Annotated in this window: 57 protein-coding genes, 1 tRNA gene and 1 pseudogene (2 of these 59 only partly in view); 42 read left to right on the top strand and 17 right to left on the bottom strand. The window is 64.5% G+C overall.

The window, feature by feature from the left end; all coding sequences use genetic code 11:
* A protein-coding gene (locus tag E3T31_RS17075) for an alpha-galactosidase (protein ID WP_134470536.1) crosses the window boundary here: on the top strand, positions 1 to 155 show its 3' portion. Its footprint begins 2071 nt before the window's first position; the window shows 155 of its 2226 coding nt (coding positions 2072-2226); the start codon falls outside the window, past its left edge; it ends in the stop codon at positions 153 to 155.
* 22 nt (positions 156 to 177) lie between these two features.
* On the opposite strand, the gene E3T31_RS17070 is transcribed toward E3T31_RS17075, so the two are convergent.
* The 8 genes from E3T31_RS17070 to E3T31_RS17035 form a co-directional block, all read right to left on the bottom strand.
* The gene (locus E3T31_RS17070) at positions 178 to 504 is read right to left on the bottom strand and encodes a DUF1801 domain-containing protein (protein WP_166788548.1); all 327 of its coding nucleotides are present in this window, start codon (positions 502 to 504) and stop codon (positions 178 to 180) included.
* Positions 505 to 806: 302 nt separating this feature from the next.
* Entirely contained in the window at positions 807 to 1799 is a 993-nt protein-coding gene (locus E3T31_RS17065) for an FKBP-type peptidyl-prolyl cis-trans isomerase (RefSeq protein WP_134470532.1), read from the bottom strand.
* 120 nt (positions 1800 to 1919) lie between these two features.
* Positions 1920 to 2513 carry an energy-coupling factor transporter transmembrane protein EcfT gene (locus tag E3T31_RS17060; RefSeq protein WP_134470530.1) on the bottom strand — a complete coding sequence of 198 codons (594 nt, stop codon included), beginning with the start codon at positions 2511 to 2513 and terminating at the stop codon, positions 1920 to 1922.
* Positions 2510 to 3190, bottom strand: coding sequence for an energy-coupling factor ABC transporter ATP-binding protein (locus tag E3T31_RS17055; RefSeq protein WP_134470528.1), 681 nt, complete (start codon positions 3188 to 3190; stop codon positions 2510 to 2512). The genes E3T31_RS17060 and E3T31_RS17055 overlap by 4 nt, the downstream gene beginning before the upstream one ends.
* Positions 3187 to 3795 (bottom strand): biotin transporter BioY, encoded by a 609-nt coding sequence (locus E3T31_RS17050; RefSeq protein ID WP_134470526.1) that lies wholly within the window; start codon positions 3793 to 3795, stop codon positions 3187 to 3189. The genes E3T31_RS17055 and E3T31_RS17050 overlap by 4 nt, the downstream gene beginning before the upstream one ends.
* A gap of 82 nt (positions 3796 to 3877) precedes the next feature.
* Entirely contained in the window at positions 3878 to 5677 is a 1800-nt protein-coding gene (locus tag E3T31_RS17045; RefSeq protein WP_134470524.1) for a glycoside hydrolase family 15 protein, read from the bottom strand.
* Between the two features lie 46 nt (positions 5678 to 5723).
* Complete coding sequence (locus E3T31_RS17040) at positions 5724 to 6212, bottom strand: hypothetical protein (protein ID WP_134470522.1); 489 nt, start codon at positions 6210 to 6212, stop codon at positions 5724 to 5726.
* 99 nt (positions 6213 to 6311) lie between these two features.
* Positions 6312 to 6500, bottom strand: a complete 189-nt coding sequence (locus E3T31_RS17035; protein ID WP_092449289.1) for a hypothetical protein — start codon at positions 6498 to 6500, stop codon at positions 6312 to 6314.
* Between the two features lie 124 nt (positions 6501 to 6624).
* Here E3T31_RS17035 and E3T31_RS17030 point away from each other — a divergent pair, with 124 nt between their 5' ends.
* Genes E3T31_RS17030 through E3T31_RS17020 form a run of 3 tightly spaced genes read left to right on the top strand, consistent with a single transcriptional unit; the run spans position 6625 to position 12108 of the window.
* The gene (locus E3T31_RS17030; RefSeq protein ID WP_241978070.1) at positions 6625 to 7251 is read left to right on the top strand and encodes a TetR/AcrR family transcriptional regulator; all 627 of its coding nucleotides are present in this window, start codon (positions 6625 to 6627) and stop codon (positions 7249 to 7251) included.
* A gap of 28 nt (positions 7252 to 7279) precedes the next feature.
* Entirely contained in the window at positions 7280 to 10192 is a 2913-nt protein-coding gene (locus E3T31_RS17025) for an MMPL family transporter (protein ID WP_134470520.1), read from the top strand.
* Complete coding sequence (locus E3T31_RS17020; RefSeq protein ID WP_134470518.1) at positions 10189 to 12108, top strand: YhgE/Pip family protein; 1920 nt, start codon at positions 10189 to 10191, stop codon at positions 12106 to 12108. Before E3T31_RS17025 ends, E3T31_RS17020 begins: the two co-directional genes overlap by 4 nt.
* Positions 12109 to 12205: 97 nt before the next feature.
* Here E3T31_RS17020 and E3T31_RS18455 read toward each other — a convergent pair whose 3' ends face one another.
* Positions 12206 to 12415 carry a hypothetical protein gene (locus tag E3T31_RS18455; protein WP_241978069.1) on the bottom strand — a complete coding sequence of 70 codons (210 nt, stop codon included), beginning with the start codon at positions 12413 to 12415 and terminating at the stop codon, positions 12206 to 12208.
* Here E3T31_RS18455 and E3T31_RS17015 point away from each other — a divergent pair.
* The 20 genes and pseudogenes from E3T31_RS17015 to E3T31_RS16920 all read left to right on the top strand — a co-directional run bounded on the left by E3T31_RS17015 (position 12327) and on the right by E3T31_RS16920 (position 32503).
* Positions 12327 to 14501 carry a bifunctional alpha,alpha-trehalose-phosphate synthase (UDP-forming)/trehalose-phosphatase gene (locus tag E3T31_RS17015; protein WP_241978077.1) on the top strand — a complete coding sequence of 725 codons (2175 nt, stop codon included), beginning with the start codon at positions 12327 to 12329 and terminating at the stop codon, positions 14499 to 14501. The two genes, E3T31_RS18455 and E3T31_RS17015, sit on opposite strands and share 89 nt — an antisense overlap.
* 46 nt (positions 14502 to 14547) lie before the next feature.
* Positions 14548 to 16242, top strand: coding sequence for a dihydroxy-acid dehydratase (gene ilvD / locus E3T31_RS17010; RefSeq protein ID WP_134470514.1), 1695 nt, complete (start codon positions 14548 to 14550; stop codon positions 16240 to 16242).
* Between the two features lie 67 nt (positions 16243 to 16309).
* Positions 16310 to 18103 (top strand): acetolactate synthase large subunit, encoded by a 1794-nt coding sequence (locus E3T31_RS17005; protein WP_134470512.1) that lies wholly within the window; start codon positions 16310 to 16312, stop codon positions 18101 to 18103.
* Positions 18104 to 18105: 2 nt separating this feature from the next.
* Entirely contained in the window at positions 18106 to 18615 is a 510-nt protein-coding gene (gene ilvN / locus E3T31_RS17000; protein WP_134470510.1) for an acetolactate synthase small subunit, read from the top strand.
* Positions 18616 to 18646: 31 nt separating this feature from the next.
* Positions 18647 to 19675: a ketol-acid reductoisomerase gene (ilvC, locus tag E3T31_RS16995; RefSeq protein WP_134470508.1), complete on the top strand. Its 1029-nt coding sequence runs from the start codon at positions 18647 to 18649 to the stop codon at positions 19673 to 19675.
* Between the two features lie 174 nt (positions 19676 to 19849).
* Positions 19850 to 21082: pseudogene (locus E3T31_RS16990) on the top strand (alkaline phosphatase D family protein).
* On the top strand, positions 21079 to 21765 hold the full coding sequence (locus E3T31_RS16985; protein ID WP_241978068.1) for an alkaline phosphatase family protein: 687 nt from the start codon (positions 21079 to 21081) through the stop codon (positions 21763 to 21765). Before E3T31_RS16990 ends, E3T31_RS16985 begins: the two are co-directional and overlap by 4 nt.
* Before the next feature lie 95 nt (positions 21766 to 21860).
* Complete coding sequence (locus tag E3T31_RS16980; RefSeq protein ID WP_134470507.1) at positions 21861 to 22562, top strand: DUF998 domain-containing protein; 702 nt, start codon at positions 21861 to 21863, stop codon at positions 22560 to 22562.
* 156 nt (positions 22563 to 22718) lie between these two features.
* Positions 22719 to 22982 carry a Flp family type IVb pilin gene (locus E3T31_RS16975; RefSeq protein WP_134470505.1) on the top strand — a complete coding sequence of 88 codons (264 nt, stop codon included), beginning with the start codon at positions 22719 to 22721 and terminating at the stop codon, positions 22980 to 22982.
* Positions 22983 to 23235: 253 nt separating this feature from the next.
* A complete protein-coding gene (locus tag E3T31_RS16970) occupies positions 23236 to 23418 on the top strand; it encodes a Flp family type IVb pilin (RefSeq protein ID WP_134470503.1) in 183 nt (60 codons plus the stop codon).
* A gap of 103 nt (positions 23419 to 23521) precedes the next feature.
* Positions 23522 to 23911: a TadE/TadG family type IV pilus assembly protein gene (locus E3T31_RS16965; RefSeq protein ID WP_134470501.1), complete on the top strand. Its 390-nt coding sequence runs from the start codon at positions 23522 to 23524 to the stop codon at positions 23909 to 23911.
* Positions 23899 to 24897: a pilus assembly protein TadG-related protein gene (locus E3T31_RS16960; protein ID WP_134470499.1), complete on the top strand. Its 999-nt coding sequence runs from the start codon at positions 23899 to 23901 to the stop codon at positions 24895 to 24897. Before E3T31_RS16965 ends, E3T31_RS16960 begins: the two co-directional genes overlap by 13 nt.
* 8 nt (positions 24898 to 24905) lie before the next feature.
* A complete protein-coding gene (locus E3T31_RS16955) occupies positions 24906 to 25640 on the top strand; it encodes a Flp pilus assembly protein CpaB (RefSeq protein WP_134470497.1) in 735 nt (244 codons plus the stop codon).
* A 284-nt stretch (positions 25641 to 25924) separates the two neighbouring features.
* Complete coding sequence (locus E3T31_RS16950; protein ID WP_134470595.1) at positions 25925 to 26887, top strand: AAA family ATPase; 963 nt, start codon at positions 25925 to 25927, stop codon at positions 26885 to 26887.
* On the top strand, positions 26884 to 28350 hold the full coding sequence (locus E3T31_RS16945) for a CpaF family protein (protein ID WP_134470495.1): 1467 nt from the start codon (positions 26884 to 26886) through the stop codon (positions 28348 to 28350). The genes E3T31_RS16950 and E3T31_RS16945 overlap by 4 nt, the downstream gene beginning before the upstream one ends.
* A complete protein-coding gene (locus E3T31_RS16940; RefSeq protein WP_134470493.1) occupies positions 28347 to 29303 on the top strand; it encodes a type II secretion system F family protein in 957 nt (318 codons plus the stop codon). Before E3T31_RS16945 ends, E3T31_RS16940 begins: the two co-directional genes overlap by 4 nt.
* 9 nt (positions 29304 to 29312) lie before the next feature.
* On the top strand, positions 29313 to 30176 hold the full coding sequence (locus tag E3T31_RS16935; RefSeq protein WP_134470491.1) for a type II secretion system F family protein: 864 nt from the start codon (positions 29313 to 29315) through the stop codon (positions 30174 to 30176).
* Positions 30177 to 30312: 136 nt separating this feature from the next.
* Complete coding sequence (locus E3T31_RS16930) at positions 30313 to 31608, top strand: Nramp family divalent metal transporter (protein WP_134470489.1); 1296 nt, start codon at positions 30313 to 30315, stop codon at positions 31606 to 31608.
* Between the two features lie 29 nt (positions 31609 to 31637).
* Positions 31638 to 32132, top strand: a complete 495-nt coding sequence (locus E3T31_RS16925) for a DNA polymerase III subunit gamma/tau (protein WP_134470487.1) — start codon at positions 31638 to 31640, stop codon at positions 32130 to 32132.
* Complete coding sequence (locus tag E3T31_RS16920; RefSeq protein WP_134470485.1) at positions 32129 to 32503, top strand: hypothetical protein; 375 nt, start codon at positions 32129 to 32131, stop codon at positions 32501 to 32503. The genes E3T31_RS16925 and E3T31_RS16920 overlap by 4 nt, the downstream gene beginning before the upstream one ends.
* Here the strand turns inward: E3T31_RS16920 and E3T31_RS16915 are convergent, their stop codons facing one another.
* Entirely contained in the window at positions 32504 to 32899 is a 396-nt protein-coding gene (locus E3T31_RS16915; protein ID WP_134470483.1) for a DoxX family membrane protein, read from the bottom strand.
* Between the two features lie 86 nt (positions 32900 to 32985).
* Between E3T31_RS16915 and serA the strand changes: the two genes are divergently transcribed.
* Positions 32986 to 34578, top strand: coding sequence for a phosphoglycerate dehydrogenase (serA, locus tag E3T31_RS16910; RefSeq protein ID WP_134470481.1), 1593 nt, complete (start codon positions 32986 to 32988; stop codon positions 34576 to 34578).
* 171 nt (positions 34579 to 34749) lie between these two features.
* On the opposite strand, the gene E3T31_RS18580 is transcribed toward serA, so the two are convergent.
* The gene (locus E3T31_RS18580; protein ID WP_134470479.1) at positions 34750 to 35313 is read right to left on the bottom strand and encodes a TetR/AcrR family transcriptional regulator; all 564 of its coding nucleotides are present in this window, start codon (positions 35311 to 35313) and stop codon (positions 34750 to 34752) included.
* A 204-nt stretch (positions 35314 to 35517) separates the two neighbouring features.
* Here E3T31_RS18580 and E3T31_RS16900 point away from each other — a divergent pair, with 204 nt between their 5' ends.
* Entirely contained in the window at positions 35518 to 37020 is a 1503-nt protein-coding gene (locus tag E3T31_RS16900) for an MFS transporter (protein WP_241978076.1), read from the top strand.
* 91 nt (positions 37021 to 37111) lie between these two features.
* Here the strand turns inward: E3T31_RS16900 and E3T31_RS16895 are convergent, their stop codons facing one another.
* On the bottom strand, positions 37112 to 37363 hold the full coding sequence (locus tag E3T31_RS16895; RefSeq protein ID WP_134442607.1) for a DUF6458 family protein: 252 nt from the start codon (positions 37361 to 37363) through the stop codon (positions 37112 to 37114).
* Between the two features lie 111 nt (positions 37364 to 37474).
* On the opposite strand from E3T31_RS16895, the gene E3T31_RS16890 reads away from it, so the two are divergent.
* Genes E3T31_RS16890 through E3T31_RS16880 form a run of 3 tightly spaced genes read left to right on the top strand, consistent with a single transcriptional unit; the run spans position 37475 to position 40398 of the window.
* On the top strand, positions 37475 to 38545 hold the full coding sequence (locus E3T31_RS16890; RefSeq protein ID WP_134470477.1) for a 3-isopropylmalate dehydrogenase: 1071 nt from the start codon (positions 37475 to 37477) through the stop codon (positions 38543 to 38545).
* Positions 38542 to 39645, top strand: coding sequence for a branched-chain amino acid aminotransferase (locus E3T31_RS16885; protein WP_134470475.1), 1104 nt, complete (start codon positions 38542 to 38544; stop codon positions 39643 to 39645). The genes E3T31_RS16890 and E3T31_RS16885 overlap by 4 nt, the downstream gene beginning before the upstream one ends.
* 33 nt (positions 39646 to 39678) lie before the next feature.
* Complete coding sequence (locus tag E3T31_RS16880) at positions 39679 to 40398, top strand: fumarylacetoacetate hydrolase family protein (protein WP_134470473.1); 720 nt, start codon at positions 39679 to 39681, stop codon at positions 40396 to 40398.
* Between the two features lie 58 nt (positions 40399 to 40456).
* Here E3T31_RS16880 and E3T31_RS16875 read toward each other — a convergent pair whose 3' ends face one another.
* Positions 40457 to 41062, bottom strand: a complete 606-nt coding sequence (locus E3T31_RS16875) for a TetR/AcrR family transcriptional regulator (RefSeq protein WP_134470471.1) — start codon at positions 41060 to 41062, stop codon at positions 40457 to 40459.
* 101 nt (positions 41063 to 41163) lie between these two features.
* On the opposite strand from E3T31_RS16875, the gene E3T31_RS16870 reads away from it, so the two are divergent.
* The 9 genes from E3T31_RS16870 to E3T31_RS16830 all read left to right on the top strand — a co-directional run bounded on the left by E3T31_RS16870 (position 41164) and on the right by E3T31_RS16830 (position 48868).
* A complete protein-coding gene (locus E3T31_RS16870) occupies positions 41164 to 42198 on the top strand; it encodes an NADP-dependent oxidoreductase (RefSeq protein WP_134470469.1) in 1035 nt (344 codons plus the stop codon).
* A 53-nt stretch (positions 42199 to 42251) separates the two neighbouring features.
* A complete protein-coding gene (locus E3T31_RS16865) occupies positions 42252 to 42959 on the top strand; it encodes a type 1 glutamine amidotransferase domain-containing protein (protein WP_134470467.1) in 708 nt (235 codons plus the stop codon).
* Between the two features lie 506 nt (positions 42960 to 43465).
* On the top strand, positions 43466 to 43816 hold the full coding sequence (locus E3T31_RS16860; RefSeq protein WP_134470465.1) for a LysR substrate-binding domain-containing protein: 351 nt from the start codon (positions 43466 to 43468) through the stop codon (positions 43814 to 43816).
* A gap of 111 nt (positions 43817 to 43927) precedes the next feature.
* Complete coding sequence (gltX, locus tag E3T31_RS16855; protein WP_134470463.1) at positions 43928 to 45451, top strand: glutamate--tRNA ligase; 1524 nt, start codon at positions 43928 to 43930, stop codon at positions 45449 to 45451.
* Positions 45452 to 45555: 104 nt separating this feature from the next.
* Positions 45556 to 45627, top strand: a tRNA-Gln gene (locus E3T31_RS16850).
* A gap of 163 nt (positions 45628 to 45790) precedes the next feature.
* Positions 45791 to 46018 carry an AlpA family transcriptional regulator gene (locus tag E3T31_RS16845; protein WP_241978067.1) on the top strand — a complete coding sequence of 76 codons (228 nt, stop codon included), beginning with the start codon at positions 45791 to 45793 and terminating at the stop codon, positions 46016 to 46018.
* Positions 46011 to 47216 carry a site-specific integrase gene (locus tag E3T31_RS16840; RefSeq protein WP_134470461.1) on the top strand — a complete coding sequence of 402 codons (1206 nt, stop codon included), beginning with the start codon at positions 46011 to 46013 and terminating at the stop codon, positions 47214 to 47216. Before E3T31_RS16845 ends, E3T31_RS16840 begins: the two co-directional genes overlap by 8 nt.
* Before the next feature lie 159 nt (positions 47217 to 47375).
* Positions 47376 to 48527, top strand: coding sequence for an ATP/GTP-binding protein (locus tag E3T31_RS16835; RefSeq protein ID WP_134470459.1), 1152 nt, complete (start codon positions 47376 to 47378; stop codon positions 48525 to 48527).
* Positions 48524 to 48868 (top strand): hypothetical protein, encoded by a 345-nt coding sequence (locus E3T31_RS16830; RefSeq protein WP_134470457.1) that lies wholly within the window; start codon positions 48524 to 48526, stop codon positions 48866 to 48868. The genes E3T31_RS16835 and E3T31_RS16830 overlap by 4 nt, the downstream gene beginning before the upstream one ends.
* A gap of 838 nt (positions 48869 to 49706) precedes the next feature.
* Here the strand turns inward: E3T31_RS16830 and E3T31_RS16825 are convergent.
* The 4 genes from E3T31_RS16825 to E3T31_RS16810 all read right to left on the bottom strand — a co-directional run bounded on the left by E3T31_RS16825 (position 49707) and on the right by E3T31_RS16810 (position 52510).
* A complete protein-coding gene (locus E3T31_RS16825) occupies positions 49707 to 49892 on the bottom strand; it encodes a hypothetical protein (RefSeq protein WP_134470455.1) in 186 nt (61 codons plus the stop codon).
* 215 nt (positions 49893 to 50107) lie between these two features.
* Entirely contained in the window at positions 50108 to 50665 is a 558-nt protein-coding gene (locus tag E3T31_RS16820) for a DUF4913 domain-containing protein (RefSeq protein ID WP_241978066.1), read from the bottom strand.
* Between the two features lie 7 nt (positions 50666 to 50672).
* Positions 50673 to 51095, bottom strand: coding sequence for a single-stranded DNA-binding protein (locus E3T31_RS16815; RefSeq protein WP_134470453.1), 423 nt, complete (start codon positions 51093 to 51095; stop codon positions 50673 to 50675).
* A 488-nt stretch (positions 51096 to 51583) separates the two neighbouring features.
* A complete protein-coding gene (locus E3T31_RS16810; protein WP_241978065.1) occupies positions 51584 to 52510 on the bottom strand; it encodes a DeoR/GlpR family DNA-binding transcription regulator in 927 nt (308 codons plus the stop codon).
* A 123-nt stretch (positions 52511 to 52633) separates the two neighbouring features.
* On the opposite strand from E3T31_RS16810, the gene E3T31_RS16805 reads away from it, so the two are divergent.
* From E3T31_RS16805 to E3T31_RS16790, 4 genes are all read left to right on the top strand, one after another.
* Positions 52634 to 53671 carry an autoinducer 2 ABC transporter substrate-binding protein gene (locus tag E3T31_RS16805; RefSeq protein WP_134470451.1) on the top strand — a complete coding sequence of 346 codons (1038 nt, stop codon included), beginning with the start codon at positions 52634 to 52636 and terminating at the stop codon, positions 53669 to 53671.
* A 70-nt stretch (positions 53672 to 53741) separates the two neighbouring features.
* Positions 53742 to 55256 (top strand): sugar ABC transporter ATP-binding protein, encoded by a 1515-nt coding sequence (locus E3T31_RS16800; RefSeq protein WP_134470449.1) that lies wholly within the window; start codon positions 53742 to 53744, stop codon positions 55254 to 55256.
* The gene (locus E3T31_RS16795) at positions 55256 to 56299 is read left to right on the top strand and encodes an ABC transporter permease (protein WP_134470447.1); all 1044 of its coding nucleotides are present in this window, start codon (positions 55256 to 55258) and stop codon (positions 56297 to 56299) included. Before E3T31_RS16800 ends, E3T31_RS16795 begins: the two co-directional genes overlap by 1 nt.
* Positions 56299 to 56560, top strand: the beginning of a protein-coding gene (locus E3T31_RS16790; RefSeq protein ID WP_241978064.1) for an ABC transporter permease. The gene runs 875 nt beyond the window's last position; only the first 262 of its 1137 coding nucleotides appear in the window; the start codon lies at positions 56299 to 56301; the stop codon falls past the right edge of the window. Before E3T31_RS16795 ends, E3T31_RS16790 begins: the two co-directional genes overlap by 1 nt.

The following is a 56560-nucleotide window of genomic DNA, read 5'->3' as shown; positions in this document are numbered from 1 at the left end:
CAAGCGACGCTTCACCGACCGTCGACGAAGCTGCCAGTGGCAGTGTCGTAGGTACGGTGACGCTGACCGGAGCGGTGCTCGCCCTCGTCGGGCTGACCGCGCCGCTGCTTGCCCCGGAGCAGGCCGCACTTTTCGCGGTCGACGCGGTCGACTGAGCGATTCTGCCTGTGCCTGGTGCTACGCGGCTTCGAGCTCGCGCACCTGCTGCAGCCAGACGTCGAACAGGTCGCTGTCGAAGTCGTCAACACTCTTCAGCTTGTACTCGCTCATTTCGGCCGACCCGCTCGCATTGAGCTTGCCCGAGTCATCGGTGATGGCCTGTCCGCGCCAGAACAACACGGTGACGAAGGTGGGGTACGCCTTGAATCCGGCGACCGGTAGATCATCGTCGAGCCAGACCGGATGTCCGTGCCACAGTTCCGTCGAGGTCTCCGGCAGGGCCAGGTCGAACTTGTCCCGGAGCAGGCCGACGACGGTCGCGAGCGGCTCGGCCGGCACGGCCACGTACTCGGCGATGGTCGTCGGCTTGGCAGCGGCAGCGGCTGCGACAGTGGCGATAGCCGGGGCATCGACGTGGAATTCGGTGGGGGCGGAAGTGAGCGTGGATGTCAGGTGAATAGCCTCTTTCGATGCTGGAGTTCAGGCCCGGCGAGGTGCCGGACAGGTTCGTTACTGCTTCCACACTCTCACGGAATTCGCGTTCGAGGCTGGGCAGACACTCAGGAACAGCGCTTCCAGGCACAGGAAAAAAGCGCCGCCCGCCGACCGGGTGGTCAACGGGCGGCGCCCGATAAAAACGTGCGGTTTTAGGCCGCCGGACCACCGGCAACGGCGAGGATGTCAATGACGAACACCAGGGTGTCGGTACCGGAGATGCCCTGGGTACCCTCCTCGCCGTAGCCGAATTCCGGCGGAATCACGGCCAGGACCTGGGAACCGACGGTCTGACCGACCAGAGCTTCGGTGAAGCCGGCGATCACGCCGTTGGTCGGGAACAGGCTGTAGTCGGCCCGGCCCCAGGAGGAATCGAAGGTTTCTCCGGTGGCCCAGAGGGCACCGGTGTAGGCGACGGCCACGCTCGCGCCATCGGTCACGACTTCTCCGTCACCGGTCTTCAGGTTCGTGATCTTCAGGTCGGTGGGAGCGTCGGTGGCGGGGATGGTGATGGTCGGTGCGCCGTCATCGGCGAGGGCCACGGTGGGGAAGCCGTCTTCGACGGGCTGGTCCTCGCCGGAGGCCTGGGTCGGGACATCCTCAATCACGCTGATGACGTCCATCACGAAGATGACCGGCTCGCCGGCGGCGACGCCGGTCGTGCCCTGGTCGGCGAAGGCATCCGCTGCCGGGCTCACGGTGACAATGCGTTCACCCTCGACAGCGCAATTGGCCGAACGCACCAGGCCCGGCAGAAAGCTCGTGTCATTGATCGGAATCACGAGGCTGGCACCGTCGGTGTTGTAGGTCGTCGGCTGAATGACCTCTTCGGTCTTGGCGTTGTACAGGGTGATCGCCACCTCGACGATCGAGTCCGTCTTGGCGGTGTCGGTTCCGGTGCCCTTGATGGCGACCGTGCGCTGCGAAGCCGTCGGCTCCAGTGGTGCATCGATCGAGATGTCGAGCGGAGCGCCGAAGTCACCGGTGACCTTCACGCTATCGGAGAGCTTGCCCGACTCGGTGCAGTCAGCCGAGGGGGAGCTAGCGGCAGCGGCATCCGTTGCTTTGGTCGTGTCGCTGCTGCCGCAGGCGGTGAGCGCGAGCGTCAGGCCCACAATGGTGAGCAGGGCGGGGATTTTCGACACGGGGCCTCTTTCGAGAACGTAGCAAGTTGGCAGGCAATTGTTCGGTTGGCGCGAACGGCCAAGTGCCTACTCTGCCACGCCTCGCCTATGAGCGGGCTGAATGGCGCGCGGTGGCGCGATTCAGTCGTCGAGACCGCGAGCGATCAGCGCCTCGCCGAGGGCATCCGCTGCATAAAGTGAGCGCACCACCACCGGCACAGCGATCGACATGAGCGACCACTGCGTACCGCGCGCGGTGCGCGCCTCGAGTACCTCCCGCACGATGTCACTGACCAGCGGAATACAGCGAATGGTGAGGGCCACGAGCAGTCCTACCCTGTCGGGGTCGACGAACCGTCGAAAAGGGCGCAGCAGCGTTTGGAACGCTTCGAGCACCGCCGTGACCGTTGTGGTCATGGTGAACAGGGCGGCGAGGGCGACGGCAACGAGCAACCGGCCAGCCATGAGGGCAGCCACTAGCCAGCCGGAGAGCAAGCCCTGAATGGGCACGGCGATCAGCAGAATAAACAGAATCGGAATGATCTGACCCACGGCGGCTCGCACCGGAACGCGGGCGATGACAAACAGCAGTATGACCCCGGCCGCGGCGCCGCCGACAATGCGGAGGTCGGGCGAGGTTCCGATCACGACGACACAGAGCGAGAGCAGAAATAGCTTGAGCAGCGTCGGCGCGCGGTGAATGAACGAGCTGCCGGGGCTGTACAGCCCGATCATGCGAGCAGGGCGCGATAGGCCGCGAGCGAGCGTTCCGGCGTGCCGTCGGCCACGACTTCGCCCTCCTCGATCACGATGACCCGGTCGAAATCTTCGACCAGGTGCAGGTGATGGGTGACCACGATGACCTGCTGGGCGAGCGTCTGCAACAGTTCGCTGATGCGCCGCACATTGCGGGCGTCGAGCAGAGTGGTCGGTTCATCGGCGACAATCGTCGCCGGCTCGGCGACCAGCACGGCGGCGAGAGCCAGCAGCTGTTTCTGCCCGCCGGACAGGCGATGCGCCGGATGATCGGCGTGCTCGCTCAGCCCGAACTGAGCGAGCGCGGCCGTCGTGCGCTCGTCGATCTGCCCCTTATCGAGGCCGCGGCGCCGCAGCGTGAAGGCGACGTCTTCCCGCACCGTGGGCATCACGATCTGGTTGTCGGGGTTGGTGAAGATGAACCCGATCTTGCGCCGCACGTCGCGGGCGTGCCGGCCCACAGACTGCCCGTCGACTGTCACGGTGCCGCTCTGCGGGGTGACGAGCCCGTTGATCAGGCGCACCAGGGTGGACTTGCCCGAGCCGTTCGCGCCGACGATACCGATGCGCTGCTCGGTCAGGTGCAGGTTCACATCACGCAGCACCGAGCGGGCGCCGAACGCATGCGAAACCTGCTCGAAGCGGATGCTGCTCACGCGCGGCCCTGGCGCCCCTTCGGCAGCGCGATCAGGCCGGGGTAGGCCTTGTGTACCTGGCGGGCGACCAACACGGTCACGATGACCTTGATCAGGTCGCCGGGCAGGAAGGCGACGTTCAGGCCGATCGCAGTCCAGAGCGGCAGCCCGAGATTGATGGCCATGACCGGAATGCCCAGGAGATAGACGGCGACGATGCCGCCAAGAATGGTAGCACCGAGGGCCGGCCAGAACGGGTACTTCGGCAGCAGCCGGGCGGTGAGGTAGCCGGTGACGAAAGCACCGAGCAGCCAGCCGTACAGGTAGCCGGCAGCCGGGCTGACGGTGAAGACGCCGATTCCACCGCGGGCGCCGGCGAGCAGGGGCAGCCCGACCGCGGTCAGCACGAGGAACAACAGCACGGCGAGGGTTCCCTTGCGCGGGCCGAGAATGGCGCCGGCGAGCATCACGCCGAGGGTCTGCATCGTGATCGGCACCGGGCCGATATTGAGCGGTCCTGGCAGGCCGAGCGCGGCGATGAGGGCAGCGAAAATAGCGATCTGGGCAAGATCACGGGCGGGCAGAATGCGGCGAGCCGGAGCGCTCGAGCGGATGGTGTCGGTCATGTTTTCAATTTAGATTTCGGCAGGTACCCGGCGCTGAAAAATACCTACAATAAAAAGCGCCGAACTGTAGAGGTTGTGATTTTTAGCCCGCCAGCACTCGGGTGGGGGAGGCCAGGCCCGCGACGATGGCATCCGCTGCCCGCACCAGCGCCAGGTGGGAGAGCGCCTGCGGGGTGTTGCCGGCCTGGTGCCCGCCCGCAACGTCGTACTCCTCGGAGAGCAGGCCGACATCGTTGACGAAGCCGAGCAGGCGGTTCATCAGTGTGTTGGCGTCCTCGATGCGACCGGAGGTGGCGTACTGCTCGACCAGCCAGAACGAGCAGGCCAGAAACGGATGCTCACCCGGCGGCAATCCGTCCACCCCGGCAGCCGTGCGGTAGCGCAGGAGCAGGCCATCGCGGCAGAGGTCCGCCTCGATCGCGGCCACGGTGCCGAGCATGCGGGGATCGGTCGGTGCGCAGAAGCCGACCTGTGGGAGGACGAGGAGGGAGGCATCCACTTCGGTACTGCCGTAGTACTGCACGTAGCTGCCGAGGTTCTCGTTGAAACCGCGGGTTTCGATGTCGGCGCGTACCTCGTCGCGCAGCGTCTTCCAGCGTTCGAGCGGACCGTCGAGGCCGCACTCCTGGATGCCGCGCACGGCACGATCGAAGGCGGCCCAGACCATGACGCGGGAGTGCGTGAATTCGCGGGCCTGCCCGCGCACCTCCCAGATGCCCTGGTCGGCCCGGCGCCAGTTCTTCTCGAGAAAGCTCATGAGTGCGCGCTGCAGCGGCCAGGAGAACTCGGTTTCGCGCACCCCGGCAGCGCGTGCGGCGTGCAGGGCCACCATGACCTCGCCGATGACGTCGGACTGGAACTGGTTGACCGCGTCGTTGCCAACCCTCACGGGGGAGGAGCCGTTGTAGCCGGGCAGGCTGCCCAGCTCGCGTTCGGGGAGGTAGCGCTCGCCGGAGAGCCCATACATGATCTGCACGTCGCTCGGATCCCCGGCAATGGCGCGCAGCAGCCAGGCCCGCCAGTCGCCGGCTTCCACCTCGTAGCCGTGGCTAAGCAGCACCTCGAGCGTGAGCGAGGCGTCCCGCAGCCAGACGTAGCGGTAATCCCAGTTGCGGGTGCCTCCGGTCTGCTCGGGGAGTGACGTGGTCGCTGCGGCTACGATGCCGCCGGTTCGTTCGTGCGTCAGGGCGCGCAGCACCAGCAGCGAACGCACCACCTGGGCGCGCAGGGGTCCGTCGTGGCTGCAACGGGATGCCCAGCTCTGCCACCAGGCGCGGGTCGAGCGGTAGGCCGCATCGATGTCGATGGCCGGTGGAATCTCCCGGTGCGAGCGATACCAGGTCATTTGGGCATCGACGGTTTCGCCGGCGATGACATCGAAGTGCGATTCGTGCCGGTGGTCTGACGCGCGGAGCGCAGGGCCGCGCACGACGATGGCGTCGGGTCCGGCGATCGCGACCAGGCCGCGCACCGACTCGCCCTTCAGCTGGCGCACCCACGGAATCGTCGTCGCATAGCCAAAGCGGATGCGCAGATCCTGCGTCATCGCCATCGTGCCGGTGATGCCGCGCACCCGGCGCACCAGGTCGGCCCGGCCATCACCGTGCGGCATGAAGTCGAGCACCTCGACCTGCCCGGTGCTGGTGGTCCACAGTGTCGATAGTACGAAGGTGTCGCCGTCGTATCGGCGGGTGGCGATGGCGTTTGGGTCGGCCGGCGCGAGCAGCCAGCGGCCATGGTTTTCATCGCCGAGCAGCGCGCCGAACATTGAGGCGGAGTCGTAGCGGGGCAGACAGAGCCAGTCGATGCTGCCATTGAGGCCGACGAGTGCCGCGGAGTGACAGTCGCTGATCAGTGCGTAGTCCTCGATGGGGAGTGCCATCAGGCCATCCTGTCAGCAGGAGGGTGAGAGTGCGCTGACGATCTGCTTAGGCTACGAGGCGAGCGGAGGCGAGGGTGGCCGATGCCTTGTCGATCCAGGCAGCGGATGCCGCGGCGAGGTCGTCGTCCGCGCTGGCCACGGTTGCAATAGGGGCCGTGTTGATCAGCTGGGTGTGGATCGGGGCGGCATCGATTGGCTGCGCGGTGATCGGGACGGGTTCGTTCCAGGTGACAATCGGGGCCGGGGTCCAGGACAACGCCGTCGGTTCGCCGCTGCTTTCGCCGCGCAGCGTCGCCTGCTCAATGAGGATGGTCTCGGTCAGTTCAACCGCGATCTCCCGGGCCTTGAGCCCGTGAAATATGACGTCGGTATCGCCGGGGGTCCGGGGCGAGAGCGTCCAGTCGCCGTTTTCGCCGATGAGTTCGCCGAGTTTGTCGTGCAGCAGCTCAAAAATCTGTTCGTCGCGCAGGACCGGGGCTGCGGCCACGCTCATCGCCGCGCTCGCGGCCAAACGTCGGCGTCGACGACCAAACATGACGAGCCCCTTTCAGATGCAGCCGACAATCAGCTGCTGCCTCCAGTTTCGGTCACCAAACCGCGACTCGCCGGACGGCGCGCCGACCAGCAGCCGAACTCAGCTGTCGATTTCGCGTTTATTGGCGTCTTCGATGACCGTGCCGATGGCCACAGCGGCGCTCAGCGCCCACCCCAGCCACAACATCACCAGACGCCAGTCGCGCGGTCCGTGCCTGGTGGCCTGCACGGTGTTCCATCCGCCGGCGATGACGCCGATCATGGCACTGCTGAATATGAACTTTCGCATGTGGACCTCCGGCCTAAGGTTACCCGGAGCCTCCCCGGTCGGGGCAAACCCGAAGAGGCTGAGAAAAACCCCTGAACTGACCGATCGGACAGGATCTGACCGATCGGTCAACTAGCCTGTGGTCGTGCCCATTCTTCCTGCGACATCCGCTGCACCGCCGGCCGGCGGCATCCGCTCACAAACCGGTGCCGACCTGCGCCAGGTCGCGCTGACCCAGTTCGCGTCGGTGGGATTCGCGGCAACCTCGCTGCAGAATATTGCCGACATCGCGGGCTTCTCCAAATCCAGCGTGCTCTACCACTTCGCCTCCAAGGAGGTGCTGCTCGAACAGGTGCTCACGCCGGCCATCGACCAGCTCGAGGTCGTTCTCGACCGCTTCGTGACCGCGCCCGAGACCATTGCCACCCGTGAGCGGTTCGTCGACGACTTCATCGACTTTCTGCTCGAGTTTCGGCTGGAACTGCACACCTTCATCAACCAGGCCCAGTCGCTGCGCGGCATCGCCATCATCGACCGGGCCGGACTGCTCATCGTTCGACTCGCCGCGAGTATCTGCCACGACGACGCGAGCAATGAAGACCGCCTGCGGTTCGGCTTCGCCCTCGGCGGTGCCGCCTACTCGCTCGTGGCCGGCATGACCTTTCTGGGCGAGGCCACCCTGCCCGACGACGACCTGCGCCCGGCGCTGCGCACCGTGATGACCGAACTGCTCGCCCCCGTCTCCGTACACCCGCGCCCCGCTCACTCCTGAATTTCTGCGCCGTCCGAAAGTAGTTTTCATGGCAACCGTTCTGTATCGTCTCGGCCACTTCGCCTACCGGCGGGCCTGGCTCGTCATCGGCATCTGGGTGCTGCTGCTCGCCGGCATCTTCGGCGGCGGCGTGGCCCTCAACGGCCAGACGCAGGAGTCCTACGCGATCCCCGGCACCGAGTCGCAGGATGCCATCGACTCGCTCGCCGCGGTGTTCCCTTCGGCGGCCGGCGCGCAGGTGCAGGTCGTCTATCACGTGCCGAGCGGGGCATCCATTGATGATGCGCCGTACCGGGCCGCCATCGAAAGCATGGCCACAGAAATCGGCGCCATCGACGGCGTCGACACCGTGATCACCCCGTTCAGCGACTACGCAGCGGATGCCGTCTCGAGCGACTCCGAGACCGCCTTCAGCCAGGTGGCGCTCACTGGGCAATCCACCGACGTGTCCACGGACACCCTCGACGCCCTCGTGGCCACTCGGTCGATCGGGGAGGACGCCGGCTTGCAGGTCGCGTTCGGCGGCCAGGTCTTTCAGGACAACACCTTCGGTATCACCGTCACCGAGGTGCTCGGCGTGCTCTTCGCCGGCGTCGTGCTGCTCATCACCTTCGGTTCCCTGCTCGCCGCCGGCATGCCGCTGCTCATGGCCATGATCGGCGTCGGCGTCGCGATCGGCGGCATCACCGCGGTGAGCGCCTTCGTCTCGGTCTCGAGCACCGCCCCCATGCTCGCGCTCATGCTCGGGCTCGCGGTCGGCATCGACTACTCGCTGTTCATTTTGTCGCGGCATCGATCGCAGCTGGCTACCGGCATGAAACCGCTTGAATCGGCCGCGACGGCCGTCGCCACCGCCGGTGGCGCCGTGGTCTTTGCCGGCATCACCGTGATTATCGCCCTGCTCGGACTACTCGTGGTCGGCATCCCGTTCTTGAGCGTGATGGGACTCGGCGCTGCATTCGCCGTGCTGGTCTCGATCGGCGTGGCCGTGACCCTGCTGCCCGCCGTGCTCGGCGTGGTCAAGGGCAAACTCATCCCCAAGGTCGGCGGACGGGCCCACCGCCGGGCGACCACCCCCGACGATGGAAGACCGACCCTGGGCCGGCGCTGGGTCGGACTGGTACTCAAAGCCCCGATCGTCGCCGTCATCGTGGTGGTCGGCGTGCTGGGAACCCTCGCCATTCCCGCACTCAGCCTCGACCTCAACCTGCCGGACGGCGGCTCCGAACCGGCCGGCTCCACCCAGCGGGAGGCCTACCAGCTCATCAACGACGGCTTCGGCCCCGGCTACAACGGCCCGCTCATCGTCGTCGTCGACATCACCCAGACCACCGACATCTTCGGCGACCTCGACACCATCGGCGCCCAGATTCGCGACCTGCCGGGCGTCGCCTACGTGGGCACGGGTACCCCAAACCCCACCGTCGACACGGCCATCATTCAGGTGATGCCCGACAGCGCACCGGATGCCGCGGCCACGAAAGACCTCGTGCAAATGATTCGAGACCTCGGCCCGGGCATCACCGCGAGCCTCGGCACCCCGATCGCCGTCACCGGCGCGACCGCCGTCGGCATAGACATCTCCAACCGGCTGACCGACGCGCTCATTCCCTTCGCGCTCATCGTGGTTGGGCTCTCGATCATTCTGCTCATGATGGTGTTTCGCTCCGTCTTCGTGCCGATCAAGGCCGCGCTCGGCTTTTTACTGTCGGTGTTCGCCGCCATCGGCGCCACCGTGGCGATCTTTCAGTGGGGCTGGTTTCCCGACCTGTTCGGCGTAGACAACCCCGGCCCCATCCTCAGCTTTCTGCCAATTCTGCTCATGGCGGTCTTGTTCGGCCTCGCGATGGACTACGAGGTGTTCCTCGTCTCGGGAATGCGCGAGGAATTCGTGCGCACCGGCAACGCCCGGCAATCGATCATCCACGGCTTCGCCCATGCCGGCCGGGTTGTCACCGCCGCGGCCCTGATCATGTTCTTCGTCTTCTTCGCGTTCGTCCCCGACGGCACCGGCGCCATCAAAGGCATCGCCTTCGCCCTGGCTATCGGTGTCCTGCTCGACGCCTTCCTGGTGCGCATGACGCTCGTCCCGGCCGCGATGGCACTCGCCGGAAACGCCGCCTGGTGGCTGCCACGCTGGCTCGGGCGGCTGCTGCCGAACGTCGACATCGAGGGGGAGGGACTGCGCCAGCACCTGCACGACAGCGCGTGGGCGGCGGAGCAGACCGATGCGATCACGGCCGATGAAGTCGTCTTCGGCCTCGAGACCGCGCCGATCGGTCCGCTCAGCCTGAGTATTCCGGCTGGTTCGCTCGTGCGGCTTACCGGCACGGCCGGCCACCGCCGGGTCGTCGCGGCCACCCTCGCCGGACGACTCGATCCGGTCAGCGGACGACTGCAGGTGCTCGGCTACCCGCTGCCATCCGACCGGCAGCAGGCCCTGCGCCGGGTTGCCCTCGCCGATATCGGTGAGCATCGGGACACCGAGATCACCGTCGGAGAACTGCTCGCCGAACGGCTGCGGCTCACCCTGCCCTGGTACCGGACTGCCTCGGTCGCCAGCCGTCGCGCCGACTGGATCAGCAGTATTAACCGGGCCCTGGGTGCCGGTCAGCCGGTGACGGCCGCCACGACGATTTCGGCGCTACCGGCCCACGGTCGGGCGACCGTGCTGGTCGCGGCGGCGCTCACCGAACGCCCCGGTGTGGTCTTCGTCGACCTCGGCGAGGGCCTCCCCGAGCCATTCCTGGGCCGGGACCTGGCGACGGTACTGGCCATGCTGGCACCCCCGACAACCACACTGGTGCTCGGCGCTGCACGCTTCGACATCGATGGCCCGGAATCGGCGCACGATCGACCGTGGCAGCAGATCGATCTCGACGCGCCAGTTGACGACGACCTGATGATGGATTCCCTCGATCGAAAGGCTCTGCAGCGATGAGCACCGCACTCGACAAACTGTTCAGCCGTACCGCGCGGCAGCGGCGGCTGACCGTCGCCGCTCTCGTGGCCGTCGTGGTCGCCGTGCCGCTTGCCGTGGCCGGACTGTTCACGGTGGCTCTCGTCTCGGCCGATGACCGGGTCGACACCATTCCCGCGATCGTCGTGAACAACGACGAATTCGTCACGACCACCCTGCCGGACGGCACCGAACAACAGGCTTTAGCCGGTCGATTGCTCGTGACCGAACTGACCGCGCCCAGCGCCAGCGATGCCAGCACGGCCGGATTCGACTGGACCATCTCCAACACGGCCGACGCGCAAGCGGCGCTCGCCGCCGGAGACGCCTACGCGATTCTGACCATCCCCAGCGATTTCTCCGCCTCGATCACCTCGCTCTCGGGCAGCACCCCGGTGCAGGCCGACCTCGATATTCGCACCGATGACGCCCATTCCTACCTCGCCGGCTCGCTGGCCCAATCGGTCGGCTCCGCCTTGACGGGCGCCTTCGGCCAGGCGATCACCGCGCAGTATCTCGAAGGCCTGTACACGAATCTCGCCCTGCTTGGTTCGTCCCTCACGGATGCCGCCGACGGCGCGGCCGCGCTCTCCACCGGGGTGAGCGGGCTCAAGGCCGGCCTCGATTCCCTTGCGGCCGGCACGGCGACCGCCGTTACCGGGGCGGCATCCGCTGCGAGCGGAGCGACGAGTTATGCCTCCGGCGTGGCCTCCTATACCGACGGCGTCACCGGGCTGAGCGCGGGGCTGACCGAGCTGAAGTCCGGCGCCGGCGCGCTGGCTCCGCTCGAAACCGGGCTCCCGGCCTACGCCTGGGGAGTGCAGGGAACGGCGGCAGCGTTCACCGCCCTCAACGCGCAGATGCAGGCCGACCCGAACGTCGCCGCCTACGCCGGCGCGCTCGCGCAAATTCAGGGCGGCCTCACCGCACTCGGCGCCCAGAGCCCGGGCATCGGGGCAGCCGGCACCGGAATTGGGTCGGTGCTGGACGGCATCTCGTCGAGTGCGAACGGTGCGCGCACGCTCGCGGCCGGCGGCCCAGCCCTGTCGAGCGGCGCAAGCGATCTCGCGACCGGTGTGCAGGGAATTTCCGCCGGGCTCGGTACCCTCGCTTCCGGCACCCAGTCGGCCCAGGCCGGGACGCACGCACTGGAAGCCGGGGCCGCCGAGCTCGCGACCGGGCTGGCGGACGGCGCGGCGGGGGCATCCGTTTTCACCGATACCGATGCCGCGACCACCGCCGCGGTCGTCTCCGAGCCGGTCAGTGTCACGACCGAGCGCGACCACGCGATCGACTCGGCCGGCCCGATCATCGGCATGATTTTCGTGCCGGTCGGCCTGTGGATCGGCGCCCTCGTCGTCTTTCTGCTGTTCAAACCGCTCACAGCAGCCGCCCTGGCTTCGACGACGAGCACCGGCCGGTTGCTGCGTCGCAGCCTCGGCCGGGCCTTCGCCATCGTTGCCGGCCAGGCCGTTCTGGTCACCGTGCTGCTGCATACCGCCCTCGATGTGGCGTGGACGCTGCTGCCGGCCACCCTCGGCTTCGCCGTGCTGTTGGCCTTCGTGTTCGTGGCCGTGCAGCACTGGCTGAGCGTCGCGTTCGGTCGGGTCGGCATCGTCATCTCGCTCGTGCTGCTCGCCCTGCAACTCGCCGCGGCGAGTGGGTTGTACCCGATCGAACTCGTCGCCGCCCCATTCCAGGCGTTGAGCCCCTTTCTGCCGTTGACCTGGGCCGTGAACGGCCTGCAGGCGATTGTCAGTGAAAGCGGGGGAGCGGATGTTGCCGCCGCCGCCGCAATACTGCTCCTGTTCGCGATCGGTAGCGTGCTGCTCTCGTTCTGGAGTGTGGCCCGAGCGCGCGGAGCCCGCTCGTTCGGGCTGGGGCTGGCCAGGGCGTAGGGCGCGGTGCCCCCCATGAGACTGGGGGCGACTGGTATCCTTGGGAGGGCAACACAGGCGTGCACCGCGGGTGTGCCCGGAACGGATGATCCATTACTTATTCAGCCGACTCCACGCGGTTCGACCGCGACCAGACCGCACTCGACGATTCAGGGGCTGACGCTGCGCCCGATGACACCGCAACCGGTGCGTACACGCTCGTCGTCGTCTCCAACCGGCTGCCGGTCGACTTCGAGGAAAGCGACGACGGTGCCGCCACCTGGCGCACTTCACCCGGCGGGCTGGTCACCGCACTCGAACCGCTCATGCGTGCGTCAAACGGCGCCTGGGTCGGCTGGCCCGGCGTCGCTGATCGCTCCTTTGCGCCGTTCGATAATGACGGCATTTCGCTCGTGCCCGTGCGGCTCAACGAAGAAGACATTGAGGACTACTACGAGGGCTTCTCCAACGACACCCTCTGGCCGCTCTACCACGACGTTATTGCGCCGCCGAGCTATCACCGCGAAACCTGGGACGCCTACGTCAGGGTGAACCGTCGATTCGCTGCAGCCGCCGCAGCGGTCGCCGCCCCCGGAGCCACGGTCTGGGTGCACGACTACCAACTGCAGCTCGTTCCGCGCCTGCTGCGGGAGGCCCGCCCCGACCTCGTCATCGGCTTCTTCAATCACATTCCATTTCCGCCATATGGCATTTATGCGCAGCTGCCCTGGCGTAAACAGATTCTGCACGGCCTGCTCGGCGCCGACGTTATCGGCTTTCAACGGGTAGCGGATGCCGGCAATTTCTCCCAAGCGGTGCGTCGCCTCTATGGCTATGCCACCCGCGGCGTCGTTATCGACGTGCCCACCGGTGACAACGGCCAGAGCGGCCAGACCGGGGAGACTCGTCGTGTCATCGCCAAGCACTTTCCCATCTCGATCGACGCGGCCGCCTACGAAGAACTGGCCAGACGCCCCGAGATCCAGGCCCGCGCACGTCAGATTCGGGAGGACCTCGGCAACCCGAAAACGCTCATGCTGGGCGTCGACCGGCTCGACTACACCAAGGGCATCGGCCACCGCATCAAGGCCTTCGGGGAGCTGCTCGCCGACGGACGCCTGAGTGTCGAAGACGTCACCCTGGTGCAGATCGCGAGCCCGTCCCGCGAACGGGTCAGCACCTATATGGCCCTGCGCGACGAGATTGAACTCGCCGTCGGTCGACTCAACGGCGACTTCTCCACGATCAGCCACACCGCCATCAGCTATCACCACCACAGCTACCCGCGTGAAGAAATGGTCGCGATGTATCTCGCCGCTGACGTCATGCTCGTCACCGCGCTGCGTGACGGCATGAACCTCGTCGCCAAGGAATACGTCGCCGTGCGCTTCGATGCCGACGGGGTGCTCGTGCTGAGCGAGTTCGCCGGCGCCGCCGATGAACTCAAACAGGCGATCCTAATCAATCCGCACGACATCGACGGCACCAAGGACGCCATTGTGCGCGCGGTCGAGATGCCCCGGCGGGAACGCGCCAGACGTATGCGTTCGCTGCGCCGCAAGGTCGCGGAGAACGATGTTGCCGCCTGGTCGGCCTCGTTTCTGCGGGCCCTCACCGGCGGCGCTGCCGTGGCGGCCGGAATCCCCGACGATCTCGACCTGGCCTTGCAGAATCTTGCCGGTGCCGAGAACGTGCTCATCGCCCTCGACTTCGACGGAACCCTGGCCCCGCACGTTGACCACCCCGAAGACGCCCGTGCAATCACCGGCACCCGGGAAGCCGTTCAAGCCCTGCTCGACCTGCCCGGGGTGCGCGTAGCCTTGGTCTCTGGGCGCGCCCTGGTAAGTCTGCAGCACGTTGCCCAGCCGCAGAGTTCGGTGTTGCTCACCGGCTCGCACGGCATCGAGGTTCAGCTGGACACCCCCGAGATTGAACTCAACCTGGTCTCCTCTGAGCTCGAACAGCTCGACACCCTTGCCCGGGTGCTCACCAGCATCTCCGGATCGCTTGCCGGGACCACCATCGAGCGCAAGCCCGCCGGTCTGGCCCTGCACACCCGGCTCGCGACCAAGAAAGACGGCCAAACGGCCCAGCGCGAGGCAAGGGAACAGCTCACCGATCAGCTGCCCGGACTTACCGTTCGCGAAGGTAAGAACGTGCTGGAATTCTCGGTACGCTCCAGCACCAAGGGTGATGCCCTCGAGAAGCTGCGCGAGTACACCGGGGCCGACCGGGTGTTCTACGCCGGCGACGATGTGACCGATGAAGACGCCTTCGCGGCATTGCGTGACGACGACCTCGGCCTCAAGATCGGTCAGGGCGCGACCCTTGCCGGCTACCGGGTGCGCAGCCCCAAGGAAGTCACTCAGGTCCTCGTGCGCATCGCCGCACTCCGTGCTGGCCTTGCACTCTGAGGCCCCATTGAAAATAGAGGGCGCCCTGAGGTTCTAGACTCGGGGCATGTCTGAGATCGATGTGAAACCCCGTAGCCGCGCCGTCACCGATGGAATCGAGGCCACCACATCGCGTGGAATGCTTCGCGCCGTCGGCATGGGCGACGCTGACTGGGACAAGCCCCAGATCGGCATTGCGAGTTCGTGGAACGAGATCACGCCGTGCAACCTGTCGCTCGACCGCCTGGCGCAGGCGGCCAAGGAAGGTGTGCACTCCGGTGGCGGCTACCCGCTGCAGTTCGGCACCATCTCGGTCAGCGACGGCATTTCGATGGGCCACGAGGGCATGCATTTCTCCCTCGTTTCGCGTGAGGTCATCGCTGACTCGGTCGAGGTCGTCATGCAGGCCGAACGTCTCGACGGCAGCGTGCTGCTGGCCGGTTGCGACAAATCCCTGCCCGGCATGCTCATGGCCGCCGCCCGCCTCGACCTCGCGAGCGTGTTCCTCTACGCCGGATCGATCGCCCCGGGCTGGGTCAAACTCAGCGACGGCACCGAAAAAGACATCACCATTATCGACGCGTTCGAGGCCGTCGGCGCGGTCAAGGCCGGCCGCATGAGTGAAGCGGATGCGAAGCGCATCGAGTGCGCGTTCGCTCCGGGCGAGGGCGCCTGCGGCGGTATGTACACCGCAAACACCATGGCCAGTGTCGCGGAAGCACTCGGAATGAGTCTGCCCGGCTCGGCGAGCCCGGCATCCGCTGACCGTCGCCGTGACTATTTCGCCCACCGCTCCGGCGAGGCCGTGGTCAACATGCTGCGCCTCGGTATCACCGCCCGCGACATCCTCACCCGCAAGGCATTCGAGAACGCCATCGCCGTGGCCATGGCCTTCGGCGGCTCCACCAACGTCGTGCTGCACCTGCTCGCCATCGCCCGCGAGGCCGAGGTCGAGCTGACCCTCGACGACTTCAACCGTATCGGCGACAAGGTTCCGCACATCGGCGACCTCAAGCCGTTCGGCAAGTACGTCATGAACGACGTGGACCGCCAGGGCGGCGTGCCCGTCGTCATGCGTGCGCTGCTCGAGGCCGGACTCATCCACGGCGACGCGCTCACCGTGACCGGCAAGACGGTGGCCGAGAACCTCGCCGAGATCGACCCGCCCGACCTCGACGGTGAGGTGCTGCGCACCCTCGACAACCCGATCCACAAGAGCGGCGGCATCACCATTCTCAAAGGCAGCTTCGCGCCCGAAGGCGCTGTGGTGAAGACCGCCGGCTTCGACGCCGCCGTCTTCGAAGGCCCGGCCCGGGTGTTCGAGCGGGAACGCGCCGCGATGGACGCCCTGACCGAAGGCAAAATCTACAAGGGTGACGTCGTCATCATCCGCTACGAAGGACCCAAGGGCGGACCGGGCATGCGCGAGATGCTCTCGATCACCGCCGCCATCAAGGGCGCTGGGCTCGGCTCCGATGTACTACTATTAACGGACGGTCGATTCTCAGGCGGCACAACCGGACTGTGCATCGGCCATATAGCACCCGAAGCGGTGGACGCAGGTCCAATCGCCTTCGTGCGCGATGGGGATCCGATACGGGTCGATATCGCAGCTCGCTCGCTTGACCTACTGGTCGCGCCTGCAGAGCTGGCCGCCCGCCGAGATGGCTGGGCGCCCCTTCCCCCTCGCTACACCCGTGGCGTACTCGCGAAGTACTCGAAGCTCGTGCATTCCGCCGCTGAAGGCGCCATCACGGGCTAACCCGTGTGCCCCCGTGGCACGCGAAGATCATCGAAACGACCGATTTCGAAGTAGGGATTCATTGACCATGACCACGGAACCCACTCCCGTGCCCTCGGCTCCCGCCTCGGCGGAGCCGGAGATGCTCACCGGCTCGGGGGCGATCATTCGCACCCTCGAACTGCTCGGCGTCACCGACGTCTTCGGCATCCCGGGCGGCGCCGTCATTCCGCTCTACGACGAGCTCATGACGCAAGACAAGATCCGCCACATCCTGGTGCGCCACGAACAGGGTGCCGGCCACGCGGCGGAGGGCTACGCCTCGGCCACCGGCCGGGTCGGCGTCGCGATCGCCACGAGCGGTCCGGGCGCGACCAACCTCGTCACCGCCATAGCGGATGCCTACATGGACTCGGTTCCGCTGCTCGCGATCACCGGCCAGGTGTTCTCCACCTCGATGGGAACGGACGCCTTCCAGGAGGCCGACATCATCGGCATCACCATGCCGATCACCAAGCATTCCTTTCTCGCTCGCCGCGCCGAAGAGATTCCGGCCGCGATCGCCTCCGCCTATCACATCGCCTCCACCGGCCGCCCCGGACCGGTGCTCGTGGACATCACCAAGGACGCGCAGCAGAACCTCGCGCCGTTCATCTGGCCGCCCAAGCTCGACCTGCCCGGCTACCGACCGATCGTCAAGGCTCACGGCAAGCAGGTGCAGGCCGCAGCCCAGCTGTTGCTGGCCGCGAAGAAGCCCGTGCTCTACGTCGGGGGTGGTGTCATTCGCGCCCACGCTTCGCCCGAACTGCTCGTCCTCGCCGAGGCAACCGGCGCTCCGGTCGTCACGACCCTGATGGCCCGCGGCGCTTTTCCCGACTCGCACCCGCAGCACCTCGGCATGCCCGGCATGCACGGCACCGTTCCGGCCGTGCTCGCGCTGCAGGAGGCAGACCTCATCATTTCGCTCGGAGCCCGCTTCGACGACCGGGTGACCGGAAAGATCAGCGAATTCGCACCCAACGCGAAGATCGTGCACGTCGACGTCGACCCGGCCGAGATCTCCAAGATCCGCCTGGCCGATGTACCCATCGTTGGTGATGCCAAGGACGTCATCGCCGACTTGACCATTGCGTGGACCGAGGTTACCCAGGGCGGCGCACCAGACACCGCCGAATGGTGGACCTACCTGCACGGACTGAAGGCGGAGTTCCCGCTCGGCTTCACCGAGCCGACCGACGGCCTGCTGGCCCCGCAATACGTGATCCAGCGCATCGGCGAGCTCACCGGCCCCGAGGCCGTGTACGCGGCCGGGGTCGGCCAGCATCAGATGTGGGCGGCGCAGTACATCAAGTACGAACGCCCCAACTCCTGGCTCAACTCCGGCGGTGCCGGCACCATGGGCTACTCCGTGCCGGCCGCGATGGGTGCCAAGGTCGCTGAACCCGACCGGGTGGTCTGGTCGATCGACGGTGACGGCTGCTTCCAGATGACTAACCAGGAACTGGCCACCTGCACGATCAACAAGATCCCGATCAAGGTTGCGATCATCAACAACTCCTCGCTCGGCATGGTGCGTCAGTGGCAGTCGCTGTTCTATGACGGACGGCACTCCTTCACCGACCTCAATACCGGTCACGGCACCGCGATGGTGCCCGACTTTGTCAAGATGGCGGATGCCTATGGCGCGCTCGGAATCCGGGTCACCAGCAAGGACCAGGTGGATGACGCCATCAAACTGGCGCTCGCCACCAACGACCGCCCGGTCGTGATCGACTTCATCGTGAGCCCCGGCGCCATGGTCTGGCCGATGGTTCCGCAGGGCGTAAGTAATAGCTTCGTTCAGTACGCCAAAGATCACGCACCGACCTGGGGAGAAGAGTAACCGTGACGAGCCACGTACTGAGTCTGCTCGTCGAGGACAAGCCCGGCCTGCTCACGCGCGTCGCCGGCCTGTTCGCGCGTCGCGGTTTCAACATTGAAAGCCTGGCCGTCGGCCACAGCGAGATCCCTGGTCTGTCCCGCATCACGATTCTGGTCGATGTCGAAGACATACCGCTCGAGCAGGTCACCAAACAGCTGAACAAGCTGATCAACGTCATCAAGATCGTCGAGCTCGACCCGGTCCAGTCCGTGCAGCGCGAACATCTGCTGATCAAGGTCAAGGTCGACAACACGAGCCGGTCGCAGGTGCTCGAGGCGGTCAACCTGTTCCGCGCCCGCGTCGTCGACGTGGCCACGGATGCCGTCGTGATCGAGGTCACCGGCGACAGCGGAAAGACCCAGGCACTTCTGCGGGTACTCGAGCCGTTCGGCATTCGGGAACTCGCCCAGTCCGGCCTGCTCGCCATCGGCCGCGGTTCCAAATCCATCACCGAACGAGTTTTCAAAAACTAACCAGCACGTCATTAATAAGGAGAGAAACACATTGTCTGAGATTTTCTACGACAAAGACGCCGACCTGTCGATCATTCAGGGCAAGAAGGTGGCCGTCATCGGCTACGGCTCGCAGGGTCACGCCCACGCGCAGAACCTGCGCGACTCCGGCGTCGAGGTCAAGATCGGCCTGAAGGACGGCTCCAAGAGCAAGGCCAAGGCCGAAGAAGCCGGCTTCACCGTGCTGTCCACAGCGGATGCCGCGGCCTGGGCCGACGTCATCGTCATCCTCGCGCCCGACCAGGTGCAGCGTCACCTGTACAAGGACGACGTGCTGCCGAACCTGGCTACCGGTAAGGCCCTCGTCTTCGGACACGGATTCAACATCCGCTTCGGGTACATCACTGCGCCCGACGGCGTTGACGTCGTCATGGTCGCCCCGAAGGGTCCGGGCCACACCGTGCGCCGCGAGTTCGAAGCCGGTCGCGGCGTTCCCGTGATCGTCGCCGTCGAGAAGGACGCCTCGGGCCAAGCCTGGCCGCTCACCCTCAGCTACGCCAAGGCGATCGGTGGCCTGCGCGCCGCCGGCATCAAGACCACCTTCACCGAAGAAACCGAAACCGACCTATTCGGCGAGCAGGCAGTGCTCTGCGGCGGCACCTCACAGCTGATCCAGTACGGCTTCGAGGTTCTCACCGAGGCTGGCTACCAGCCGCAGGTTGCCTACTTTGAGGTGCTGCACGAGCTCAAGCTCATCGTCGACCTCATGTGGGAGGGTGGCATCGCCAAGCAGCGCTGGAGTGTCTCCGACACCGCCGAGTACGGCGACTACGTCTCCGGCCCGCGCGTCATTGACCCGAGTGTCAAGGAGAACATGAAGGCCGTTCTCGCCGACATCCAGAGCGGCGCGTTCGCCGAGCGCTTCATCGCCGATCAGGACAACGGCGGAGTCGAGTTCCTCGCCCTGCGCAAGAAGGGCGAAAAGCACCCGATCGAGGCCACCGGCCGCAGCCTGCGCAAGCTCTTCGCATGGAACGCATCGAACGACGACGACTACACCGACGGTTCGGTTTCGCGTTAACCGGCGCCTCCGGTAGCCATACCGAGCGTGTCAGCAACAGGGTCAGCCGTTCTCGGCTGGCCCTGTTGCTGCGTTCACCGACGGAATGGACGGGCAACGAACCCCTGAAGAACATCGGGTGAACATACCTCGAAAGCGCTGGGGCCTCCGAACGGGGTCCCCAGCCTGGAGGGCATGAGTCTCTTAAATCGACGTGATCTGCTGCGCACCGCCGGCGTACTCGCATTCGCCGGAGCCGCCACCACGAACGTGTCCAGCCAGGCAGCCCAGTCCGCCGCACCGGCCGCAGGGGCGGCGGTGGATCGACTGCGCCTGGGTGTGGTGTCGTGCAGCAACTGGCAGGCCGGGTATTTCTCGGCGTACCGCTATCTTGCAGACCGCGGCGATCTAGACATCGTTCTGCATCTCGGCGACTACCTGTACGAGTACGGCCCCGGCGAGTATCAGGCCAGGGACATCGTCGTGCGACCGCACGATCCTGCGGTCGAGATGACCTGAGACGATCATGAATTCGCCAACGACGCATGGTCGGATGGGGCGGAGAATCACACGGAAGGCCCTGAAGGTGTCTGGACGGACCGCAAGGCCGTGTCCATGCAGGCGTATGCGGAATGGATGCCGGTGCGGTTCGAACTAGGTGGGCATATCTATCGTCGCTTCGAGTACGGGTCTCTCGCGAGTATTTCTATGCTGGACCTGCGCACCTCCGGCAGCCAGCAGGCGTCGAACATCGTCGATCCAGCGATCAGCAGTCCGGCGCGCACCCTGACCGGAGACGCCCAGATGGCCTGGCTGCTCGACGGCTTCTCCTCGCAGCAGACCCAGTGGAAACTGATCGGCAACCCGGTCATGATCACCCCCGTGCGATTCCCTTCCACGCTCAGCGCGCAGGAAATCAGCGCCGTGGGGCAGTTGCTCGGATCGACCACGATCGACGGCGTTCCCTACAACGTCGACCAGTAGAACGGCTACACGGCCGACCGGAGCCGAGTGATCAGTCACCTGCGAGACAACGCGATCACGGACGTGGTCTTCCTCACGGGGGATATCCACTTGGCGTGGGCGTGCCACGTTCCGGCTGACCCGCTGATCTACCCGTTTAACGGAGCCTCCGTGGCCGCTGAGCTGGTCTGCACCTCTGTCACCAGCGATAATCTCGACGACATCCGGGGGACGCCCCCACATACGGCGTCGGTTGCCGTCGAGCAAGCGTTCCAGGGCTCGAACCCGCACATGAAGTATCTGGATTTCGACTCGCACGGATTTGCGGTTCTCCAAGTCACACCGGGCGCCCTGCGAATGGACTGGTATGTGCTCTCTGAACGCACCAGCCAGGCAGCGTCCAGCACGCTGTCCACGTCGTGGAAGGTTGCCGCGGGAACCCAATCCGTGAGCCGTGTGCTGTGAGCGCCGAATTCCCGGTCTTTGACCGCCGCGGGTGTCTGACCCTGGTCGCGGCCGGCGGTACCTCCGTTATGCTCTCTGTCGCGCTCAAGGACACCGACAACCAGATCGGGCGATTCGTGGACCATCTGGTCGCTGCTGGAACGTGGGAGAGCAGCGTGCTCATCGTCCTCGCCGATCATTCGATGGACTGGTCCATCCCCTCGAACGTCATCTCCGTGGATCAGATCCTCTCGTCACGTGCAGACCTACGCGCGCAGATCGCCATCCCCCAGAACGGCGGGGCAGACCTGCTCTGCTGGACCGGGCCGTCCGCGGCCCGTGACGCCGGCTTGGCTGAGGTACTCGCTCTCGTTGCGGCGCATCCGGGAGTCTTGTCGATCGCGAACCCCGCCGACCTCAGGCTGGGCGTCGAAGCGGGTGATCTGGTGGCGTACTGCCGGGCGGGCTGGCATTTTTCAGATCCGTCGGTCGCCTCCAACCCCATCCCGGGCAATCACGGCCACCCGGCGACAGAACCCATCCCCTTCTTCGTGTCCGGCGGTAGTCCACGGGTGGTCGCGGGGGTCTCCTCTCAGCCCGCCCGCACGCTCGATGTCGCGCCCACGGTGGGAGCGTTAGTCGGGCTCACCGCTCCCGCTGGCGGCTACGACGGTACGGCGCGCACCGTCGCCTTCTCCGACTGAAACGCTCGCCCGTAGTTCTTGACATCAGAGCGTGACAGAGTGGGACCGGTCGAACTTGACCGGTCCCACCTTGTACTACGAGACACAGGAGCGGCATGACGGTCACACAGGCGTCCCTGCCCCGCACGACCGCCCCGCGCTGCGCCCGTTCTTCGGGTCGAACAGCGGCGCAGGTCGCCATGGTCGGTGTCGTCGTTTATGTGCTCGTGGACATCGTGCTGCAGTTTCTTCCGCCGCACTACAGTGCGATCAGCGAGGCGGAGAGTAACCTTGCCGTTGGCCCCTTCGGCTGGATCATGAACCTGAATTTCGTCGGTCGCATGATCACCTGCATCGCTGCCGTTGTTGCCCTATCGACTCTCGGGAGTGCCGGAGTTCTGCAGCGGATCGGTCTGTGGCTGTTTTTTATCGGAGGACTCAGCTCCGGGGTGCTTGCCTTCTTCCCCACCGATATTCTCGTGGCGGGCGAAAGGGGCCTGACGGCGGAATCCGTTGCCGGTACGATTCACCTCACCGTGGCCACGATCGGGTTTCTGGCCGCACTCGCCGGCATCTGCGTGCTCACCGCCTGGTTGTCGAGAAGTCGGGTGTTGCCGCGGTCGCGCGCCGTGGCATCCGTTTTCTCGGTTCTTGGCGTGGCCGGAATTCTCTTTCTCGGCCTGAGCAGCACTGTGTTTCCCGGGCTTCTGGGGCTCGCCGAGCGGGTGTGCCTGCTCGGCATTCTCGGTTGGGTGTTCGGCGTCTGTCGCACGGTCGCCGGTCTGGTCGACGACCGGGACGTGGGCAAGACCAGCTGATACGCCCCGACCGCGAAAGCAGCATGTCATTTCGCTCATCGGCAATCTGACCGGGCAGGCTGCTTTTTCATAGCTTGTCTGCGGCCCGTCGAACCATAAATGACCGGTCTACCCCCAGTTGGTGTGTCCGCAACAGCGCCCCCAGTTGTGGGGCTCGTGAGCAATATTGAGACGCCGATAGTTTGTGATCACTCGCTTGGTTACCCGAACCGGCCAGTGACAGATTGGAAGAATCGTGAAGACCTCGACCCGAATCCAGGCTTTCATCAACAGCGTGCGCACCGACGAAGAGGTGCCACTGCGGTGAAGACCGGTCTCATGGTTCCTCTGATCACGGTTGTCGTCATCGGCACCGTCAGAACAATCGGTATCGCCCTGAACCCCAAGTTTGGTTTGGTTCAGACCGCAATCACGCCGTAGCTCGCCTTCGAGACGTCTGGTCCGTCGACCACGTCTTCGCTGTTCAAGGTGTTTCTTTCGAATCTCACCGCCTCTTCGCGCTCGCCTGAACGCAACCAAGCGTTGAGATCAACGCGGAAACTCCGAACGCCCCACAGTCGCCACCCAGACTCGTCACGCTCGCCCTGGGATGGTTTATCGCTCTCGCGGGCATCAGCATCACCCACGTGCACGGTCAACACAGGCCGGCCTCAGATAGAACGGAAAATCCGAAATGAAGTTCTACACACAGATCCAGGCTCTCATCAACAGCATGCGCACCGACGAGGAGGGCGCCACCGCGGTGGAATACGGCCTCATGGTCTCGCTCATTGCTGTCGTTGTCATCGCTACGGTCACCGCAATCGGTATCGCACTCAACACCAAGTTCGGTCTGGTCAAGACCGCTCTCCTCTAGTCCTACCAGCCACCACTCACACCAGCCGACCATCTGGCCGGCTGCACGCGTGCAGCGGCGGCTTTCGTCTCGAAAGCCGCCGCGAACACCGAAGGGCAAGCAGATGACCCGATTCCGCCGCATAGCGGGTGAACGCGGCGCGGTGGCTGTTGAGTTCGCGCTCCTCCTCCCCGTCCTCGTTCTACTCGTATTCGGAATCTTTGAGTTTGGGCGGGTCTACAACGCACAGATCTCCATCACCAATGCGGCTCGTGAAGGTGCGCGGTACATGGCCATTCACAATAATGCCCCCCCGGCGAAAACGGTCGCCGTCAACGCGGCTCCCTCGCTCAGCCCGGCACTGGTCGCCGCAAACGTCACAGTCAGTCCCCTCGAGTGTGTGGCCGGGTCGAGCGTCACGGTAACCGTAAATTACAGTTTCGATTTTCTCACTGGGTATTTCGGCTCCACTATTCCTCTAACCGGCAAGGGAGTCATGCAATGCGGTGGCTAAGGCGCAAACTACAGTCGGAACGCGGCGCAACCTCTATTCTCGTCGCCGTCCTCATGGTGCCGCTCATTGGAGCCGTCGCCTTCGCCGTTGATGTCGGTGCGCTGTACGCCGAACGTGGACAACTGCAGAATGGGGCGGATGCTGCGGCAATCGCGATCGCCCAGGATTGTGCAGACGGAGTCTGCACCAACCCCACCGCTCTCGCAGCGAAGTACACCAACGAGAACGCCAACGACGGCGCCGCAAACGTGCTGACTCCCGATTTCTCGATCAGCAACCAAGTCACCGTGAGGGCAAGTACTCGTGTTGCAGGAACTAACGCCCCCGCCATGAGCCACCCGTTCGCAGCCGTTCTCGGAATCACGTCATCGACGGTCAAGGCTGCGGCGACGGCCGAATGGGGTGGCCCCGGATCGGGGCCGGTTCTGGCCCTCGCTCTCTCGTGGTGCGAGTTTCAGCAGTCTTTGGTCGGGCCGGGCCAGCACATGACCATCCGCACGGACACCAACAAGACCTGCAAACGTTATCCGTCGACCGAGGTCATCGCTGGTGGGTTCGGTTGGCTCGACAACACCACGTCTCCCTGCATTGCCACGATTAACCTCAGCTTGAACCTCAATTCGCTCGGTGAGTTGTGGGTGGGAAGCGACCCGGGCGCGTCCGTGCCGGCGGTCTGTAAGCCCAAGCTGGAGAGTGTCAAGGACAAGCCGATTCTCGTTCCCATCTACGATCTCGTGCGGGGTAGCGGCAATACTGCCGAGTATCGCATCTATGCCTTCGCCGCTTTCACCGTCACGGGGTGGAAGTTCCCGTCCAACAGCGTTATTGACCCCTTGGCCCCGCTGTGCCCGCCGAGTCCCTCCAGCTGTCCCAACGGAAATTGGAGGGGTATCCAAGGCGTCTTCACCGAACTCGTCACGATAGACAGTGCCTTCGAGCTCGGCGGCCCCACCCTCAATGGCCCCATCGTCAGATTGATCAAGTAGGAGATGAAATGAAAACTCGACTCATCGGCGCGATCGTTGCGATCATCCTCGCCCTGGTCGGCACAGTCGTTCTCACCGGCTACGTCAGCGGCGCCGATGCCCGCGCCGCGAACGGCGCCGAGATCATTTCTGTCTACGTGGTCTCGCAAGCGGTACCGCAGGGAACTCCGGCGGAGGATATCCGTTCGTTCATCGAAGAGAAACGGATTCCGGCGATCGCGGCTGTTCCTGGCCGGGTCACGAAGCTCAGCACGCTGACGGGAATGGTTACGAGCGCGGCGCTGGAACCCGGTGAGCAAATCATCACCGCGCGTTTCATCGGCGCCGACGAGCTGGCCGCACGCGGCGAGGTCGCTCTCCCGGCCGGCATGCAGGCCATCACTATTGCTCTCCCGGTTGAACAGGTCGTCGGAGGCGCTATCAAGGCCGGCGATACCGTGGGCGTGGTGATCGCCTCGACGATTAAACCAGCCGGCAGCGCCGACGACGTGTCGATCGCCAAGCAGGTCTTTCACAAGGTACTCGTCACGGGGGTGCAGCAAGGCTCAACGACCACGGTCGAAAATAGTGATGCCGCGGCCGCACCGGTCAGCGTGGTCATGGTCACCCTTGCTCGCACAACGCCTGACGTCGCGAAACTTGTGTGGGGCCAGAAGTTTGGCACGGTGTGGCTCACCATTGAGCCGTCCACTGCCAGCGAGGACGGCTCGGGCATGGTCGATGCCGCCCAGGTGTTTCAATGAACCGAATCCTGCTCCTCGGTCACAGCCACAATTTTGAGACGAGGCTGCACGGGTTGCTCGGATCAGCAATCCACATTGTGCAGCGGCAACCTCCAACATTTGGCTCCGCGGCCGTTCTCGGCACTCTCTTGGCCGCGGATCGACCGGACATAGCCCTCCTGGGCGCGTTCCTCCCTCGAGCGAGGGCCGACGAGATCTCGGCCGGGCTCGCGCGGTTGTACCCGGGAATCGGAATCGTGAACTCAGCGGAGAGCCGATCCGTGACCAGTGGATGGGACACCGGCATGACAGCTCACAGCGTGCTCAGCCCGAGAAACGAGGTGGTCGGCACCGTGTCCAGCGGGATCGCGTCTGAGAGGGGGAGTGCTGTCGCGACCCACCGGGATCTAGAGCGGGATCTCGAGCGGGAAGTCGAGGTACTGGCGACGAACCTCACCCCCTCAATCGAACCGTTTCCTCCCGTCGTTGAGGTAATTCGACGCAGAGTCATCGCGGTTGTGGCGCCCAAGGGCGGCCTCGGAAAGACCACGGTTGCCACGAACTTGGCCGTCGGCCTGGCCCGGCAGGCCCCGATGTCGGTCGTGCTTGTCGACGCGGATGTGCAATTCGGGGATGTCGCGTCGGCGCTCTCGCTCGACCCGGCGTACACGCTTCCCGATGTGGTCAGGGCACTGGACCAGAAGGACACGGTGGCGCTCAAGACCCTACTCGTGCTGCACCACAGCGGGTTCTTCACCGTGTGCGGTGCCGCCGAACCCGATAATGGAGACCGGGTGACCGGCGAGCAACTGTCCCGCTTGATCCGGCAGCTCTCGGAGCTGTTCCGGTATGTCGTCATCGACACGGCCCCCGGTCTGGGCGACCACGCGCTGTCGGCGATCGAGCTCGCTACGGATGCGGTGTTCCTATGTGACATGTCTGTGCCGAGTGCCAGGGGGTTGCGAAAGGAGATTGCCGTTCTGAACCGAATCGGCCTAATGCCGCAGTTTCGTCACGTGGTGCTGAACCTCGCCGATCGAAAAAGTGGTCTCAGCGTGCGCGACATTGAGTCGATTACCGGCGTGCCGGTTGACGTTGCGGTTCCGCGCTCCAATCTTGTGGCCCTCTCGACCAATCGTGGTATCCCCTTGCTTGAGGACGGCGGTAGAAATCCCGGCTCCGTTGCCCTGTCCAAGCTCGTCGCGCGATTTGAACCCAATGCCCCGGTGAAACGCGGTCATCTACATAGAAGGGTGGTTATCTCATGAACCTGAATGAACGAGTAGACGCCGCGCGAAATGCGAGCAGGCAGCACCGCTTCGCCACGAAGGACACCGATCCCGGCCCGATGGCGCCTGCCACGGTCGGCACTGCGGCACCAGACCAGCCCGCGGTTGAGCCCCAGACAACGTTTGTTCCGGAGCCGGCATCGTCGGCCAGGGTCGATCCACTGGCCGAACTCAAGGAGCGGGCGGCTCAGGAGCTTTTTGGACGCATCGGGTCACGCCTGAATGATTCGAGTCTGAGCGAAGAACAACTCCACGCCTATGCCCGGGCTGAGCTGAGCAGCATTGTCGCAGCCGAGCAGGTCCCGTTGAGCCCGCAAGAGCGCGTGAGCTTGATTGCGGAGATCGGAGCCGATGTTCTCGGTTACGGACCGCTCGAAGTGCTGCTGGCCGACCAGAGCGTGACCGAAATCATGGTCAATGGCCACGAGCAGATCTTCGTCGAACGCAACGGTCAACTCGCCCTCAGCGAGTCAAGCTTCACGAGCGAGGCCCAACTGCGTCGGGTGATCGAGCGGATCGTCGCGAAGGTGGGCCGTCGCATCGACGAGTCCTCCCCGCTGGTGGACGCTCGCCTCGCCGACGGATCACGCGTCAATGCCATCATCCCGCCGCTGGCCGTGGATGGTTCCTCCCTCACGATTCGCAAGTTCGCACGCGAACCCTTCACCGTTGCCGACCTCCTCAAATTTGGCACGCTGAGTGTCGACATGGCAGAGGTGCTTGAGGCGTGTGTAATGGCCCGGCTCAATATTATTGTTTCCGGCGGCACCGGAACCGGAAAAACGACGCTGCTCAATGTGCTCTCCGGCTTCATTCCCTCGAACGAACGCATCGTCACCATCGAGGATGCCGTTGAGCTCCAGTTGCAGCAGAACCACGTCATCCGTCTCGAATCGAGACCGGCCAACATTGAGGGCAAGGGCGAGATCACCATCAGGGATCTCGTGCGGAACTCTCTGCGAATGCGACCGGATCGAATCGTGATCGGCGAGTGCCGTGGCGGTGAGAGCCTCGACATGCTTCAGGCCATGAACACCGGTCATGAGGGGTCCATCTCAACGGTGCACTCGAACTCCCCACGAGACGCGATCGCCCGACTGGAAACGCTGGTTCTCATGGCGGGGATGGACCTGCCGCTGCGCGCCATCCGGGAGCAGATCTCGTCAGCCATCGATGTGATTGTGCAGATCAGTCGGCTCAAGGATGGGACCAGACGGATTACCCACGTCACCGAGGTGCAGGGTATGGAGGGCGATATCGTCACGCTCCAGGACGCCTTCGTCTTCGATTTCAGTGCCGGTGTTGACGAGGACGGTCACCTGCTCGGCCACGCCGTTGCGACCGGGGTACGGCCGCGATTCGCGGACAAGTTCCGCGAAATGGGAATTCCGCTCTCGCCGACTGTGTTTCAGGCCGATTTGATGACGCGGAGTAGGCGATGAACCCCATCATCGGTTACGTCGGCATCGCCGCCGGACTGACCGCCCTCCTGGTGCTGCTATTCCTAGTCATTGCCCCGTCAGGGCCGAGCGTTTCACTGGAGCGTCGCCGGGCACCAGGGACCGCCCAGACCTCGATGCTCACCAAAATGACCGACCATACGGTTGGAGCCATCGATGCAGTGATCCGACGGCGCGGAAAGTTACCGTTCAGCGCTGCGGATCTGGAGTTGGCCGGTATCCGCATGCAGCCATCGGGGTTCGTGCTCATGGTCATCACGGCCGCTATCGTGCTCGCGCTCGTTGGCCTTCTGCTGGGTTCCGGCACCGCCTGGACGCTGCCCATCATGCTCATCTGCATGGCGTTCGCTCCGCTCGGTGCAGGGGTCCTGCTGAACGCGCGCACCAGCCGCCGCAGAGCCAAGTTCGCCGACCAGCTTGACGAGTCATTGGGCCTGCTCGCCGGCGGTCTCCGTGCCGGCCACAGCCTGCTGCGCACGGTGGATGCCGTGTCGCACGAAACGGAGTCGCCGACGACCGAAGAATTCGCCCGCGTCGTCAATGAGAACCGGATCGGTCGCGACCTCGGTGACGCCCTGCGCAACACCGCCGCGCGCATGCGCAGCGACGATTTCGAATGGGTCGCGCAGGCGATCGCCATCAACCAGGAGACCGGTGGCAACCTGTCTCAGGTGCTCGACCAGGTTGGACACACCATTCGCGAGCGAAACCAGATCCGCCGGCAGGTGAAAGCATTGGCTGCCGAAGGAAAGATGTCAGCGTACGTGCTCATCCTCCTGCCGATCGGCGTCTTCATGTTCCTACTGTTGACCCAGCCGACTTACTTCGCCGGCTTCCTGGGGACCATCTGGGGAATTCTTGCCCTCATCGTCGCCGGCATCCTGCTCATCGTCGGCAGCATCTGGATGATGGCCGTCGTCAAGGTGAAATTTTAGGAGGATCCCATGCCATCAGTCATCGCTATTCTTGCCGCCGTGGCCATCGCTGGTGGGTTCGGAACACTCATCGGCATTCTGGTGAGCGGGCGCAGGCAGCGCGTCGTCACCGAAACGGTCGGCGTTCTGACGCCGTACGAGGCCGCTGCTGGCGGGTCGGTTGTCGCTCGAGGTCGCGACCTGATTCCCCGGGGGTATCTCGGCTGGCTTGAGCGTCGCCGGGTCCTGGCCGGCCACCCGACCGGTTGGGAGATTGACCGCATACTGATCGCCAAACCCCTGATCGGGGCTGCCGGGGGATTGTTGGCCGGGTTATGGATCAGCGTGGATCCGGTACCGCTGCGCTTTGCGCTCAGTTTTCTTCTGGTCATTGTGTGTTTTTTCACGCCCGACCTGCTCCTGCTGAGCCGTGGGCAGGAACGGCAGGAACTGATCCAGAACGCGCTCGCCGACACGCTGGATCAGATGACCATCGCGGTGGAGGCCGGCCTGGGTTTTGAGGCCGCCATGGCCAAGGCTGCGACGAACGGAAAAGGTCCGTTGGCGGAGGAGTTCATTCGCACCCTGCAGGATATGAGCATCGGTCGCTCACGCAAAGACGCGTACCAGTTGCTCGCTGACCGCACGTCATCGGCGGATCTGCGGCGGTTTACCCGATCGGTCATTCAGGCTGATACTTATGGCATTGCGATCGCCAACGTGCTGAACGTTCAGGCCGGCGAGATGCGGCTGCGGCGGCGCCAGCGGGCCGAGGAACAAGCCATGAAGGTACCGGTCAAGGTCATTTTTCCCTTGGTGTTCTGTATCTTGCCGGTCTTGTTCATTGTGTTGCTCACTCCGGCCGTCATCAGCATCGCCAAGGCGTTCTCCTGAATTCTGGCGTGCGTAAAGTGTTGGCTGAGCGAATGGTGCCACCTGTGGGCTGCGAGAACTCCCGTAGAGTCGAGGAGACCGCTGCACGAATCCGCGGATAGCCAATACACAAAGACGCGTAAGGCCGGCACTGCTCATGACCTCAGGCAAGAACACTGACGACAACAAGCTGGTCGCGCCGGCACTCCTCGACGGCACCCTGCCCAAGTGGAAGATCGTTGGCCCCGGACTGGTCGTGGCCGCGACCGGCGTCGGAGCGGCCGATATGGTCGCTACCCTGGTGGCCGGATCGCGCTACGGCTACGCCCTGCTCTGGGCGGTCATTCTCGGTGTGATCCTCAAGATCGTGCTGGTCGAGGGCGCCGGCCGGTACACCCTCGCGACCGGCAAGACGATCTTCGAGGGCTGGCGATCCCTCGGCAACTGGACCACCTGGTATTTCGGCCCGTACATCATGCTCTGGGGATTCGTCTACGGCGCCACGGCCATGTCCTCGGCTGCCCTGCCCCTCGCCGCACTGTTCCCGGTCTTTCCGCTGCCGGTCTGGGCCGTTCTCATGGGTCTCGCCGGTCTCACCATGGTCTGGTTCGGCCGCTACGCCTTCTTCGAGAAGGTCACCGCCGTGCTCGTCGGCATTATGTTCATCACCGTCGTCGGCCTCGCTGTCATCGCCGTGCCCGACTTTCCGGCCATGCTCGCCGGCCTCGTGCCGATCATTCCTGAGGGGGGAGTGCTCTACACGCTCGCTTTGGCCGGCGGCGTCGGCGGCACCATCACCCTCGCCGCTTACGGCTACTGGCTGCGCGAAAAGGGCTGGTCCACCCCGCGCTGGATGAAAGTCATGCGCATCGACAACCGCATGGCCTACGTCATGACCGGCATCTTCGTCGTCGCCATGCTCATCGTCGGCGCCGAGGTGGTCGCCGCTGCCGGCATCACCCTGAGCGCGGGGGACAAGGGATTGCTCGACCTCTCCACGGTGCTCAACGAGAAGTACGGCGTCGTCGTCGGTACCGGATTTCTGGTGGGCTTCTGGGCGGCATCGTTCTCATCGATCATCGGTGTGTGGAACGGCGTGAGCCTCATGTTCGCCGACTTCTGGGGCAATATGCGCGGTAAGAAGTCCGGCCACCCCGACACCCTCGTCGGTGGCAAATACTTCAAGTTCTACCTGTTATGGCTCACCTTTCCGCCCATGATCCTGTTTTTGCTCGGCTCACCGATCGGCCTCATTCTGGCCTACGGCGTACTCGGCTCACTGTTCATGCCGTTTCTCGCCATCACCCTACTGGGACTGTTGAACGGCAAGCGCATCCCGCGGGAATGGCGCAATAAGTGGTTCACCAACGGTGCGCTGGGCATCTGCGCGCTGCTCTTCATCGTGTTGGGCGTGCAACAACTGGTCACCGCTCTGAAGCCGCTGTTCGGGTAGCTTCGGCGGCAACCGGATACTCTGGAAAAATGAATGCCACACGCGACGACGATGCGCTGAACTGGGCCGGTGACGACGACCCGACGCTGGCTCCCGGGGGAACCGGTCGGGCCGCGCCCGAGACGACCAGCCTGCCGGAGGGGTGGACCACTCCCAAAACGGATGCTGCCCCCACCGACACCGCAGCGGATGCCGAGAAGACCGAATCGGATGGCGCGACCGCGAGCTCGGCCGCGCTGGTGGGCATGGGCGTCCTCGCCGGAATGTACCTGCTCTACTCGATCGGCTGGTTCATTGGCGTGTCCCGCCTCGCGCGTTCGACGGTTCTCACTTCGGGCGATCCCGTCGCCGATTTTATGACCTCCCTCGGCGGTTGGCTGGCCGTGGCGGCACCCGTGATCTGGTTTGGGGCGACCTTCTGGCTCACCCTGAGCCGGCCGCGCGCACGCTGGGTCTGGTTGCTGATCGGCGCGGTCGTTTTGATTCCCATGCCCTTCCTGCTCGGATCGGGGCTCCCCGTATGAGCGGCCTCGAGCCCACCGGCACCGTTGGTACGAATACCGTGCACCGTCGCCGCCCGCCGCGCTGGATCCTGCTGACCATCGCACTGTTCATCGGGCTGTTCTACGCCTACGACGTCTGGGAAGCCATCGGCAACCTGGTCGGTCTGAACCTGCAGGCGCAGTCCCTCGACACCCAGCTGAGCGGCTTCGGCTGGGCCGTGCTGATCTTTGCGGTACTCCTGCCGGTTCTGGTCTACGCCCTGGCCTTCTGGCTCGGCCGCAACCGGGCCTTCGGAGTGCAGGCGCTGACCCTGCTGGTCGGACTCTGTGCGGTTGCCGCCCTGTCGCTCGACATCGCCACGGTGTTCGGCCTCGGTCGGCTGATCGCCTGACTAGATCACGGCGACCACGATCAGAGCCATCAGCACCAGTTGGGCGATGAGTCGGGGAACGAACGGAATCGCGATCCGCCCGAATCGTTTCTTGTGCCGGGCGGCATAGGCGTTAGCCGGAAACACCGCCGCCAGAAACAGCACGAGAGCCCCAGCGGCTAGCAGCATAGTCGGGGGATACAGCAACCCGAAGCCGCCGGCCAGCTCGCACACCCCGGTGAACAGTACGAGGTTGGTCGGGTTGGCCCAGCCCGCTGTGCGCAGTCGCTGCGGAATCATCGCTGCCATGGTGCGCTGCACCGAGGGCAGAAAATGGGTGATCCCGGCGCCGATGAAGACCACCGCGAGAATCACCCGCAGGGCCAGTTGGAGTCCGTCTATTACGTCGCTGCTCATGGCTCTATTGTGCAGCCGGTAGGGTGGAAAAAGAGTGGCGCCCATTGCCCTGCCACCAACACCCGCAATCTAAGGATCCGATTTTATTGTCGAAGCCCGTCGTCCTGATCGCCGAAGAACTTTCCCCCGCCACCGTCGATGCTCTCGGGCCCGACTTTGACATTCACCAGGTAGACGGCACGGATCGCTCCGCGCTGTTCGCCGAGCTCGCCACCGCGCAGGCCGTTCTGGTGCGCTCCGCCACCAAAATGGATGCCGAAGCGATTCAGGCCGCTCCGTTCCTGAAGGTCATCGCTCGTGCGGGCGTCGGCCTGGACAACGTCGACATCAAGGCGGCCACCGCGGCCGGCGTCATGGTCGTCAACGCTCCCACCTCCAACATCATCTCGGCCGCTGAGCTGACCGTCGGGCACATCCTGAGCCTGGCCCGTCACATCCCCGCTGCCTCCGGCGCTCTCGCCGACGGTCAGTGGAAGCGCTCCAAGTACACCGGCACCGAGCTGTACGAAAAGACCATCGGCATCATCGGTCTTGGCCGCATCGGCGCCCTGATCACCGCGCGCATGCAGGCCTTCGGCACCAACGTCATCGCCTACGACCCCTACATCACCTCGGCGCGCGCCCAGCAGCTCGGCGTGACCCCGGTCACCCTCGAGGAACTGCTCGCGCAGTCCGACTTCGTCACGATCCATATGCCGAAGACGCCGGAGACCACCGGAATGATCGGTGCAGCCCAGCTCAAGCTCATGAAGCCGACCGCGTTCGTCGTGAACGTCGCCCGCGGCGGCCTCATCGACGAAGACGCCCTGCACGAAGCCCTCGTCGCCGGCACCATCGCCGGCGCTGGCCTCGACGTGTTCGTCAGTGAACCGCCGACCGGCTCGCCGCTGCTCGGCCTCGACAACATCATCACCACGCCGCACCTCGGTGCCTCGACCGACGAGGCGCAAGAGAAGGCCGGCGTCTCCGTCGCCAAGTCAGTGCGCCTCGCACTGTCGGGCGAGCTCGTGCCCGACGCGGTCAACGTGGCCGGTGGCGTCATCGATCCCTATGTGCGTCCCGGCATCCCGCTGGTCGAGAAGCTCGGCCAGGTCTTCTCCGGCCTCGCCGCCCACAGCCCGCTCACGAGCGTCGACATCGAGGTGCGCGGCGAACTCGTCGAGTACGACGTCAGCGTGCTCAAGCTCGCCGCCCTCAAGGGCATCTTCACCAACGTGGTCAGCGAAACCGTCTCCTACGTCAACGCGCCGCTGTTGGCCGAGCAGCGCGGCGTCACCGTGCGCATGCTCACCGACGCCGAATCGCCCGAGTACCGCAACGTGATCACGCTGCGCGGAGCCCTCGCCGATGGTTCGCAGGTCTCCGTCTCGGGTACCCTCACCGGCACCAAGCAGATCGAGAAGATCGTCGAGATCAACGGTTACGACGTCGAGGTTCCGTTCGCCAAGAACCTTATCGTCATGCTTTACACCGACCGCCCCGGAATCGTCGCCGTGTATGGCCGCGAATTCGGTAACGCCAACATTAACATCGCCGGCATGCAGATCGCCCGCCACGTGGCCGGCGGCAAGGCTCTCAGCGTTCTGACCGTCGACTCCGAGGTTCCGGCCGGTCTGCTGGCCTCTGTTCGCGCGGCCATCGAAGCCGAGATCATGGTGGAGATCGTCCTCACCGACTAGCTCTCTTCAAAACGGATGCGAGTGGGCACAGGCCAGGCCGGCGCCCACTCGCATCCGCTGTTAAACGACTCCGACGCGCGAAGTGAGTCCGAAGGGTCGCAAATCGTACTGCCGGGGTTGGTTTTAGGACGATTTGCGGCCCCGCGCGGCGTGGGCAGCGGGATATCCGGTTCAGGTCTGCGGCAGGAGCCGGCCGATCAGGGTGATCAGCCGGGTCATGGATTCGGCGGTGTGCTCCTGCGGCGCCAGTTCGTGTTCGGCCAGCGAACTGTTGACGTAGAGTCCGTCGCTAATGAGCATGATCGCCTCGGCGGTATCCGGGTCGTGGACAGCGTCTTCGATGACCGAGAGCCAGCGGCGCCGAATGTCGCCGAGCACCTGCACGGCCCGTGGATCGCGACCCTGGGCGAGGCGGGAGCCAGCGATGTAGGCGCGGTCGAGCGGACTGCCGGTGTGCACCGAGGTTCGAATGAGGTAGTCGACCGGGCCGGCCGGGGCCGTGCGGATGTTCTCGGCATCCTCGTTCGCGAGCGCATCGAGACGGGCCAGCATGCCCTCGATCAGGGCGCCTTTCGAGCTGAAGTGATAGAGCAGTCCGCCCTTGGAGACCGCAGCGGCCGCCGCGACGGCATCCAGCGTTGCCGAGCGCTCTCCGCCCTCGACCAGCAGCTCCTCGAAGGCATCGAGCAGACGATTCCGGGTAGGAACGGATGATGCTGGCACATTTTTCGACATTGGCCCATGGTACCGAAATGGGCGGGCTTCACGCTGGACAACTATACCGTCCAGCCGGTACAGTAAACCTTGTGCCACTGAAAGAGTGGTCGCAAAAACTACCCAGAGAGTGTTGAGATCGTGTCTGCCCCTGTTGTTCCCACCAAGCCCCTTGACCTGACCAGCACCGCCCTGAGCAGCGCGACCCCGCAGGCGCACGGCGCGGTGTCCGCTCTGACAGTCGTGCACGATCGCCGACGATGGTGGGCGCTCGCGGTGCTGATGCTTCCGGTGCTGCTGGTGTCGATCGACAACACCGTGCTCAACTTTGCGCTGCCCGCCATCTCGGAGGCGACCCGGCCGACCGGGGTGCAGCTGCTCTGGATGGTCGACATCTACCCGCTGGTGCTCGCCGGCCTGCTCGTGGCCATGGGCAGCCTCGGCGACCGCATCGGGCGTCGTCGCTTGTTGCTCATCGGTTCGACCGGTTTCGGCGTGGTGTCGGTATTCGCGGCGTTCTCCCCGAGCATTGAGGGGCTCATTTTCGCCCGGGCAGCACTCGGATTCTTCGGCGCGATGCTCATGCCCTCGACCCTGTCGCTGCTGCGCTCCACCTTTGTGGACCGTGACCAGCGTCGCCTCGCCATCGCGATCTGGGCCACCGGGTTCGCGGCCGGCAGCGCGCTCGGCCCGGTCGTCGGCGGCATTCTGCTTGAGCATTTCGCCTGGGGTTCGGTGTTCTTGCTCGCCGTGCCCGTTCTGCTGCCGCTGCTGGTGCTGGCACCGATTATCGTCACTGAGTCGCGCGATCCGCACCCCGGGCGCATCGACATCGTGAGCATTGCCCTGTCGCTCGGGACCATGCTGCCCATCGTCTACGGCATTAAGAGCGTCGCCGAGCACGGTGTGACCTGGCTCACCCTCGCCCCGATCGTCGTCGGTCTGGGTCTGGGCCTGTGGTTCGTGCGCCGACAGCTGCGCCTGCCGACCCCCATGCTCGACATGGGCCTGTTTCGGCGGGGCGCGTTCAGCGGGGCCGTCGGCGTCAACCTGCTCAGCGTGACGGCGCTCGTTGGCTGCCTGTTCTTTATTTCACAGCACCTGCAGCTCGTGCTCGAACTCTCACCTCTGAACGCCGGGCTCGTACTCGTGCCCGGCCTGGCTGCGATGATCGTGGCGGGGCTCGTCATCGTGCCGATCGCTCGCCGGGTGCGCCCGTCCCGGGTGATTCCAGTGGCGCTTTTGGTGTCGGTCACCGGATTCGCGTCGATCGCCCTGCGCGGCGGGGAGATTGATGCGTTCTGGATCGGCGTCGCGTTCGTGCTGCTCGGAATCGGGATCGGGGCGGCGGAGACCGTTTCGAACGAGTTGATCGTGGCGACCGCTCCGGCCGATAAGGCGGGGGCGGCATCCGCTGTCTCAGAAACCGCCTACGAGCTGGGAGCGGTGCTCGGAACGGCGGTACTCGGCACCATTCTCACGGTGTCCTATCGCGCCGCCGTGCTTCTGCCCGACGGGCTGTCGGCGGCCGAGCGGCTCGCGGCGGGGGAGACCCTCGGCGGAGCTGTCGCGGTCGCCCGGCAGCTGCCGACTGACGCTTCAGCGCAACTGCTCGACTCAGCCCGGCACGCCTTCGACAGCGGTGTGGGCCTGACCGCTTGGATCGGCGTCGCGCTCGTGCTCGCAGCGGCCGTCGTGGCGCTGGTGGCGCTGCGCCGGGCCCTCTAAGGACTCCGGGAGACTTCCGCGAAAGCGGGTGAAGTGTTGCTTCGGCACCCGCGGAGCAACACTGCACCCGCTTTCGCGTGCTGAGGCCGAGCTACAGGTCGTCGATCGAGTTCTCGCGACGGGTGACCTGCTCGCCGTTCGCCGGGTCGGCGATTGTGCGGGTGGTGCTCACGCTGTTGCGGCGGCGGGTCATCAACACGATGCCGAGGATTGTCACGAGCGCTCCGGCCGCGAGCAGAATGTAGCCGACGAGCGTCAGATCGACGCCGGTGACGGTCACGTCGAGGGCCCATACTAAAATGGCGCCGACGACGAGCAGAAAGATTCCTAGTCCGATACTCATGATTTCCTGCTCTCCATTGGTGGTGCCCTGGGGACAAGCCTAGGCACTTCGGCGACAAAGGTAAGGTTTGACTATACGCAATTTAGGTGTTCGTTGACTGTTCGGAGCCGCATGTCTCGTACTATCAAACTCGCTGTCATTCCCGGAGACGGGATTGGACCGGAAGTTGTCGCTGAGGCCGTGAAGGTGCTCGGCGCTGTCACCGCGGGTGATGACGTCACGATCGAGACGAGCACGTTTCAGCTCGGCGCCGCGCGTTTTCTTGAAACCGGGGACGTGCTCACCGACGCTGACCTCGCGTCGATTCAGCAGCACGATGCCATTCTGCTCGGCGCCGTCGGCGGCGTTCCCGGCGACCCCCGGCTGAAAGACGCCAACATTGAGCGGGGCCTGCTGCTCGGCCTGCGCTTCGCCCTCGATCACTACGTGAACCTGCGGCCCTGCACGATCTACCCCGGTGTGACGAGCCCGCTCGCCGCCCCCGGCGTGGTCGACTTCGTTGTCGTCCGTGAGGGCACCGAAGGCCCCTACGTCGGCAACGGCGGCGCCATCCGCCGTGGCACCCCGCAGGAGGTCGCCAACGAGGTCTCGGTCAACACCGCCTACGGCGTCGAACGCGTCGTGCGCTACGCCTTCGAGGTCGCTCAGGGGCGTGAGCGCAAGCGCCTCACCCTGGTGCACAAGACCAACGTGCTGGTCTTCGCCGGCAGTCTGTGGCAGCGCATCGTGAACGAGGTGGCGCTGGAGTACCCCCAGGTCGCGGTTGATTACCTGCACGTCGACGCGGCGACCATTTTCTTTGTCACGAATCCGGGTAGATTCGATGTACTCGTCACGGACAACCTCTTTGGCGATATTCTCACCGACCTGGCAGCGGCAATCAGCGGCGGCATCGGCCTGGCAGCCTCCGGCAATATCAACCCGACGGGCCGCTTTCCCAGCATGTTCGAACCGGTGCACGGCTCGGCCCCCGATATCGCCGGCCAGCAACTCGCCGACCCGACCGCGGCCATCCTCTCGGTGGCGCTGCTGCTCGATCATCTCGGGCTGACGGATGCCGCGGCTCGCGTCAACGACGCGGTCGCCGACGACCTGGCGCGCCGCTCCGCTTCGGTGCGACGCAGCACGGCTGAGGTGGGAGACGCCATCGTGACGCTTTTGACAGACAAGGTACTCAAATGAGCAAGACCACAACGTTTCCCCTGAACTTCGCCGTCACCCCGTCGACCGAGGCCCGCGCCGAGGCCGAACGCGCCGAAATTCTCGCCGACCCGGGCTTTGGCAAGCACTTCACCGACCACATGGTCACCATTGACTGGTCGGTCGATGCCGGCTGGCACGACGCCCGCGTCACACCCTACGGTCCGTTGCTGCTCGACCCCGCCTCGTCGGTGCTGCACTACGGCCAGGAGATCTTCGAGGGCCTCAAAGCCTACCGGCACGCCGACAATTCGATCTGGACCTTCCGGCCCGAGAAGAACGCCCAGCGCCTGCAGCGCTCCGCGCACCGCCTGGCTTTGCCGGAGCTGTCCGTCGACGACTTCATCGAGTCGATCAGGCAGATGATCGCGATCGACGGCGACTGGGTGCCGTCCGCTCCGGAGACCAGCCTGTACCTGCGTCCGTTCATGATCGCCAACGAGAGCTTTCTCGGAGTGCGCGCCGCCCACCAGGTGAGCTTCTACGTCATCGCCAGCCCGGCCGGCGCCTACTTCGCCGACGGCGTCGCCCCGGTGAAGATCTGGCTGTCGACCGAGTACTCCCGCGCGGGCCGCGGCGGCACCGGCGCCGCCAAGTGCGGCGGCAACTACGCCGCGTCGCTGCTGCCCCAGATGGAAGCCTACGAAAACGGCTGTGCCCAGGTGCTCTTCCTCGACGGCGAGACCGGCAGCCACATCGACGAGCTCGGCGGTATGAACGTGTTCTTCGTGCACGGCATCGACACGCTCGTCACGCCGCGCCTGACCGGATCCATCCTGGAGGGCGTCACCCGCGATAGCATCATGCAGCTCGCCCGCGACCGCGGTATGACGGTGGAGGAGCGCGAGGTGACGCTGGGGGAGTGGCGTGAGGGTGTCGCATCCGGTGCCATCACCGAGGTCTTTGCCTGCGGAACCGCCGCCGTCGTCACCCCGATCGGCCAGCTCAAGGCGCGCGACTTCACGATCGGCGACGCGGATGCCCCCGCCGGCGAGATCACCCTGTCGCTGCGCCAGGAACTCACCGACATTCAGTATGGGCGCCTGCCCGACCGTCACGGCTGGCTCACCCGGCTAAGCTGAACCTTTTGGCCTTTGCGGGCGGGAATGAGACACGTGAAGATCGCACGCTACAGCTACCAGGGCGCCATCGCGTTCGGCATCGTTGACGACGACGAACTGGTCGTGCTCACCAGCGACCCGATGTTCGCCGGTTTCGACACGACCGGCGACCGGGTTGCCCTGGCCGACGTGAAGCTGCTTGCGCCGGTGATTCCGCGGTCGAAGATCGTCGCTATGGTCTCGGCCGAGACGTTCGTGCTGCGGCCGAACACCGCCGTCGTCGGCCCCGGCGACGCCATCGTGCTGCCGGCCGCGTCGGAGCAGGTCGAGGTCGACGGCCAGCTCGCCATCATCATCGGCAAGATCGCCAAGAACGTTTCGCCAGCGGATGCTTTGAGCCGCGTCTTCGGCTACACCGTCGCGACGGTCGTCACCGCGGCCAACCTCGCTTCGGGTGTAGCGGGCGCCTTCGACACGTTTTTACCGCTCGGTCCGATCATCGAGACTGAATTCGATGAGGCGTCATCGGCGCTGCGCGGGCTTATTAATGACGAGGAATTTCAGGCGGTCGCGCTCGACGATGACGACCGCATGACCGAGGACACGGTTTCTGCCCTGGTCGCGTTCGCCTCGAGCGTGTTCACGCTGTTGCCCGGTGATGTGATCCTGCCCGGACGCCTGGACACGCCCGCGGCCGTCGTCGATGGCGACACGATCACGATGGCGATCGCGGGCATCGGTTCGCTCGTGAACCCGGTGGTGCGCCCGGCCTGACCCGCGAGCGGGCACCAAGATCCAGGCAAAGGCCCGGGCCCGGATCCGGGCGCCGGACTCAGTCGGTCTCGTCGGGGAACCAAATCCTGACCTGGTTCGACGCCGTGTTCAGCAGGGCGATCGCCTCATCCCGGTTCACCCGGGCGACGAGCATTGCGCTCAGGGACAGGGAGGCCAGGGTGCGCACGCGCTCGTCGACGGATTCCGCCGCTGACGCTGACGGTGCCGCGGCCGATTCGAGTGCGTGCCTGAGCGCATCGGTCAACTCGATGCGGTATCCCTCCACCACGGCGCGAGTCGGCTCGTCGTGGGCTGCGAGGCCAGCGGCGCAGTTGACCAGGAGGCACCCGGTCTGGGCCGAGTAGGGCGCCTGCCTGGCCGTCGCACGGGTGAGGCCGTCGAAGTAGTCGAGCAGCGCTGAGGCATCCGTCGCGCCCGCACGCAGCCCGGCCAGCCGCGGCCGGATAACGGTCTCCAAATAGTCGGTGACCGCGGCGTCGAAGAGCCCGCGTTTACTGCCGAACGCGTGGTACAGGCTGGACCGCCCCACGCCGGTAGCCGCTTCCAGATCGGCCAGGGATGCGCCGTCGAAGCCCTTGTCCCAGAACAAGTTTCGTGCAGCCTGCACGACCACGCCGCTGTCAAAGGTCTGCAGCCGCCCCATGTACGCTCCTTGAATCCTGTTTGACGATCGGAGAATTTTGTGGACCGATAAGTCCACTATATAGTGAAACGATCGGTCTAGAACTAGCAGAGGAGCCCACTATGGCCTCATCCACCGTCAGTACCCAGATCCAGCTCGTGAACCGTCCCGTCGGCTGGCCGACACATGCGGACTTCCGCACCGTGACCGTCGACCTGCCGGAGCTTGCGGCCGGCCAGGTTCGTGTCGCGAATGAATTCATATCCGTCGACCCGTACATGCGTGGCCGGATGAACGACGTAAAGAGCTACGTGCCGCCGTTCGCCCTCGGTGAGACCATGACCGGGGCGGCCGTCGGCCGGGTGGTCGCCTCCGCGAACGAGGCTTTCGCCGTCGGCGACGTGGTCACCCACGCCTACGGCTGGCGTGACCTGGTGCAGGAGGACGCCGCCGGATTCCGCGTCGTTGCCGAGCTTCCGGATGTCGCGCTCTCCGCCTATCTCGGGGTGCTCGGCATGACCGCCCTGACCGCCTACGTCGGCCTGCTCGAAATCGCGGGGCTCAAGGAAGGCGACACCGTGTTCGTCTCCGGCGCAGCGGGCGCCGTCGGCAGCATGGTCGGCCAGATCGCCCGACTCAAGGGCGCCAAGCGCGTCATCGGCTCCGCCGGATCACCCGAGAAGGTCGCGCTGCTCACCAGCAAGTACGGCTTCGACACCGCGTTCAACTACAAGGACGGCTCGATCACGGACCAGCTCGTCGCTGCAGCACCCGACGGCATCGACGTGTACTTCGACAATGTCGGCGGTGAGCACCTCGAGGCCGCCCTGGCCTCCTTCAACGACGGCGGCCGCGCGGCTCTGTGCGGCGCTATCTCCCTGTACAACAGCACGGATGCCCCGGCCGGTCCGAACAACCTATCCAACATTGTCACCCGCGGCCTGACCCTGAGGGGATTCACCATCGGCAACTACTGGGCCCACCTCCCGGCATTCTCCGCCGAGATGACCGCCTGGCTGGACTCCGGCGAGATCGTCTTTGACGAGACCGTCGTCGACGGCGTCGAGAACAGTGTCGACGCGTTCCTCGGCCTCATGCGCGGCGAGAACACCGGCAAAATGGTCGTTCGCACGGGCGGGCTCATCTCGACCCTATGATTCGAATTACCCAGCACAATTCCGCGAACGACTTCACTGAAAACGGAGACACTATGACCCACGTACTTTTCGTCGTCAGCGCCGCTGACCACTGGACCCTCAACGACGGCAGCCTGCACCCCACCGGTTATTGGGCTGAGGAGCTCGCCGAGCCGCACCGTCTGTTCGCCGCCGCCGGCTGGCAGATCAGCATCGCCACACCGGGCGGTGTGGCCCCGACCATCGACCCGGTCAGCCTCCGTGCCGATGCGGCCGGAGGAGAGGACCGTGCAGCACGAATCATCGACTACATCGGAACCATCTCCAGCCAGCTCGATGAACCGCTCAGCCTCGACGACATCACCGTGGCCGACTACGACGTGGTGTTCTACCCGGGCGGTCACGGCCCGATGGAAGACCTCGCTGTGGACGCCGACTCTGGGCGCATCCTCACCGAATCTCTCGACACCGGCCGCATCCTCGGCGTGCTCTGCCACGCCCCGGCCGCCCTGCTCGCTGCTCAGCGTGCCGACGACAGCTGGCCGTTCACCGGCTACCGGATGACCGGCTTCACCGACGCCGAAGAGGTTCTCGGCGGACTGGCTCCGAAGGCTCCGTGGCTGGTGCAGAGCCGCCTGGTCGAACTGGGCGCCGACTTCATCGCCGGCGAATCATTCGCTCCGCACATGGAGATCGACCGCAACCTCTACACCGGTCAGAACCCGGCCTCATCGGGCGCCCTCGCCGAGGCGATCATTGCGGCCGTCGCCGACAAAGCATAACGGCGGGCGACGTCGGGCCCAGGGGCTCGACGTCGCCGACAGCGAACGTACGCCCAGCGTTGCCTGGCTGTACCTAGCCGCGGCGCAGCGCGTCCGGCACGGCGTCCCGATCGTTCCAGAGATGGAACGCCACGCGGGCCCGACCGGCGCGGCCTGAGGCGGTGGTTCCGGCGGCCTGAGGCGGGCGAGGTCGCGGCCACCGGCATCCGGCCGGCTGACGATGGCCTGATCAAGCCGAGGCAAGCCGAGACCGTCACACAGGGCGTCACCGAGCTCCACAGTGTGGGCGCGCACTTCTGTCATATCCAGACGGCGGAACAGGTCGATGGTCGGTTCGGCACCGACCCAGGCCGGCCATGACTGAGGTCTGCGAGCCGATCGCCACGCTTTGGGGTGTGACGTCCACCAGATCGGCGTAACCGACGCGTACGCGCTCGACGACCTCACCGTACCGGGAGGCGCAGGCCTGGCCGCCGGCCCAGGCCGCGGTATCGGCGCGGCACGCCGTGACCGTGGCCACAGCGCTCGATGCAGCCGCGGGGGAGATTGCCGAGCTGCAGGGGCTGTGGGTGGCGACCCTGCGGCGAGACGAGATAATGCTGGTGCTGCTGGCCGGGCATCCGCTGGCCGGTATTGCCGCACCGATCGACCTCGGCGACCTCGCCGACCTCGCCGACGAGAACTGGGTGGCCGGGTGCCCGCGCTGCCGCGGCCACCTGCTCGACCTGTGCGATCGCCGCGGATTCGCCCCGCGCATCACCTACGAAACCGAGAATGTCGCAGCCGTGTTCGGCCTAGTCGAGGCGGGCATCGGGGTCGCGCTGCTTTCTGCCCTCGCAATCTCCTCGGTCGTCTAGGCCGCGTGCGTCGGGCCCATCTTACGAAAGCGGGCCCATGCTCGATCATGGGCCCGCTGTCCGGGCCCGGACAGAAGTAGGTCCGGGCTTGCCCAACTAGAATCATGAGTAATGTCTGATACCACTGCACACCCGTTTTCTACCGCCACCGGAACCGACGTTCGCGTGCGGTTCTGCCCCTCGCCGACTGGAACGCCGCACGTCGGCCTCGTCCGCACCGCCATGTTCAACTGGGCCTACGCCCGACACACCGGCGGCAAGATGATCTTCCGCATCGAGGACACCGACGCGGCCCGCGACAGCGAAGAGAGCTTTCTGCAGCTCGTCGACGCCATGCGCTGGCTCAAGCTGGACTGGGACGAAGGCGTCGACGTCGGCGGCCCCCAGGCGCCGTACCGCCAGTCCGAGCGCTACGACATCTACCGCGGAGTCATCGAGCAGCTCAAGGCGAGCGGCCATATCTACGAGAGTTTCGTCACCGGCGAAGAGATCGAGAAGCGTAACCGCGACCTCGGCCGTGACCCAAAAATGGGCTACGACAACTTCGAGCGCGACTTAACCTCGGAGCAGAAGGCCGCCTACCGGGCCGAGGGCCGCTCCCCGGCACTCCGCCTGCGGGTGCCGGACACCGAGCTCTCCTTCGATGACCTCGTGCGTGGCGCGATCACCTTCCCGGCCGGCTCGTTTAGCGACTTCGTGGTCGTGCGGCCGAACGGGCATCCGCTGTACCCCTTCGTCAACCCGGTCGACGACGCGCTCATGGGCGTCACGCACGTGCTGCGCGGCGAGGACCTGCTCTCGAGCACCCCGCGCCAGATCGCGCTCTACCACGCGCTCATCGACATTGGCGTGACCACCTTCGTGCCCCGCTTCGGCCACTTGCCCTACGTCATGGGCGAGAAGAACAAGAAGCTCAGCAAGCGCGACGCCGAAGCGAACCTGTTTCTGCACCGCGACCGTGGATTCATTCCCGAGGGCCTGCTCAACTACCTCGCGCTGCTCGGTTGGTCGCTCTCGCACGACCGCGACGTGTTCACGATCGACGAGTTCACGGCCGCGTTCGACGTCGTCAACGTCAACCCGAACCCGGCCCGGTTCGACCTCAAGAAGGCCGAATCCATCAACGGCGACCAAATTCGCCAGCTCGAGGCGGATGACTTCGCCGCCCGACTGGTTCCCTATCTGGTGACCGCCGGCGTGCTCGGCGAGACCCCGAGCGCCGCCGACCTGGCCCTGCTCGCCCAGGGCGCACCGCTAATCCAGGAACGCATCGCCCTGCTCGGCGAAGCGCCTGCCATGCTCGGTTTTCTCTTCGTAAGCAGCGCCGACCTCATTCTCGAAGCGGATGCCCTCGCCTCCCTCCCGCAGAACGCCGCCGACATCCTCGGTGCAAGTCGTACCGCCCTGGAAGGTATTCCGGCAGCGGAATGGACCACCGACCGGGTGCACACGCTGCTGGCCGAGACCCTCATCGAGGGCCTGGGACTCAAGCCGCGTGTTGCTTTCGGACCGCTGCGCGTCGCACTGTCGGGCCGCAAGATCTCCCCGCCGCTGTTCGAGTCGATGGAAATTCTCGGGCAGGCTGAAACTCTGGATCGCCTCGATCGGGCGCTGGCGGTAGTGACGGCCGCCTGACCGCGGGGCCGGAGGGGCTTCGACTCGCCGGGAGGCACCTCGGTTTGGCCTCTCCAGCCCAAGTGGGCTAGGCTACTACTCGGCCCGATCTTCGGATTAGGCATTGGGGTATGGTGTAATTGGCAACACGGATGATTCTGGTTCATTTGTTCTTGGTTCGAGTCCAGGTACCCCAGCACTAGAAGGCGCAGGATTCCGCGGCGAAAGCGACTATCGCCCACCCTGTGTGACAGGCCTGAAACAGGCTCTGTGACCAGAAACAGACCAATAACCCCCTTCAGTAGTGGGTTATGCGCTCTGTTGCCCGGGCAAATACGGCCTCGTCGCGGCATAGGCGGGGTGCTCACGGCATTCGCCGTGCACCTGTTGGGCATGGACGCTACAACGCAAACCACTCCTTCGTTTCTCACGCAGCGCGAGCTTTCCGAGCTGCTGCGAATGCCCGAGCGCACGCTCGAAGACTGGCGCCTTATGCAGACCGGGCCGCCCTACATCAAGCTCGGCCGACTCGTGCGGTACGACGTGCAGGACGTGCTCACCTGGGTGCGTGAGCACCGACATGGTTAGACCGCAGATCCTTGCCGGCGAGCTGGGCAGCATCGTCATCGACGTGCTGCCGAGCGGGCGATACCGAGCACGCGCATCCACTCGTGACGACAGTGGTCGCCTTCACCGCATCGGGGTCACCGCCAGAACCGAAGACGAGGCACGGGCCGAAGTATACCGACAGGCCAGGGCTATGGCGACGGGCGGTGCCGGAGCGCTCTCGCCGTCGAGCACGATCGCCGACGCGATAGAACTTTGGCTGTCGCAAGTACTCACCCGAGCCAAGGCTGGCAGCCTGTCGTACTCGACCTACGAATCGTATGAGACGACAGCTCGTGTGATCATCGTGCCGCGGTGCGGGGGAGTGCGGCTCGAGCACCTCACCGTCGGTCGCTGCGATCGCATCCTCCAGCGAATCCTGGAGGAAGAAACGATCTCGAAAGCCCGTCGAGCGCGTGCAGTGCTTAGTCTCGTGTGTGGATATGCCGTGCGCGACGATGCTCTGGTGCAGAACCCCGTACGCGACGTACAACGCCTACCGATGTCACCGCGCAAGGAATCCGCTCTCACGCCGGCGCAGATTACGGCCATTCGGGGGCGCATGCAGGTGTGGCGGGCCACCCGCGACGACGGCCCGCGGCCGAACTACCGTGCACTTATCGACGGCATGGACATAATGATCGGTACCTCGCTTCGCGTCGGCGAGTGCATCGGCTTGCGCCGCTGTGACGTCGACATGACGACGCTGCCGCCCACCCTCATCGTGAGCGGCACAATTGTGAGCACCAAGGCGCAGGGGACGCACCGAAAGAATTCGCCCAAACGGTCTCGACAGCGGCGGAGCATCGCCCTGCCGTCGATGGCGGCGGCGGCCGTGCGTCGCCGACTGGCGCTTGCCGAGGCGGATCCGGAGGCATTCCTGTTCCCTACCAAGACCGGTCGCTCGTTGAGCGTGAGCAACTACGAGCGACTGCTGCGCGCATTCGTCGAGGACGAGCGCACTGAGCTGGTGAAGTTGGACATCGACGTCGACGAGTACACGACGCACATCTATCGGCGAACGGCCGCCACGCTGATCGAGCGGGCGGCCGGAATCACGCTCGCATCTCGACTCCTCGGCCACGCCAACGAGCAGACCACGCGAAACAGCTACGTGGTCACGGCCGATATGGTCGACCCGGTGACGGCCGAGATCCTCGACGAGGTGCTTGGTGAGTGATGGCATGTCCAGGAGACCCATGTCATCAATCGACTGCCATTGACGCAATCCGGAAAAGGAATGCTGGACGTGGGATATTCTCTCCCGCAGATGAGGCGTCAGGCGCAAGTTGGTGGGTGCCCACGGCATCTGGAAGCCCCTGTGCCGTAGGTTTCTTGTATGGAACAAAGCAAAGTAGCGCGCGAGCAACAAATTGCAGTATTCGGTGAGAGCGGCAGCGGTAAAACGGTACTACTTTCCTCCTTCTATGGAGGGGCTCAGGAGCCAGAATTCCAGAAAACGAGCCTGTTTGACGTGGTCGCCGACGACACGAGCGACGGCAATCGACTTCATCAGAACTACCTTGGGATGAAGAAGACGGCTTCCTTGCCGATGTCGAACCAGTTGAAATCAACCTCTTATTCATTCTCGATAAAGCGACGAAAAGTGCCCGGCGCTAGAACGAAAAAGGCCAAGCAGGTGGAGGACTTGCGCCTGATTTGGCATGACTATCCAGGGCAGTGGTTCGAGCAAGATCCGAATGGACCAGTAGAAGCTGCACGCCGAGTCGAGACTTTTAGGTCGCTGTTAACTTCAGATGTTGCTTTCTTGCTGGTAGATGCACAGCGCTTGCTGGATAATTCTGGCGAGGAGGAGCGATACCTGAAAGCGTTGTTCACCAACTTCAAGAACGGACTTCTGAAACTACAGAACGAGCTATTGGCAGGCGGAAAACCTCTTGTCACATTTCCCCGTGTCTGGGTCGTGGCGCTATCAAAATCTGATCTGTTGCCGGACTTCGACGTTGCCGGGTTCAGGGACCTCATCGTGGAGAAGGCCGCTGGCGAGCTAAGCGAGCTTCGGGCTGTTATTAGTCAGTTTGTGATGGCCCCGGACGCTCTTTCCGTGGGCGAGGACTTTGTGCTGCTTTCATCTGCGAAGTTCGAACCGGGAAAGATAGAGGTGACCAAGCGCATCGGGTTGAATCTGATCCTGCCCATAGCAGCCATGCTCCCGCTGTCACGAGCCATCGGGTGGATACTAGCAATGAAAAAGAGTGGCGAGGTTGCGCAATATCTGCTGAGTACGATCACACCTTTAGTGCTCCTCATCACGACCAAGATCCCGCTTCCTAGCCCGCTGAAGGTGGTCGTAGCCATATTCAGCCCCAGTCTTTCTGATTTTATGAAGAAACTGACCAACGAGAAGATCGACGTGTTCAATCGCAATGCGAAAGACAAGCATGACTACGTGAGCATCATGCTGACTAATTTCGGCCTGGACTTAGACAAAGGGGAGAAGGACCAGGTCCTGCTACGGAGCCTCAAATGAGTCTCATCTGGGCTAGCCGTGGACGGAGCTGGGGATTTCGGTTCCTCCGGACCGCAGGACTTTCCGATCCGCTCTCCGTTTACGAAACTGAATTCTCGGGCATTGAGGATATGCCGCAAGTTTGGCGTCGTGACGGCGACACGGTAGCGCTGCGTCTACCCGACCCGCATGGGCGGTGCGACCAATCAGGCAGGGTTATTCGCCACGACTTCGTTGTCTTTGGGTCTCTGGCGAGCAAAGTCAACTCGATCGAGGACGGCACGCGCGAGGTCTGGCCACGCGTGGCGGATCGGTTTGATGAGGTCTGGGATAAGGCCGAGCTGCCATCCGTTGACGGATGAAACCTGAGGAAACTCCCCAGAGCCGGTTGGCGAGCGGAATCCGTTCGCGGCGATGCGCGGCCCGTCGAAATCGTCCAAGGACGTCTACTGGATAAGAGTCACGCCTGAGTGAAGATGCCGCGGAGAACAAGACCGTGGTCTGGCTTCAACCTCGGTCAGCCGTTTCGACGCGTTCGTCGATTCAGCATCGGCGGGATATTCTCAAGTCATTAGCAATCAGTGGGGGCGTAAGCGCGTGGAGTTTATTGTCAACGGGTCACGTCGGGACCTTACTGCGACGGAAGTAAGCGCTCGCCTCCGCGGATACACACCGGATCGCATCTTCGAGTACTCGGTTGAGATTGATGGACGAAAATGGCCAGTCAAGCAGGCATTTGGCCTTGCGGCTGGCTTGCCCCACAGCGATTTCACTTCTCAAGTCGCGCGGCGCCAATTGCGGAGGCTGGGTTACCAAACAGACCCCGTGCCGTCGGATCCTATTGCCACGCCCGCACCGTCCGCGCGACTCGCACGTACATTCGATGCCAGTCGTCTAATGCAAGCGGGTTCAGTCTCGGCCACAACGAGCTTCACGTGGCTGAACGCCGGCCGCATCGTTCTGGACGGCGACGGCTGGCCAATCTTTCCACCCCTTCCTCAAGAGCCTGGGCTTTATCGCTTTACGTTTGTATCGACTCCGGTTGGGCGCGGAACTGTCTACATCGGTGAATCCGTTAGTCTCGCTCGGCGAGGTAGAGACTACCGAAACGCAAAGTCGGACCGTTCCAGTCAACGAACGAGCCGCCGCATTCACAAGGAATTGGTCCGTCACCTATCTCTGGGGGGCGAAGTCCACTTCTCAATTGCGACGGACGTAATCCTCGGAATCGACGGCGATCCGGTCGACTTGAGGCGAAAGTCTGCCAGGCGACTTGCCGAGAATGCGGCCGTGCTCCTCGCTCAGCTCGATGGCGAGGACGTTGTTCTGAACATCGACGCAGATGTTGCGACTGCCCAATCCGTGGCAGTCGACGTCGACGATCACGCGAACCGCTGAATGGTTTCGGCTGGCGCGGACCATGAATGATACGGCGAATCAGGATGCACAGGGACATCGGAAGTTGGCGTCGCGGCTGCAGTATCTCGCCATTAGCGTCGGGTTTTTACGAGCGAGAAACCATCGACTCGCTGATATGTACTTGTAAGTCGGTGAATTTGCCTGCCGGTCGTGGGAGCACATGCACAATGACACACTCAGCGTCAGGCAAATTGGGCGGGAAGATGTACGTCGGCCTCACGCCGCCTGGCAACGTCGTCCACGACGAACTGCACAAAGTCTTCGTCACGGTCACCGATGACCACGTCCTCGACCGTGTCGGCGGGCGGTTCGCCTGGCCACGCAGTCTGGCGAGTCGATCGATCTCGCTCCAGTCGCGTGCCCGAGATCGAGACCCAGTCGCGGAGCCGTTGGCGGGCATCCGCAAAGTCGCGATGCCAGCCGAGCGGCGCGGAGCCGTGCTGGTCGGGGTCGTAGGCGCCGAGCCAATGCAGGTGCAGCGCGGAGAGCTCCCAGACGAGCTCAGGGTGCCGGTGCCAGAACGGTGGCAGAACGGATGCCGGCAGCCCGTAGGTGCGCCGCAACCAGTTCACCCAGCGGTTGAGTTCGATCCATTCAGCCTCGGCGTCGTCGGCGCTGAGCAAGTTCCAGTTGATCGGGTGCGGCGGCTCCGCCATGCGTGCGTCGAGGTCGTCCAAGGAGACCTCTCCGAAGCCGTCATCGTGATCGCCGGATGTCCATTCGACGAGTGACTCAGACATCGCTGGTTCACCGCCTGGATCCAGTGTGAGCAGCTTTCGCCTCGTGCTCGACCTCGATGTCCGAAGCTGTGCGATGGGTGCGGTCGACCTGATAGGTGGTGCGTGCGAGGTCGTGGCCGATCTTCTTGGCGACGAACTCTTCGCGTGGGATGGTTTCGCCGTCGCGTTCGACCTGGAAGGTACGCACGTACCCTTCGGCGACAAAACTGTCGCCTTTGGCGAAGCGGGTAAGAGCTCGTTCGGCGGTGGCTCGGTAAGCGACGAGGTCGTGGAAGGTCGGCTCCAGTGCGGTGAAATTGCCGCTGTTTTCGCGGAGAAAGTGCGGCTGGCCGACACGCACGTAGAAGCGGGTGTCGCCGTTCTCAGTGACTGTTCGTTGCGGATCGGAAGCGATGAAACCCGAGAGTGATTGCTGGGTGTGAAATGCCATGGGACCTTGACTCCTGTGATCTGGGCAGACCGTCGTGGTCCGCGCTCACCAGGAGGTGCACCTGCCGCACCATGGCGTTCGCGCCGGCAGTCGACGGGAGCCAGCCAGCGAGGCGGTTCTGGTTCCTGAAGATGGGCATGGGCACGACTGGGAAGAGCGCCGCGGAGGGCGCCGCATCAAGGGCCCCATCCCCCTCCCCTCCTGGCCGACTACGTCGGCGAGCCCACCCGCCCCTGCCCTGACGGCCAGGCTCTATCCCCCCTTCCGCTGGTTGAGACGGGCGCAGGCTTTTCGCGCCCGTGTCGAAACCCGGTGGGACAATCTGCGGATGCCGGGGCAGGGTCTCGTACTCCGTCTCACCAGGTTTCGGCACGCTCGCAAGCTCGCGGCGGGGCCAGCGGAGTGGTCGCGCTCCCGCCTCGGGAACCGTGCCGAGAAGACGTTGCTGGCAAAAGTTGGGTCTTGAGCGCACATGAGAGTCGAGGCGGCTAAGCGGAGCGGTTCTTTCCTACCTGAATGAGGGGGATCGGGAATTGGGATGCGCGCAGGGGGTCGAGAAGGTCGTCAGTGATCCCAGCCGTGAAGTCATTCACCTCGAGAACCTTGAACAGCGCCTCGCGACCGAATTTGGAGCTGTCGGCCACGAAGAAGGCCTCTTTTGCGATGGATCGCATCAACCTTTTCAACTCAACTTCGTAACTGCTCGTGTGGTACAAACCGTCGTCACACACCGTGTCCGCGCCGAATACAGCCACGTCCACTCGCAGGTTCGACAGTTGCATGACGGATGCTGGCCCCCACATCGTGTAGACATCGGGCAGAAGCTCGCCGCCGATGAACACGAGATGCGCCGACCGCCGCTGAGCAATCTCCACGGCGACCCGGAGGTCGTTCGTCACCACAGTTAGTCGCCGTTTCGTGAGATGGCGGGCGACCTCAAGCGTCGTCGTGCCTCCATCCAGCAGCACGATCTGGCCATCGAGAATGCGATCGGCCATGGCCTGGCCAATTGCTCGCTTCTCCGCGATGTGCAACTCATCCGCGACAGGGGCGGGAGATTCAACGGGCGCAACGGGGACAGCACCGCCGTGGGTGCGCTGAATGAGACTCCTCGCTTCGAGCCGTTCCAGGTCGCGCCGAATCGTGGACGTGGTCACCGCGAAGCGCTTGGCGAGGCTGTTGACCGACTGGAAGCCGTGCGTTCTGAGGATCTCAGCTATTTCTGGCTGTCTGGACACGCGTGTACCTCCTGTGGATCTCTTTCTATGGATGCTATCCGCGCAGTCCGGTGAAAGTAAAGCATTTTGCGTGAAAACGCGCACTGGCTCTGTGAAAACGCGCAGGCACAACGCTTTGGGCGGCTGATGAAGCGCCTTGATGGCCCCAGTGTGCGTCAAATGCGTGAAACTGCGCATTTTTGTGCTCATTATCGCTTGACGGATCGTGCGGATTGGCGATAAATTCCTCCATAGCGCGCATCACAGACGAGCCGCCTCGATCGTGACCGAGTCACGAAGCGTTCACAAAGGAGTTAACGAATGAATCACAAGCATGCCCTTCGGGGCGCCGCACTATTCGTAGGAGCGGCCATCGTTCTGTCCGGCTGCTCTTCTGTGGGCAGCGTCGGCGGCGGTGACACGAACGCCTCCGAGTCTCCCGAGAACATGGTCATGGTGACCGTCGTCAAGGCGCAGACCATCCCGTGGTTCCAGCGCATGGAGGTCGGCGTGAAGTCCTTCGCCGACCGCACCGGTATCGACGCCCGCCAGGAGGGCGCAGATGACGTCAGCCCGGAAAAGCAGGTACAGATCGTGCAGGACCTCATCGCCCAGCAGCCGACCGCCATCACCGTGGTCCCCAACTCGCCCGAAGCGCTCTCCTCTGTGCTCAAGCAGGCGCGGGACCAGGGCATCATCGTTGTCTCCCACGAAGCAACCGGCATTGAGAACGTCGACATCGACATCGAGGCCTTCGACAACGCCTCTTACGGCTCCGAGATCATGGACAACCTCGGTGACTGCATGGGCGGAACCGGCGAGTACGTACAGTTCGTCGGTGGCCTCACGGCCCAGACGCACATGGAATGGGTCGGCGCGGCCTACGACAACCAAATGGCCAACTTTCCTGACATGACGCGCGTGGAAACACCCATCGAAAGCACGGATGACCAGGGCACCGCTTACGAGCGCGCCAAGGAAGTCCTGGCCAAGTATCCGAACATCGCCGGCTTCCAGGGCTCAGCCGGAAACGACGTTCCCGGAATCGCCCGTGCCGTGCAGGAAGCCGGCCTCGAAGACCAGGTCTGCGTGATGGGAACCTCCATCCCCTCCGTTGCGAACCAGTACCTGGCCGACGGCTCGATCGACAAGATCTTCTTTTGGGACCCGGCACTCGCCGGTGAGGCCCAGCTGGCGATCGCACAGATCCTGGCCGACGGCGGCACCATCGAAGCGGGTACCGACCTCGGCATCGACGGCTACAACTCGCTGAAGAAGCTCGACGGCTACGACAACGTCTTCGTCGGCGCCGCTTCAGTGGCCGCTGACGCTGAGACTGCTGCCAAGTACGACTTCTAGCAGTCCGACGTCGACGGGGCGCGCATACGCTGTATGCGCGCCCCGGTTGTTTCGTGAGAAAGGTACTTCTGTGAATTCCCCAACCGCTTCTTCGCCGCCGGCGCCTTTCGTGTCGGCCCGCGGAATCAACAAGAGTTTCGGTGGAGTCCCCGCATTGGCCGACGTTTCCATCGATCTCATCCCGGGCGAAGTGCACTGCCTCGCCGGTGAGAACGGCTGTGGCAAGTCGACCCTGATCAAGATCATCTCGGGTGCGGAACGCCCGGACTCCGGGGAGATCATCATCGACGGCGTCTCCTTCGCCCAGATCAACGCGCACGCTGCCATTCAGGGCGGCATCCAGGTGATCTACCAGGACTTCTCGCTCTTTCCCAACCTGACGGTGGCCGAGAACATCGTGCTTACGGCCGAGGTGGCGGTGGGGCGACGTCTCTACGCGCCGGCATCGATCCGGCCACGAGCCGAGGCCATCCTGGAGGAACTGGACATCGATCTGGATCTCGATCGCGAAGTGGGCACCCTCTCCGTTGCCGACAAACAACTGACAGCGATCTGCCGCGCCCTGGTCAACGATGCCAGGGCCATCATCATGGATGAGCCCACGACGGCCCTCACGCACACCGAAGTCAGCCGACTCTTCGCGCTCGTCGAGCGCCTGCGAACACGGGGAGTTGCCCTGATGTTCGTGTCGCACAAGCTCGAAGAGGTGCTCGCCATCTCCCAGCGGCTCACCATCATGCGCTCGGGCCGACAGGTGGTGAGCGGGCCGACAGCCGACTTCGACCAGCGTTCCATTTCGAGCTACATGACGGGGCGGGAAGTCGACGACTCCCGCGTGGTCAGTGAGTTGGATGTGAACGCGCCCCTCGCACTCGAGGTGACCAACCTCTCTCTGGCGGGTGCCTACCGAGACATCTCTTTCGGGCTCCACAAGGGCGAAATCCTCGGCGTGACCGGCCTGCTAGGCTCCGGGCGCACGGAAATTGCCGAGTCGCTCTTCGGCGTCGAAGTCGCGGACGAGGGCCAGATCAGGGTCGCCGGTGAGGTCGTGGCCATTCGCTCAATTCAGGACGCCGTCGCGGCCGGAATCGGATACGTGCCCGAAGACCGTCTCTCCCAGGGGCTGTTTCTGGACAAGTCAATCGCCGACAACATTGTCGCCGCCTCTCTGCAATCCCACCGCACCCGCTGGGGCATGCTAAGCCGAACGCAGACCGCAGCCACGATCAAGCGCTTCTTCGTTGGCCTCAAAATCAACGCGCGAAGCGCGGATGCCCCGGTTCGCACGTTGTCGGGCGGAAACGCCCAACGCGTCGTTCTCGCGAAATGGTTGGCGACGGAGCCGACCGTGCTCATGCTCAATGGCCCCACAGTGGGCGTTGACATCGGTTCCAAGGAAGAAATTCTCGAGTTGCTCCGCGTCGAAGCGGCCAAGGGGATGTCGGTGATCATCATTTCCGACGACGCCCCCGAACTCGTTGCCGCGTGTCACCGGGTGTTGGTCATCAAGAACGGCCGACTGACGCACGTACTCGAGGGAGACCAGATATCAGTGGACACGATTCAAGAACGGATGTCGGCCTGATGGACGTATTGCGCAGACTGCGAGGCACCAACAACGAGGGCGTGCTCGCCCTCGTGTTGCTCGGGCTCATCGTGGCGATGTCCATTGCCAATCCCACCTTCTTCACCCTCAACACCGGGTTCTCGATTCTTCGAAGCTCCATCGTGCCGGTGATCTTCGCCCTCGGCGTGCTCATCGTCGTGATCACGGGTGGGATCGATGTGTCGTTCGCGGCGATCGCCATCTTCGCCGGCTACTCGACCGTCAGTTTCTGCCTCACTGCCGGGTTCGATCCGGGCCTGCCGGGTATCTTCGCGATCGCGATCGGCGTGGGAGTTGCCCTCGGCTTCATCAACGGAATTGTCATCGCCCGATTCAATTTGCCCACGCTGATCGTGACGCTCGGCACCCAGGGCGTGTTCTTCGGAGCGATGTACACCTACGTGGGTGCCACGTACTACGCGGACCTGCCGGGGTCGATGGCAGCGCTCGCCACGAGCAACCTTTTTGACGTCACTACAGACACCGGCCGGGCGTACCTGCACGTGCTGGTCGTTCCGGTAATCCTCCTCTGCCTGGCCGTGGGGTGGGTCTTGAAGCGCACCATGTTCGGCCGCTCCCTGTACGCCATCGGCGGTGACATCGAGGCTGCGCGACGAGCCGGATTCCAGGTGCAACGCACGCAGGTTTCTGTCTACATGCTCGTCGGCGCCCTGGCCGCTATCGCCGGAGTCATCCACATCGTGCTGAGCCGAAGCGCCAACCCACGCGACCTCGTCGGCGGTGAGCTCGATATCATTGCTGCGGTCATTCTCGGTGGTGCCGCCATCTTCGGCGGCCGTGGTTCCGTACTGGGAACCGTGCTCGGCGTGCTGCTCGTGCAGGTCATCAAGAACAGCCTGCTGCTTGTCGGAGTGCCGAGTGCCTGGCTGCGAACCGCCGTTGGCGTCTTGCTCGTCGTCGGCGTGGGAATCCAGGCCATCGCCGCTCACCGGGATGCGCGACGAACGCGCGTCATCCAAGATCTCGACACCGACCTGAAAAAAGAACAGGAGTTGGTCTGATGAGCCAGAAATCACCCCGGCGCGACGAAGCGCCCTCGTCGACCTCGCATCCGCTTCGACAATTCAACGATCAGGTGGGCAGCTGGACCCGGCGTGTGGCCCGCCCCACCGGCGTGCAGCGCGGAGCGGGACGCATGGTCGTTGCCCTGCTCCTGGCCGTCGCCCTGTTCACGATTCTCAATCCGCGAGTGTTCTTGAGCCCGATCAACCTCCAAAACATCGCCGTGGCTGCTCCAGAGATCGGCATCATCGCGATCGCCA

It is taken from the genome of Cryobacterium sp. TMS1-13-1 (assembly GCF_004403125.1).
Classification (GTDB): Bacteria; Actinomycetota; Actinomycetes; order Actinomycetales; family Microbacteriaceae; genus Cryobacterium; species Cryobacterium levicorallinum.
The sequence above is the reverse complement of the archived record's forward strand: the minus strand, read 5'-3'. Positions and strand labels throughout refer to the sequence as shown.

Bases quoted from the DNA above. Each gene is read 5' to 3' on its own strand.
- E3T31_RS17060 (WP_134470530.1), bottom strand. From the start codon at position 2,513: ATGATCGGGCTGTACAGCCCCGGCAGCTCGTTCATTCACCGCGCGCCG.
- E3T31_RS17050 (WP_134470526.1), bottom strand. From the start codon at position 3,795: ATGACCGACACCATCCGCTCGAGCGCTCCGGCTCGCCGCATTCTGCCC.
- E3T31_RS17045 (WP_134470524.1), bottom strand. From the start codon at position 5,677: ATGGCACTCCCCATCGAGGACTACGCACTGATCAGCGACTGTCACTCC.
- E3T31_RS17040 (WP_134470522.1), bottom strand. From the start codon at position 6,212: ATGTTTGGTCGTCGACGCCGACGTTTGGCCGCGAGCGCGGCGATGAGC.
- E3T31_RS17035 (WP_092449289.1), bottom strand. From the start codon at position 6,500: ATGCGAAAGTTCATATTCAGCAGTGCCATGATCGGCGTCATCGCCGGC.
- E3T31_RS17025 (WP_134470520.1), top strand. From the start codon at position 7,280: ATGGCAACCGTTCTGTATCGTCTCGGCCACTTCGCCTACCGGCGGGCC.
- E3T31_RS17020 (WP_134470518.1), top strand. From the start codon at position 10,189: ATGAGCACCGCACTCGACAAACTGTTCAGCCGTACCGCGCGGCAGCGG.
- E3T31_RS18455 (WP_241978069.1), bottom strand. From the start codon at position 12,415: ATGAGCGGTTCGAGTGCGGTGACCAGCCCGCCGGGTGAAGTGCGCCAG.
- ilvD (WP_134470514.1), top strand. From the start codon at position 14,548: ATGTCTGAGATCGATGTGAAACCCCGTAGCCGCGCCGTCACCGATGGA.
- E3T31_RS17005 (WP_134470512.1), top strand. From the start codon at position 16,310: ATGACCACGGAACCCACTCCCGTGCCCTCGGCTCCCGCCTCGGCGGAG.
- E3T31_RS16980 (WP_134470507.1), top strand. From the start codon at position 21,861: ATGACGGTCACACAGGCGTCCCTGCCCCGCACGACCGCCCCGCGCTGC.
- E3T31_RS16970 (WP_134470503.1), top strand. From the start codon at position 23,236: ATGAAGTTCTACACACAGATCCAGGCTCTCATCAACAGCATGCGCACC.
- E3T31_RS16965 (WP_134470501.1), top strand. From the start codon at position 23,522: ATGACCCGATTCCGCCGCATAGCGGGTGAACGCGGCGCGGTGGCTGTT.
- E3T31_RS16960 (WP_134470499.1), top strand. From the start codon at position 23,899: ATGCGGTGGCTAAGGCGCAAACTACAGTCGGAACGCGGCGCAACCTCT.
- E3T31_RS16955 (WP_134470497.1), top strand. From the start codon at position 24,906: ATGAAAACTCGACTCATCGGCGCGATCGTTGCGATCATCCTCGCCCTG.
- E3T31_RS16950 (WP_134470595.1), top strand. From the start codon at position 25,925: ATGACAGCTCACAGCGTGCTCAGCCCGAGAAACGAGGTGGTCGGCACC.
- E3T31_RS16945 (WP_134470495.1), top strand. From the start codon at position 26,884: ATGAACCTGAATGAACGAGTAGACGCCGCGCGAAATGCGAGCAGGCAG.
- E3T31_RS16940 (WP_134470493.1), top strand. From the start codon at position 28,347: ATGAACCCCATCATCGGTTACGTCGGCATCGCCGCCGGACTGACCGCC.
- E3T31_RS16935 (WP_134470491.1), top strand. From the start codon at position 29,313: ATGCCATCAGTCATCGCTATTCTTGCCGCCGTGGCCATCGCTGGTGGG.
- E3T31_RS16930 (WP_134470489.1), top strand. From the start codon at position 30,313: ATGACCTCAGGCAAGAACACTGACGACAACAAGCTGGTCGCGCCGGCA.
- E3T31_RS16925 (WP_134470487.1), top strand. From the start codon at position 31,638: ATGAATGCCACACGCGACGACGATGCGCTGAACTGGGCCGGTGACGAC.
- E3T31_RS16920 (WP_134470485.1), top strand. From the start codon at position 32,129: ATGAGCGGCCTCGAGCCCACCGGCACCGTTGGTACGAATACCGTGCAC.
- E3T31_RS16915 (WP_134470483.1), bottom strand. From the start codon at position 32,899: ATGAGCAGCGACGTAATAGACGGACTCCAACTGGCCCTGCGGGTGATT.
- E3T31_RS18580 (WP_134470479.1), bottom strand. From the start codon at position 35,313: ATGTCGAAAAATGTGCCAGCATCATCCGTTCCTACCCGGAATCGTCTG.
- E3T31_RS16895 (WP_134442607.1), bottom strand. From the start codon at position 37,363: ATGAGTATCGGACTAGGAATCTTTCTGCTCGTCGTCGGCGCCATTTTA.
- E3T31_RS16890 (WP_134470477.1), top strand. From the start codon at position 37,475: ATGTCTCGTACTATCAAACTCGCTGTCATTCCCGGAGACGGGATTGGA.
- E3T31_RS16885 (WP_134470475.1), top strand. From the start codon at position 38,542: ATGAGCAAGACCACAACGTTTCCCCTGAACTTCGCCGTCACCCCGTCG.
- E3T31_RS16875 (WP_134470471.1), bottom strand. From the start codon at position 41,062: ATGGGGCGGCTGCAGACCTTTGACAGCGGCGTGGTCGTGCAGGCTGCA.
- E3T31_RS16870 (WP_134470469.1), top strand. From the start codon at position 41,164: ATGGCCTCATCCACCGTCAGTACCCAGATCCAGCTCGTGAACCGTCCC.
- E3T31_RS16865 (WP_134470467.1), top strand. From the start codon at position 42,252: ATGACCCACGTACTTTTCGTCGTCAGCGCCGCTGACCACTGGACCCTC.
- gltX (WP_134470463.1), top strand. From the start codon at position 43,928: ATGTCTGATACCACTGCACACCCGTTTTCTACCGCCACCGGAACCGAC.
- E3T31_RS16840 (WP_134470461.1), top strand. From the start codon at position 46,011: ATGGTTAGACCGCAGATCCTTGCCGGCGAGCTGGGCAGCATCGTCATC.
- E3T31_RS16835 (WP_134470459.1), top strand. From the start codon at position 47,376: ATGGAACAAAGCAAAGTAGCGCGCGAGCAACAAATTGCAGTATTCGGT.
- E3T31_RS16830 (WP_134470457.1), top strand. From the start codon at position 48,524: ATGAGTCTCATCTGGGCTAGCCGTGGACGGAGCTGGGGATTTCGGTTC.
- E3T31_RS16820 (WP_241978066.1), bottom strand. From the start codon at position 50,665: ATGTCTGAGTCACTCGTCGAATGGACATCCGGCGATCACGATGACGGC.
- E3T31_RS16815 (WP_134470453.1), bottom strand. From the start codon at position 51,095: ATGGCATTTCACACCCAGCAATCACTCTCGGGTTTCATCGCTTCCGAT.
- E3T31_RS16810 (WP_241978065.1), bottom strand. From the start codon at position 52,510: ATGCGCAGTTTCACGCATTTGACGCACACTGGGGCCATCAAGGCGCTT.
- E3T31_RS16805 (WP_134470451.1), top strand. From the start codon at position 52,634: ATGAATCACAAGCATGCCCTTCGGGGCGCCGCACTATTCGTAGGAGCG.
- E3T31_RS16795 (WP_134470447.1), top strand. From the start codon at position 55,256: ATGGACGTATTGCGCAGACTGCGAGGCACCAACAACGAGGGCGTGCTC.